The 56,778-nt window shown below is 56.3% G+C and carries 54 protein-coding genes, 2 pseudogenes and 2 riboswitches (1 of these 58 only partly in view); of the genes and pseudogenes, 46 read left to right on the top strand and 10 right to left on the bottom strand.

Annotation, left to right across the window (positions count from 1 at the left end; translation table 11 throughout):
- A pseudogene (locus tag BLR08_RS00280) lies at window positions 1-1,812 on the top strand (hypothetical protein); the annotation flags it as partial.
- Between the two features lie 2 nt (window positions 1,813-1,814).
- A complete protein-coding gene (locus BLR08_RS00285) occupies window positions 1,815-2,378 on the top strand; it encodes a CvpA family protein (RefSeq protein ID WP_072329860.1) in 564 nt (187 codons plus the stop codon).
- A 215-nt stretch (window positions 2,379-2,593) separates the two neighbouring features.
- On the opposite strand, the gene BLR08_RS00290 is transcribed toward BLR08_RS00285, so the two are convergent.
- Complete coding sequence (locus tag BLR08_RS00290; RefSeq protein WP_072329862.1) at window positions 2,594-2,980, bottom strand: cupredoxin domain-containing protein; 387 nt, start codon at window positions 2,978-2,980, stop codon at window positions 2,594-2,596.
- A gap of 380 nt (window positions 2,981-3,360) precedes the next feature.
- The gene (locus BLR08_RS00295; protein ID WP_072329864.1) at window positions 3,361-3,729 is read right to left on the bottom strand and encodes a phage holin family protein; all 369 of its coding nucleotides are present in this window, start codon (window positions 3,727-3,729) and stop codon (window positions 3,361-3,363) included.
- A gap of 190 nt (window positions 3,730-3,919) precedes the next feature.
- Here BLR08_RS00295 and BLR08_RS00300 point away from each other — a divergent pair, with 190 nt between their 5' ends.
- The 21 genes from BLR08_RS00300 to BLR08_RS00400 all read left to right on the top strand — a co-directional run bounded on the left by BLR08_RS00300 (window position 3,920) and on the right by BLR08_RS00400 (window position 26,483).
- On the top strand, window positions 3,920-6,307 hold the full coding sequence (locus BLR08_RS00300) for an endonuclease MutS2 (RefSeq protein WP_072329866.1): 2,388 nt from the start codon (window positions 3,920-3,922) through the stop codon (window positions 6,305-6,307).
- Window positions 6,308-6,427: 120 nt separating this feature from the next.
- The gene (locus BLR08_RS00305) at window positions 6,428-7,105 is read left to right on the top strand and encodes a PspA/IM30 family protein (protein WP_072329868.1); all 678 of its coding nucleotides are present in this window, start codon (window positions 6,428-6,430) and stop codon (window positions 7,103-7,105) included.
- A 109-nt stretch (window positions 7,106-7,214) separates the two neighbouring features.
- Window positions 7,215-7,637, top strand: coding sequence for a DUF350 domain-containing protein (locus BLR08_RS00310; RefSeq protein WP_072329870.1), 423 nt, complete (start codon window positions 7,215-7,217; stop codon window positions 7,635-7,637).
- A 161-nt stretch (window positions 7,638-7,798) separates the two neighbouring features.
- Entirely contained in the window at window positions 7,799-8,311 is a 513-nt protein-coding gene (locus BLR08_RS00315) for a hypothetical protein (protein WP_072329872.1), read from the top strand.
- 304 nt (window positions 8,312-8,615) lie between these two features.
- Window positions 8,616-9,947, top strand: coding sequence for an MFS transporter (locus BLR08_RS00320; RefSeq protein WP_083537029.1), 1,332 nt, complete (start codon window positions 8,616-8,618; stop codon window positions 9,945-9,947).
- 138 nt (window positions 9,948-10,085) lie between these two features.
- Window positions 10,086-11,012, top strand: coding sequence for a cysteine synthase A (cysK, locus tag BLR08_RS00325; protein WP_072329874.1), 927 nt, complete (start codon window positions 10,086-10,088; stop codon window positions 11,010-11,012).
- Window positions 11,013-11,191: 179 nt separating this feature from the next.
- Window positions 11,192-11,503 (top strand): GNAT family protein, encoded by a 312-nt coding sequence (locus BLR08_RS00330; protein WP_072329876.1) that lies wholly within the window; start codon window positions 11,192-11,194, stop codon window positions 11,501-11,503.
- 149 nt (window positions 11,504-11,652) lie between these two features.
- Window positions 11,653-12,144: an Lrp/AsnC family transcriptional regulator gene (locus BLR08_RS00335; RefSeq protein ID WP_072329878.1), complete on the top strand. Its 492-nt coding sequence runs from the start codon at window positions 11,653-11,655 to the stop codon at window positions 12,142-12,144.
- A gap of 15 nt (window positions 12,145-12,159) precedes the next feature.
- Complete coding sequence (locus BLR08_RS00340; protein ID WP_072329880.1) at window positions 12,160-13,359, top strand: aminotransferase class I/II-fold pyridoxal phosphate-dependent enzyme; 1,200 nt, start codon at window positions 12,160-12,162, stop codon at window positions 13,357-13,359.
- 132 nt (window positions 13,360-13,491) lie between these two features.
- Window positions 13,492-13,758, top strand: coding sequence for an aspartyl-phosphate phosphatase Spo0E family protein (locus BLR08_RS00345; RefSeq protein ID WP_072329882.1), 267 nt, complete (start codon window positions 13,492-13,494; stop codon window positions 13,756-13,758).
- 165 nt (window positions 13,759-13,923) lie between these two features.
- Window positions 13,924-14,478 (top strand): hypothetical protein, encoded by a 555-nt coding sequence (locus BLR08_RS00350; protein WP_256257570.1) that lies wholly within the window; start codon window positions 13,924-13,926, stop codon window positions 14,476-14,478.
- 123 nt (window positions 14,479-14,601) lie between these two features.
- Window positions 14,602-14,816: riboswitch (cobalamin riboswitch) on the top strand.
- A 254-nt stretch (window positions 14,817-15,070) separates the two neighbouring features.
- Window positions 15,071-16,093, top strand: coding sequence for an ABC transporter substrate-binding protein (locus BLR08_RS00355; protein WP_072329886.1), 1,023 nt, complete (start codon window positions 15,071-15,073; stop codon window positions 16,091-16,093).
- Window positions 16,093-17,136, top strand: a complete 1,044-nt coding sequence (locus tag BLR08_RS00360) for a FecCD family ABC transporter permease (protein WP_072329888.1) — start codon at window positions 16,093-16,095, stop codon at window positions 17,134-17,136. Before BLR08_RS00355 ends, BLR08_RS00360 begins: the two co-directional genes overlap by 1 nt.
- Window positions 17,137-17,190: 54 nt before the next feature.
- Complete coding sequence (locus BLR08_RS00365; protein WP_072329890.1) at window positions 17,191-17,982, top strand: heme ABC transporter ATP-binding protein; 792 nt, start codon at window positions 17,191-17,193, stop codon at window positions 17,980-17,982.
- Window positions 17,975-19,147, top strand: coding sequence for a nicotinate-nucleotide--dimethylbenzimidazole phosphoribosyltransferase (gene cobT / locus BLR08_RS00370; protein ID WP_083537031.1), 1,173 nt, complete (start codon window positions 17,975-17,977; stop codon window positions 19,145-19,147). Before BLR08_RS00365 ends, cobT begins: the two co-directional genes overlap by 8 nt.
- 191 nt (window positions 19,148-19,338) lie before the next feature.
- On the top strand, window positions 19,339-19,884 hold the full coding sequence (cobU, locus tag BLR08_RS00375) for a bifunctional adenosylcobinamide kinase/adenosylcobinamide-phosphate guanylyltransferase (RefSeq protein WP_072330328.1): 546 nt from the start codon (window positions 19,339-19,341) through the stop codon (window positions 19,882-19,884).
- Window positions 19,885-20,057: 173 nt separating this feature from the next.
- Complete coding sequence (gene cbiB / locus BLR08_RS00380) at window positions 20,058-21,044, top strand: adenosylcobinamide-phosphate synthase CbiB (protein WP_072329892.1); 987 nt, start codon at window positions 20,058-20,060, stop codon at window positions 21,042-21,044.
- Window positions 21,023-21,979: an adenosylcobinamide-GDP ribazoletransferase gene (locus BLR08_RS00385; protein WP_072329894.1), complete on the top strand. Its 957-nt coding sequence runs from the start codon at window positions 21,023-21,025 to the stop codon at window positions 21,977-21,979. The genes cbiB and BLR08_RS00385 overlap by 22 nt, the downstream gene beginning before the upstream one ends.
- Before the next feature lie 20 nt (window positions 21,980-21,999).
- The gene (locus BLR08_RS00390; protein WP_072329896.1) at window positions 22,000-24,930 is read left to right on the top strand and encodes a cobyric acid synthase; all 2,931 of its coding nucleotides are present in this window, start codon (window positions 22,000-22,002) and stop codon (window positions 24,928-24,930) included.
- 30 nt (window positions 24,931-24,960) lie between these two features.
- Window positions 24,961-25,536 (top strand): cob(I)yrinic acid a,c-diamide adenosyltransferase, encoded by a 576-nt coding sequence (locus BLR08_RS00395; RefSeq protein WP_072329898.1) that lies wholly within the window; start codon window positions 24,961-24,963, stop codon window positions 25,534-25,536.
- Window positions 25,533-26,483: an RluA family pseudouridine synthase gene (locus tag BLR08_RS00400; protein ID WP_072329900.1), complete on the top strand. Its 951-nt coding sequence runs from the start codon at window positions 25,533-25,535 to the stop codon at window positions 26,481-26,483. Before BLR08_RS00395 ends, BLR08_RS00400 begins: the two co-directional genes overlap by 4 nt.
- A 282-nt stretch (window positions 26,484-26,765) precedes the next feature.
- Here BLR08_RS00400 and BLR08_RS00405 read toward each other — a convergent pair whose 3' ends face one another.
- Complete coding sequence (locus tag BLR08_RS00405; protein ID WP_072329902.1) at window positions 26,766-27,512, bottom strand: YdcF family protein; 747 nt, start codon at window positions 27,510-27,512, stop codon at window positions 26,766-26,768.
- Window positions 27,513-27,788: 276 nt separating this feature from the next.
- Between BLR08_RS00405 and BLR08_RS00410 the strand changes: the two genes are divergently transcribed.
- The 5 genes from BLR08_RS00410 (at window position 27,789) to BLR08_RS00430 (ending at window position 32,310) form a co-directional block, all read left to right on the top strand.
- Window positions 27,789-28,166, top strand: coding sequence for an arsenate reductase family protein (locus tag BLR08_RS00410; RefSeq protein WP_371117007.1), 378 nt, complete (start codon window positions 27,789-27,791; stop codon window positions 28,164-28,166).
- Between the two features lie 87 nt (window positions 28,167-28,253).
- Entirely contained in the window at window positions 28,254-29,288 is a 1,035-nt protein-coding gene (locus tag BLR08_RS00415; protein WP_256257597.1) for a site-2 protease family protein, read from the top strand.
- Between the two features lie 79 nt (window positions 29,289-29,367).
- Window positions 29,368-30,558: an aminotransferase class I/II-fold pyridoxal phosphate-dependent enzyme gene (locus tag BLR08_RS00420; RefSeq protein WP_072329907.1), complete on the top strand. Its 1,191-nt coding sequence runs from the start codon at window positions 29,368-29,370 to the stop codon at window positions 30,556-30,558.
- A 21-nt stretch (window positions 30,559-30,579) separates the two neighbouring features.
- Complete coding sequence (locus tag BLR08_RS00425) at window positions 30,580-31,368, top strand: spermidine synthase (RefSeq protein ID WP_072329909.1); 789 nt, start codon at window positions 30,580-30,582, stop codon at window positions 31,366-31,368.
- Between the two features lie 24 nt (window positions 31,369-31,392).
- Window positions 31,393-32,310, top strand: coding sequence for a 5'-3' exonuclease (locus BLR08_RS00430; protein WP_072329911.1), 918 nt, complete (start codon window positions 31,393-31,395; stop codon window positions 32,308-32,310).
- A 264-nt stretch (window positions 32,311-32,574) separates the two neighbouring features.
- Here the strand turns inward: BLR08_RS00430 and BLR08_RS00435 are convergent, their stop codons facing one another.
- Both BLR08_RS00435 and BLR08_RS00440 read right to left on the bottom strand, forming a co-directional pair.
- Window positions 32,575-33,081, bottom strand: a complete 507-nt coding sequence (locus BLR08_RS00435; protein ID WP_072329913.1) for a hypothetical protein — start codon at window positions 33,079-33,081, stop codon at window positions 32,575-32,577.
- 218 nt (window positions 33,082-33,299) lie between these two features.
- Window positions 33,300-33,512 carry a hypothetical protein gene (locus tag BLR08_RS00440; protein ID WP_072329915.1) on the bottom strand — a complete coding sequence of 71 codons (213 nt, stop codon included), beginning with the start codon at window positions 33,510-33,512 and terminating at the stop codon, window positions 33,300-33,302.
- 227 nt (window positions 33,513-33,739) lie between these two features.
- On the opposite strand from BLR08_RS00440, the gene BLR08_RS00445 reads away from it, so the two are divergent.
- Entirely contained in the window at window positions 33,740-34,252 is a 513-nt protein-coding gene (locus BLR08_RS00445; protein ID WP_072329917.1) for an acyl-CoA thioesterase, read from the top strand.
- Window positions 34,253-34,375: 123 nt separating this feature from the next.
- On the top strand, window positions 34,376-34,693 hold the full coding sequence (locus BLR08_RS00450) for a cupin domain-containing protein (protein ID WP_072329919.1): 318 nt from the start codon (window positions 34,376-34,378) through the stop codon (window positions 34,691-34,693).
- 136 nt (window positions 34,694-34,829) lie between these two features.
- On the opposite strand, the gene BLR08_RS00455 is transcribed toward BLR08_RS00450, so the two are convergent.
- Window positions 34,830-35,123, bottom strand: a complete 294-nt coding sequence (locus tag BLR08_RS00455; protein ID WP_072329921.1) for a DUF3055 domain-containing protein — start codon at window positions 35,121-35,123, stop codon at window positions 34,830-34,832.
- 250 nt (window positions 35,124-35,373) lie between these two features.
- On the opposite strand from BLR08_RS00455, the gene ilvD reads away from it, so the two are divergent.
- Window positions 35,374-37,059, top strand: a complete 1,686-nt coding sequence (gene ilvD, locus BLR08_RS00460) for a dihydroxy-acid dehydratase (RefSeq protein ID WP_072330330.1) — start codon at window positions 35,374-35,376, stop codon at window positions 37,057-37,059.
- Between the two features lie 110 nt (window positions 37,060-37,169).
- Here ilvD and BLR08_RS00465 read toward each other — a convergent pair whose 3' ends face one another.
- Window positions 37,170-37,460 carry a hypothetical protein gene (locus BLR08_RS00465; RefSeq protein WP_090585812.1) on the bottom strand — a complete coding sequence of 97 codons (291 nt, stop codon included), beginning with the start codon at window positions 37,458-37,460 and terminating at the stop codon, window positions 37,170-37,172.
- Window positions 37,461-37,744: 284 nt separating this feature from the next.
- On the opposite strand from BLR08_RS00465, the gene BLR08_RS00470 reads away from it, so the two are divergent.
- Window positions 37,745-38,764, top strand: coding sequence for an HRDC domain-containing protein (locus BLR08_RS00470; protein ID WP_072329925.1), 1,020 nt, complete (start codon window positions 37,745-37,747; stop codon window positions 38,762-38,764).
- Window positions 38,765-38,795: 31 nt separating this feature from the next.
- On the opposite strand, the gene corA is transcribed toward BLR08_RS00470, so the two are convergent.
- Window positions 38,796-39,731, bottom strand: coding sequence for a magnesium/cobalt transporter CorA (gene corA, locus BLR08_RS00475; protein WP_072329927.1), 936 nt, complete (start codon window positions 39,729-39,731; stop codon window positions 38,796-38,798).
- A gap of 432 nt (window positions 39,732-40,163) precedes the next feature.
- A riboswitch (SAM riboswitch) is annotated at window positions 40,164-40,337 on the top strand.
- A gap of 139 nt (window positions 40,338-40,476) precedes the next feature.
- Between corA and metA the strand changes: the two genes are divergently transcribed.
- From metA to BLR08_RS31520, 6 genes and pseudogenes are all read left to right on the top strand, one after another.
- Complete coding sequence (metA, locus tag BLR08_RS00480; RefSeq protein ID WP_072329929.1) at window positions 40,477-41,403, top strand: homoserine O-acetyltransferase MetA; 927 nt, start codon at window positions 40,477-40,479, stop codon at window positions 41,401-41,403.
- Window positions 41,400-42,602, top strand: coding sequence for an aminotransferase class I/II-fold pyridoxal phosphate-dependent enzyme (locus BLR08_RS00485; protein ID WP_072329931.1), 1,203 nt, complete (start codon window positions 41,400-41,402; stop codon window positions 42,600-42,602). The genes metA and BLR08_RS00485 overlap by 4 nt, the downstream gene beginning before the upstream one ends.
- Before the next feature lie 528 nt (window positions 42,603-43,130).
- Window positions 43,131-44,270 (top strand): cyclic dehypoxanthinyl futalosine synthase, encoded by a 1,140-nt coding sequence (gene mqnC, locus BLR08_RS00495; RefSeq protein ID WP_072329935.1) that lies wholly within the window; start codon window positions 43,131-43,133, stop codon window positions 44,268-44,270.
- A gap of 164 nt (window positions 44,271-44,434) precedes the next feature.
- Window positions 44,435-44,845, top strand: a complete 411-nt coding sequence (locus tag BLR08_RS00500) for a VOC family protein (protein WP_371117075.1) — start codon at window positions 44,435-44,437, stop codon at window positions 44,843-44,845.
- 197 nt (window positions 44,846-45,042) lie between these two features.
- Window positions 45,043-45,885, top strand: a pseudogene (locus tag BLR08_RS00505) (alpha/beta fold hydrolase); the annotation flags it as partial.
- Complete coding sequence (locus tag BLR08_RS31520) at window positions 45,862-46,128, top strand: helix-turn-helix domain-containing protein (protein ID WP_256257598.1); 267 nt, start codon at window positions 45,862-45,864, stop codon at window positions 46,126-46,128. The pseudogene BLR08_RS00505 and the gene BLR08_RS31520, both read left to right, overlap by 24 nt.
- A 56-nt stretch (window positions 46,129-46,184) precedes the next feature.
- On the opposite strand, the gene BLR08_RS00510 is transcribed toward BLR08_RS31520, so the two are convergent.
- Window positions 46,185-47,759: a L,D-transpeptidase family protein gene (locus BLR08_RS00510; protein WP_072329941.1), complete on the bottom strand. Its 1,575-nt coding sequence runs from the start codon at window positions 47,757-47,759 to the stop codon at window positions 46,185-46,187.
- Between the two features lie 120 nt (window positions 47,760-47,879).
- A complete protein-coding gene (locus BLR08_RS00515; protein WP_072329943.1) occupies window positions 47,880-48,992 on the bottom strand; it encodes a GGDEF domain-containing protein in 1,113 nt (370 codons plus the stop codon).
- Between the two features lie 134 nt (window positions 48,993-49,126).
- Between BLR08_RS00515 and ytxC the strand changes: the two genes are divergently transcribed.
- From ytxC to BLR08_RS00550, 8 genes are all read left to right on the top strand, one after another.
- Window positions 49,127-50,056 (top strand): putative sporulation protein YtxC, encoded by a 930-nt coding sequence (gene ytxC, locus BLR08_RS00520; protein WP_072329945.1) that lies wholly within the window; start codon window positions 49,127-49,129, stop codon window positions 50,054-50,056.
- A gap of 196 nt (window positions 50,057-50,252) precedes the next feature.
- Window positions 50,253-52,193 (top strand): threonine--tRNA ligase, encoded by a 1,941-nt coding sequence (thrS, locus tag BLR08_RS00525; protein WP_072329947.1) that lies wholly within the window; start codon window positions 50,253-50,255, stop codon window positions 52,191-52,193.
- Between the two features lie 132 nt (window positions 52,194-52,325).
- Complete coding sequence (locus BLR08_RS00530; RefSeq protein ID WP_072329949.1) at window positions 52,326-52,982, top strand: 3D domain-containing protein; 657 nt, start codon at window positions 52,326-52,328, stop codon at window positions 52,980-52,982.
- Window positions 52,983-53,051: 69 nt separating this feature from the next.
- Window positions 53,052-53,216 (top strand): hypothetical protein, encoded by a 165-nt coding sequence (locus BLR08_RS30910; RefSeq protein ID WP_176835378.1) that lies wholly within the window; start codon window positions 53,052-53,054, stop codon window positions 53,214-53,216.
- 121 nt (window positions 53,217-53,337) lie between these two features.
- Entirely contained in the window at window positions 53,338-53,751 is a 414-nt protein-coding gene (locus tag BLR08_RS00535) for a YugN family protein (RefSeq protein WP_072329951.1), read from the top strand.
- A 229-nt stretch (window positions 53,752-53,980) separates the two neighbouring features.
- On the top strand, window positions 53,981-55,600 hold the full coding sequence (locus tag BLR08_RS00540; protein ID WP_072329953.1) for a S1C family serine protease: 1,620 nt from the start codon (window positions 53,981-53,983) through the stop codon (window positions 55,598-55,600).
- 135 nt (window positions 55,601-55,735) lie between these two features.
- Window positions 55,736-56,428, top strand: coding sequence for a response regulator transcription factor (locus tag BLR08_RS00545; protein ID WP_072329955.1), 693 nt, complete (start codon window positions 55,736-55,738; stop codon window positions 56,426-56,428).
- Between the two features lies 1 nt (window position 56,429).
- On the top strand, window positions 56,430-56,778 hold the start of the coding sequence (locus tag BLR08_RS00550; protein ID WP_072329957.1) for a sensor histidine kinase. 1,199 nt of this gene lie beyond the right edge of the window; 349 of the gene's 1,548 nt are visible here — the first part of the coding sequence; the start codon lies at window positions 56,430-56,432; its stop codon lies beyond the right edge, outside the window.

The raw sequence follows: 56,778 nt of genomic DNA on the forward strand, positions 1-56,778 counted from the left end.
CGTGCGGAGCTCGAGGACATGCTGACGGCCGAGCTTGAGACTCAGGAGCGTCAGCGCGTTGAGTTCGAAGACAAGCTCGCCGCCGAACGAGCGGAGCAAGAACGCCAGCGAGCGGAGTTCGAGGCCCGTCTGGCGTCTGAGCTGGAGGAGCGCGGCCGAGAGCGTGCGGAGCTGGAGAACCGGCTGGCGTCCGAACGCGAAGAATATGCCGGCAAGCTGGCGGAACGGGAGCGGCAAATTGCGGAGCTTAGCGAGCAGCATGATCAGCTGCAGGAGGAGCTGATTGCGCAGCAGCAGGAGGTTGAGTTTCAGGTTGCGCTTTATAATGAGCTGGCCGAGCAGAACAAGGTTCGGGAAGCCAATCTCCAGGCTGAGCTGGGAGAGGAAGCCGAGCGTTCACGTCTGGCTCTGGAGGCTGAAGCACGGCGCAGGGCAGAGCTGGAACAACAGATCGATCGCTTGGTAAAAGAGGCGCAGGAGAGCGCTGCCGCGGCTGCGGCTCGTGAGAAGGAACGCGAGGCTCTTCATGCGAGGCAGATAGAGGAAGCCGAGCTGCGGCGGCAGGCGGAGCTGGACGAGCAGATTGAGAAGCAGCGCCGGCTGCAGATTCAGCTCGGGGAGCAGCTCGAGCTGGGACGCGAGCTGCAGCAGCAGGCTGAAGCGCTGCGCCATGAGCTGGAGTCGGGGCGCATGAAGCAAAGCGAGCAGTTGGAGGAGCTTGAGCTGCAGCTTGAGCTGTACCGCGAGCTGGAGAGCGAGCTTGCCGGGCAGCGGCAAGCCAGCGCGGCGCTCGAAGCGGAGCTGCAGCAGCGTTTCGAAGCCGGACAGGCTGAACTTGAAGCGCGGAAGCAAACGGAAGCGGAGCTACGGGAGCGTCACAGCCAGGAGCTGCGGCAGGCGGAAGAACAGCGGCAGGCCGAGCTGGAGCAACTGGAAGCACGCCGCCAAAGAGAGCTGGAGGAGGCAGAGGCCAAGCGGCAGGCCGAGCTGGAGCAGTTGACGGAGCGCGCCCGCAAGGAAGCGGATGCGCTTGGCGCACGCGGCGCCGAGCTTCAAGCCGAGCTGAGCGAGCGGGAGCAGCGAGCTCAGCAGCTGGAGCGCCAGCTGGCGCAGCAGCAGGCCTATAATATGCAGCTGCAAGAGAGCAGCAGCCAGTGGCAGCAGCGAAGCGAAAGCCAGGCGGCTCAAGCCGATGAATTGCGAATCGCGCTGCTGGCACGGCAGGAGGAGCTGCTCTTTCAGCAGGAGCTGTACGACGAGCTGCAGAAGCAGCATGATGAGCTGGCCGCGCGCCTTGCTCAGCAGGAGCTAAACAGCAGGCAGGAAAGCGAGCGGCAGCGGAGCCGGCAGGAAGAGCTTGAACGTGCGCTTGAGGAGAAGGAGAGCCAACTGGCCGCCCTGCAAGCAGATATCCGTCAAGCCCAGGAGCTCGGCCGGGCGCTTCAGGAGCAATGTGCGGCCTGGGAACATAAGCAGAAGCACTCTTTGGAGGAGCATAACGTGCTGACAGCGCGGCTCGCTTCGCAGGCCGCAAGGTTAAGTGAGCTGGAGGCGGTGGCTGTAGAGTCGGAACGCATGCAGAAGGAGCTGGAGGCAAACCGTGAGGAGCTGGCTCTTCAAAACGAGCTGTACCACGAGCTCCAGCAGGAGCTGAAGCATCAAAACCAGCTGCATAAGGCGCTGCAGGCCGAATACGACGAGCAGCAGGAGAAAGCCGAGAGAGTGTTCCGCGAACTGGGGCTGCTGCAAACGGAGTATGAGAAGCTGCAGGTCGAGTATAACGAATGGATCGAGCTGGTCGAGAAGGATTAGGTATGAATGGACTGGATTACGGCCTGCTGGTCGTTCTCGCGATGGGACTGGCCTTGGGGTATGCCCGGGGGTTTATTGGGCAGCTCGTTTCAATGGCCGGTCTCTTCGCGGCATACCTGGTGGCATTTTTTGGTTACAGGCAGACGGCCCCCTGGATTCAGAAGTGGATGAATTTGGCCGGACATGAGACTTATGCCAGGTACGAGCTGCTGGCTCAGGAGCTTCGGGTGGATACTTATGTGTACAATGTGCTGGCGTTCGGACTTCTGCTGTTCGGAACGAAGCTGGTCTTCGGGATAGCGGGAAGACTGCTTCAGTGGCTGGCTGCCGCTCCGGGGATCAAAACTTTCAATAAATGGAGCGGAGGCGTTCTCGGCTTGCTGGAGGGGGCGCTCATTGCAGTCATAGCGGTTCATCTCATGACTGTTCTGCCGAGCGACACAGCCCAGAAGCTGCTCGCAACATCGAGGGCGGCGCCCTATGTGGTAGAGCAGACGCCGCTGGTGACAGCCAAGCTGAAGGAGTTATGGCAAGCCCAGGTGCAGAAAGCTCCGGAGCGCCAATAAAGGCACTCATTGAAGGCAGAAATTCGAATTCGAGCGCATAGAAAATCAGCAAATAAATCAGCGACGTCACATCCGGCTTCAGGCCGTTATGTGACGTTTTTGTTTGGCGAGAAGAAATCGCATGCCCATTAGTCTCCACTGTGGCGGAAAATAAAAAAGGAAAGCAAAAAGGCGTCCGCAAAGGACGCCTTTCTTAACCCGGTCACCTTATCCGACTACTCAACGATCAGCTTGGATTTCATGCTGATATGGCCGGAGCCGCAAGGAATGCTGCAAATGATATCGTAAGTTCCCGCTTTGTCGGGCTTAACCGTCGCAGAGAGCTTATCTCCCTTCAGCTCCACATTCAGTCCGTTGATGGCAACGCCGTGAAGGCCGGCCTTGTTCTCCAGCGTAAACGTGACATCCTCGCCTTTTTTGACTTTGTATTCCTTCTGATCGAATTGATAGTTTGTTGCCACCAGTTTGACCTGCTGACCCGCGCCGCCTGAAGCAGGGGCGGATTGGCCGCTGGGAGCAGGAGCAGCCTCCGGCTTGGCGCCGCAAGCGGTCATGACTGCGATCAGAGCGATTGCCGATATGGATACGATCCATTTTTTCATAATTAAATCCCCTCCGACATCTTATGATTCTGTGGATGGCAGGACCTTGAACGGCCCCGCTACCTCCAAGCATAACCGATTTTGCGCCGGTTGGCTGTGTCGAATGGGTGACAACCCTATGAAAAACCCGTGAAATTTATAAGTCCGGTGAATAAATCTGAAAAGCCGATAAGCAGTTGAATCTGCGCGCGGAAATCCCGATCGGCCGTGGTGCGCGCGTTATTCGCAGCCAGTAAGGGAGGCGGCAATATGCTTATAACTAATTTATCACTAACTCCCGCACGGCAGGTTAATATAAGGTAAAGCTGGCGGCTTAGCTGACAAAATCAGCCGTACTCGCCGGCTGAACCCGGCGAGCACGGCTGATCGCTCTGGCTGTACTACCTGGAGCCTTCCCGGCCGCTGACTCCATTTTCGAACGGAGTTTTGACCGGAATGAAGAGATCGATAATCCCGATCACGAGCGCCGCGAGAATCGCTCCAATGATGCTGGTCGATACGTTGCTGACGATGAATTGGGCTGCCCAGATCACGAGCGCGCTGACCAGAAAGCCTACAATCCCCCGTCCGAAGGGAGTAATTCGTTTGCCAAACACTCCTTCGATGACCCATGCCGCTACGGCGATGACGAGGGCCAGGAAAAACGCGCTCCAAAATCCGCCTACGGTGAATCCCGGAACGATCCAACTGACCACCAGCAGCATTAAAGCGGAGACGATGAATCTGACAATGTGACCTAATATGTGCATCAGACAATTCCTCCTTTGCTTTCTTGGATTATGGTATGTTCTTGCCTGTACACTCATTAGACTTACCCGCAGCGTCAGTGGATATGAGTGGGAGGTGCAGGCAAAATCATTCGCTTTGGGAACGCAAGTTGGATATAATAGCAGATGTAACCGGTTAAGGCTATGAAAGGCAGGTTCCTTATAGAAACCGATGAAAACTATAACTACTTATAATCAGAAAATACTGAATACGCTTGATTACCGGGCCGTGCTGGACAAATGCGCCCATCACGCTTCAACTTCGCTCGGACAAGAGCTGGTCACGGAGCTGACGCCAAGCGGCGATTTTCAACAGGTGAAGACGCGTCTTCAGGCAACCGAAGAAGCTGTGAATGTGGACCGGCTGAAGGGAGGGGCTCCGTTCGGAGGCATTCGCAACATCCGCAATGCCCTGCATCGCGCCCGGATAGGAGGCGTTCTTAACACAACCGAGCTGCTGGACACGGCCATGACCAGTCAAGGAGGACGGAGGCTCGGCAAGTTTCTGGAAGATGCTAACGGCGATTATCCGATTCCGCTGCTGCTGGAGCTGACGGACCGTCTGACCGATCACAAAGCGATGGAGGACAAAATCCGTCAGTGCATAGACGATCATGCGAATGTAGTGGATTCGGCAAGTCCGGAGCTTGCCCGCATCCGTCAGGAGCTGCGCGGCAGCGAGTCCAAGGCCCGCGAGCGGCTTGAGCAGATGGTGCGGACGCCGTCTATCCAGAAGATGCTGCAAGACAACCTGGTGACGCTGCGCAATGACCGTTATGTCATCCCGGTCAAGCAGGAGTACCGCGGCCATTTTGGCGGAATGATTCATGACCAGTCGGCTTCAGGCGCCACGCTGTTCATCGAGCCGGAAGCGGTCGTCCAGATGAACAACCGGGTCCGCGAACTGAAGCTTAGGGAAGAGGTCGAAGTCGAGAAAATATTACGGATGCTCACTTCGCTTGTCGCCGATGGAGCCGATACGCTGCTGGCCAATGTGGAAGCGTTGGCGGAGCTCGACTTCATCTTCGCCAAGGCCGGCCTCGCCAGGGAAATGAAAGCGACGCTGCCGATCCTGAACGATCGCGGGTTCATCAAGCTGAAGCGCGGGAGGCATCCGCTCATCGCCGCGGATCAGGTCGTGCCGCTGGACGTGGAGCTGGGCAACAAGTTCTCCGCCATCATCGTCACGGGTCCCAATACGGGGGGAAAGACGGTATCCCTGAAGACGGTCGGGCTGCTGTCGCTGATGGCGATGTCGGGACTGTTCGTCCCGGCGGAGGAAGGCAGCCAGCTGTGCGTGTTCGACGCAATTTATGCGGACATTGGGGATGAGCAGAGCATCGAGCAAAATCTCAGCACATTTTCCAGCCATATGACGAATATTATTCGAATCCTGAAAGAAATGACGCCCAAAAGTCTGGTCCTGCTTGACGAGCTGGGCGCTGGCACCGACCCGGCGGAAGGCTCCGCGCTGGCGATCTCGATTCTGGATTATATCCACCGGATGGGCTGCCGCATTCTGGCGACTACCCATTACTCGGAGCTGAAGGCTTATGCTTACGACCGGCCGGGAGTCATCAATGCCAGCATGGAGTTCGATGTCCAGACGCTGCGGCCCACCTATCGTCTGCTTGTCGGCGTACCGGGCCGAAGCAATGCCTTCGCGATTGCTTCGCGGCTTGGACTGCCCAAGCCGATCATCGATCACGCCCGCGGCCAGGTCGGCGAGGAAGAGCAGCGCGTCGAGTCGATGATAGCGACGCTGGAGGAGAATACGATCCAGGCCGAAGCGGAGCGGACGACGGCCGCGCAGCTGCGCGGGGAAGTGGAGCGTCTGCGTGAAGAATTGCGCCGCGAACGCGAGCGCTTTGACGAGCAGAAGGGCAAACTGATGGAGAAGGCGGAGCGCGAAGCTCGGGAGGCGGTCGCCAAAGCTCGCCGGGAAGCGGAGGAAGTGATTACCGAGCTGCGGCGTCTGAAGCGGGAGGAAGGCGCCGGCGTCAAAGACCACAAGCTCAGCGAGCTTAAGCGCAAGCTGAACGATGCCGTGCCTGACCTGAAGGTAAAGCAGCCCTCCTCCGCCAAGCGCAAGCCTGACCGTCTGGAGCCGGGCGATGAAGTGCTGGTGACTACCGTGGGCCAACGCGGACATGTCGTCGAGCTGGCAGGTGATCATGAAGTGACGGTACAGCTGGGCATTCTGAAAATGAAAGTGAACAAGGCTGACGTCCAATTGCACAAGCCGGCGGCTTCCATGGCGAAAGCCCCGCAGCCTCCGAAGGCAACCTCCAGCTTGAAGCGGACGCGGGACGAGAACGCCAAGATGGAGCTGGATCTGCGCGGAGCCAATGTGGAAGAGGCGATTGTGGAGATCGACCGTTTTCTGGATGAGTCGTATTTGGCCAATTTTGCCCAGGTCTATATTATTCATGGCAAGGGTACGGGCGTACTCCGCACCGGGGTTCAGGAATATTTGCGCAAGCACAAGCATGTCAAAAGCCAGCGTTTGGGTAATTATAACGAAGGCGGCGCAGGAGTTACCGTGGCGGAGCTGAAATAATAAAGTTTGAAAGGTTTGAAACGTTCGTGTCCCGGCTCCGTATGAATAGGTATGAACAAACGATGCTAATGAATCTGCAGGCAGTGTATAAGAGATTTTTTAACCTAGGAGGACTGGAAAATGGGGATTTTTAAACGGTTTCGCGACTTGACGATGGCTTCGATCAATGACTTGCTGGATAAAGCGGAAGATCCGGTGAAAATGCTGAATCAATTCCTCCGCGATATGGAAGCGGATATCCAGGAAGCCGAGATTGCGGTTGCCAAGCAAATTGCGATTGAGAAAAAATTCAAGCAGCAAGTTGAAGAAGCGCAAGAAATGGTGCAGAAGCGCGAGGAGCAGGCGCTTAAAGCGCTTGAGGCCGGCAACGAAGATTTGGCCAGACGCGCGCTCCAGGATAAGAAGGAGCATCAGACCCGCCACGATGAGATGAAGGTGCAATACGATACCGCGAAGACCAATGCGGATCGTCTGCGCAGCCAGCTCTCCGAGATGAAGGATGAGTTTGGCAAGATGAAGAACAAGAAGGACCTGCTGATCGCCCGGGCCGAAGCGGCGAAGGCGCAGAAGCAGATCAATCAGGCGATGTCGGGCTTCGGAACGGACAACGCGGCCAAGGGTTTCGACCGGATGAGCGAAAAGGTGCTGCAGCTGGAGGCTGAAGCGGAAGCCAGCAACGAGCTGCGCTCGAAGGACAAAAGCCTGGATGACGAGCTGAACGCGCTCGGCAAAAATGACGGCGTCGACGACGAATTGGCCGCTCTGCGGGCAAGATTGGCTGCCAAGAAGCAACCTTAAGCCTGGTACTTGCAGGAGATACAGGATACACGGAGACTGAAGGTCCACAAGCCTTCAGTCTCTTCGATTGTTTCCGAAGCCTACCGGAAGGGCGAGGTGAAGATAGATTATGCCAAATGAAGAGGTGGACCTGTTTATGAGCAATCCGTTCGTGGAAACGTTGGCGTTTTTCTCGGTTGCGGTGCTGGCGCTTGTCGTGTTTCTGGCCATATTTGAGCTGGTGACGAAGTACAAGGATTGGGATGAGATCAAGAAGGGCAATGTCGCTGTTGCGATGGCGACAGGCGGTAAAATTTTCGGGATATGCAATATTTTCCGTTTCGCTATTTTGAATAACGATTCGCTGCTCGTTTCGCTGACCTGGGCCGCTTACGGATTTGTTCTGCTGCTGGTCGCTTATTTTATATTCGAGTTCCTGACTCCGTATTTCAAGATTGATGAGCAGATTCAACAGGATAACCGGGCTGTCGGATTAATCTCCATGATTTTGTCCATTTCGCTGTCGTATGTGATCGGGGCGAGTGTCACGTAACGCTCCATTTGTACATACCGAACGTAAACCGCTATTTCAAGGTGAGGTGCCGAACCGGTGAAGTATTTGTGGGGGATTTTGCTTGCGCTTGCGCTTGTTTTTTTGGGCGCGGGCGTTTACTATTTTATTAATCACGCATAAGGGTTTGAGGAGGAATCGCGTTGTCCCATCCGGAGGATCAGGTTTGCCCATGGTGTCAGACTGAAATTGTATGGGATCCGGAGATCGGTCCGGAATCCGCTTGTCCCCATTGCTTCAACGAGCTGGGCGGGTATCGCAGCATCCAATTGACGGTGAAGCAGACCGGACAATCAATTGAGTTCGACGAGGACGATGAGGATGACGACGAGGCATTTGCCGACTACGATGAGCTCGACGGTGAAGAACTGGAAGCGCTTGACGAATATGAAGAAGGCGTGCAGCGGGTGCTGGATCGTCAAGAGGAAGCTCCCGAATGTTCAGCCTGCCACAGCTTTATGGTGCATGCGGGTGCCCATGCCTCGACTGAAGCTTTCGAGCCTGCGGTGTCTGAAGTCATCGGAGCGCCGCTGCTGTCTGCCGGTTATGCCACGCAAGTTTATGTTTGTCCGTCCTGTTTTAAGGTCGAACATATTTTGGCCGAGAAAGACCGCCTGGCCATGACGCGGCTGCTGAAGCAGGCAGGGAGCTCTTAGCAGCCGACCCGCTGTCTCTGGAACGGTTAAGCTTATAGTCTGCGCTTACCCGTTAAACTTGGAAGCCCTTGAGCCATCGTGCGGCCGGGCTTCTTTTTTGTTTTTTTAGACAGTAAGGTATCACAGAGCACACTCCTAGAGCGATTGGAACCCTATATCCAAACCTCCCCACGAAAACTAAAGGTTGGAGCCGCACGCGGAGATATTCAAGGGTCTGGACAAGAGGTTATTTCTGCCGCTCATCATGCTTTCCGTAGGTTTGGGGAACGTTAATACCTACATTCCAAGGGATAGGATGGAGCGCATGCATACCGGATCTAGACACTTTCCGCAACAAGGCGTACGCGCCGGCGATGAGGCGGCGTCCATGCTGCCGAAATGGACCGTCTTCGAAGACCGGCACGGTCACACAGGGAAGGGCAAGGGCTCCGGGAGAGCGAAGCCCAAAGGGAAGCCCCTGGACGGTCAATCCCGGCTGCTGCTCGCGGTCAATGGACTGTTCGCGGCAGGCAACGCCTTGTCTGGCACCTTCGTAAATGTCTACCTGTGGAAGGCGCGGCATGATTTTACGCTTATCGGGTGGTTTACGCTTATTCATTACGCAGCGATGGCGCTGACTTTTTGGCTGGCCGGCAAATGGGTGAAAGAGCATAACAAAATGAATTGCCTGCGCGCGGGTGTGGCGGTTTCCGCGTTGTTCTACATACTCGTGCTTTGGTTTGGCGAGAGGGCGGCGGATTTTTTCGTTCTGCTCGGGGTTGTGCAGGGAATGGCCGCCGGTTTCTTCTGGCTGGCCTTTAATGTCGTTTATTTTGAGGTGACGAGTCCCGATAATCGCGACCGCTTTAACGGCTGGGCCGGGCTGCTGGGCTCCGGAGCGGGGATGGCCGCCCCCTGGATCTCGGGGTTTCTGATTGTTCGGATGCAAGCGGAGACCGGCTACCGGTTAATTTTTACAATCTCCTTGGTCGTATTTCTGATCGGGGCTGCCGTCAGCTTCTTCCTGAAGAAAAGAAAGACGTCCGGCACGTACGAATGGACGCTGACCTGGACGTGCCTGCGGCAAAAAGACACGGCTTGGCGCAAGGTCGGCTTGGCGCTGATGGCTCAAGGCATGCGAGAGGGCGTCTTCGGCTTCATGATCGGATTGCTGGTGTACGTTCATACGGGCAATGAGATGAAGCTGGGCAATTTTGCGCTGATATCGTCCGCGGTGGCTCTCGTATGCTTTATGCTGGCGGGACGGTTATTGAAGCCGCAATACCGCCGCAAAGCGATGCTGATCGGCGTTGTCATGCTGGTCGCGATCATCCTGCCCTTCTTCTGGCAGGTCAGCTTCACTACACTGCTTATCTTCGGGATCGGGGCCGCATTGTTTTATCCGTTGTATGGCATACCGATGACGACGATCGTCTTCGATCTGATCGGCCGTGATGAAGAAAGCGCCAGACGGCGAGAGGAATATATCGTCCTGCGCGAGCTGGCGCTCAATGCGGGCAGACTGCTGGGCACAGGCATCTTTATTGTCGTTGTATCGAGGACGGCGTCGCCTGCCGTTTTGAATATCCTGCTGTTTGCGCTGGGCTCTACGCCGCTGGCCGCCTATTATTTTATGCGCAAGGCGGAAGCGGCTTGAGATGGGCGGCTCCTAGCTTCTGTTGGCCAGTCTCTTGACAATACGGCTCCAGTCTATAACAATTAAGGCCATGGGTATTGCAGGGATTACAAGGTTTGCGGCAATGGCCGGGATAGCGGAAGGAGCTGCTTAGCAGGTATGAACAGACAAGCAAGAATGGTAAACAGTGTGGCGGAGCTGATCGGCGGTACGCCTGCCGTCCGGATTCGCAGATTGACGGGAGAGCAGGACGCGGAACTGTACGTCAAACTGGAGTATTTCAATCCGAGCGGCAGCGTGAAAGACCGGGCTGCCTACAATCTGATCGCACAGGCCGAGCTGGACGGCAGATTGAAGCCCGGTGCAACGATCATCGAGCCGACAAGCGGCAATACGGGGATCGGGCTCGCGATGAACGCAGCCGCCAAAGGCTATAAGGCGATTCTGATTATGCCGGATAATATGAGCAAGGAACGCATCAATCTGCTGAAGGCTTACGGGGCTGAGGTTGTGCTCACGCCGGCCGCCGAACGTATGCCCGGGGCGATCCGGAAGGCGGAGGAGCTGCAGGCGGTCATTCCGGGCAGCTTTATCCCCCAGCAATTTGAAAATAAGGCCAATCCCGATATACACCGGACCACAACTGCGCCAGAAATCCTGGAGCAGATGGACCGGCGGCTCGATGCGTTCGTAGCGACCTCCGGCACGGGAGGCACGATTACAGGGACGGGAGAGGAGCTGCGCAAGGCGCTGCCGGAGCTCAAGGTCTATGTGGTGGAGCCGCAGGGCTCACCGGTGTTATCCGGCGGCGAGCCGGGGCCGCATAAGCTGGTAGGCACCAGCCCGGGGTTTGTGCCGGCGATTCTGAATACGTCTGTCTACGATGAGATCGTCCAGGTTAGCGATGATGACGCCCTGCAGACGATGCGGGAGCTGGCCAAACAGGAGGGCATCCTGGTAGGTCCTTCGGCCGGCGCGTCGGTATGGACGGGTCTGCAGATCGCCCGCAAGCTCGGCCCCGGCAAGCGGGTGCTGTGTATAGCGCCGGATACGGGGGAACGTTATTTGAGCATGAATATTTTCTAAGCTTAACCCGGTTTCCAGGACGATGGAAATCGGGTTTTGCTTGCTTGCGAATGATAAGGCGCAGAAGGGGACAGGCACACGTGAAAATGATTTGAATATTTATTCATTATAATGTATAATAATAAATACAAGTCATTTCATCCGTTAGGCAAGAATTATGCTGGGAGGGACATGAGATCATGAAAATTGCTTTGCATAACGAATTGCCGTGCGAGGCGCAAGTTCGAGAGCTCATCGACGCTATGACAGGCCAGGCTTCGTCTCTGGAGGCCTTTGAATATGAAACGCTTCGCTCCGGCGGAAAGCGCCTTATCGCCGCTTATGATCAAGACCGGCTAGTCGGACTCGGCAAGCTGGCCGAAGAGGGCATTTCCTCCGGCTCCGCTATCGAGTTTGCGATCCTGCCTGCTTACCGGGGCCGCCAGATTGAAACTTACATGAGCAAGCTGCTGCTCGCGGCTCTGCCCAAGACAGCTGTTCCGGCTTGCTGATCCCCATCCAACTTGTCCCGTACCGCCTCCTTGAATGGAGGCTTTTTTTTCTTTGCCAAAGAGCCAGCCCAAGGTGTAATATGGAGAGATAAGCAAAAGCTTGAAAGCTTTATGCTTGGATGCATGACCTTGGTCAGGAGGATGAATTCATGGAACAATTCAAAATGAAGATCGTTGAGCTGCTGAAAGAAGACGCGCGCCGGAGCCCTGCGCTGATCGCAACCTTGCTTGGTGCGTCCGAAGCGGAAGTGGCGGAGGCGATCAAGGAGCTCGAGGAAGCGAATGTCATCGTGAAGTACGCGACGGTCGTGAATTGGGCCAAAGTGGACAGCGAGAAGGTAACCGCCTTGATTGAAGTGCAAATTACGCCCGAACGCGGACGCGGCTTCGACGCGATCGCGGAGAGGATCTACTTATATCCGGAAGTCAAATCCGTCTACCTGATGTCGGGAGCCTATGATCTGCTCGTCGAAATCGAAGGCAAGACGTTGAAGGAAGTCGCTTCGTTCGTATCCAACAAGCTGTCGCCGATCGATCGGGTGCTGTCGACCAAAACGCATTTTATTCTTAAAAAATATAAGCAGGACGGGATTATATTCGAGGATCATGAGGATGATCACCGCCTCCTAATCTCACCGTAAAGGACGCTGAGAACGATGATAGAGCAGAAGCAAAGCACGGGGCAAACGCCTAGGTCCATGGGCAGCTATTTGACCACGGTCGTAAGAGATATCCCGCCGTCAGGCATTCGCAAGTTTTTCGACCTTGCCGTAGGCAGCAAGGATATCATCTCGCTTGGCGTAGGCGAGCCTGATTTCAGTACGCCCTGGCATGTGAGGGATGCCTGCGTGTATGCGCTGGAGCGGGGCAACACAAAGTACACGCCCAACTCCGGGCTGCCGGAGCTGCGCGAAGCGATAGCCGAGTATTTGAACGACTCCTTCCAGGTGGCCTACGAGCCGAAGGACGAAGTGCTGGTTACGGTCGGAGGCAGCGAGGCGATCGATCTGGCCCTGCGCGCTCTGGTCTCGCCCGGCGATGAAATTCTGGTGCCCGAGCCGACCTATATTACGTACGGACCGATAGCCAAGCTGAGCGGAGGGACGCCCGTCGGGATCGAAACCTTCGCCAAGGATAACTTTAAGCTGACGCCGGAGTCGCTGCGCGCTGCGATCACTCCTCGCTCGAAGGTCCTGATTCTCTGCTATCCAAGCAATCCGACGGGGGGCATCATGACCTACGACGATTGGCTGCCTATCGCCAAAATCGTCGAGGAGCATGATCTGATCGTCATCTCCGATGAGATTTATGCCGAGCTCACTTATGGTCAGAAGCATGTCAGCTTTGCTTCGATCCCCGGCATGCGGGACCGGACCGTTCTGGTGAGCGGGTTCTCCAAATCCTTCGCGATGACGGGATGGCGGATGGGTTATGTATGCGCCCATCGCGAACTGATCGCAGGTATGCTCAAAATTCACCAATATACGATCATGTGCGCTCCGTCGATGGGCCAGGTGGCCGCGCTCGAGGCACTGCGCAACGGGATGGAAGAGAAGGACCGGATGGTGGAATCCTACAATCAGCGCAGACGGCTGGTTGTACAGGGCTTCAGGGAGGTCGGCCTCCCCTGCCATGAGCCTCAGGGAGCGTTCTACGCGTTCCCGTCTATCCAGGCAACAGGTCTTAGCTCGGATGAGTTCGCGACCCGGCTGCTGTTCGAAGGAAAGGTTGCCGCGGTCCCGGGCAATGTGTTCGGACTGGGCGGAGAAGGCTTTTTGCGGTGTTCGTATGCCTACTCGGTCAGCCAATTGACCGAAGCGTTCGACCGGATAGGGAAATTCATGAAAAAGTTGTAATTTCGACAAAAAAAGCCATTTTCAAGTTACCCTAAAACTGGTATGTTAGATACATGGAAGTTTCATAGGTTTAATCATTTATGAAGCTTGCCATCTGTGGGTCTAAAGATCGGGAACAGGGAGGGATGAATAATGGCTTTTCCGGAATATCGGCTTCGGCAACACCTTCAAGTCGGATGGATTCATGAAAACGACCATAAGGCCAAGTGGATTTTTGGGAAACAAAAAGCAACCTCGACATCTGTATCCTTAGAAGATGAAATTTACCGTTTGCGTCAAGAGCTGGAGGCGCTCGTACAAGGCGGAGACAGCTTGACATCCCCCCGCGTCGTCGAGATCAGCATGGAGCTGGATCTTAAGATTAACGAATATATGAACCGCAACCAGAGAGGCCGCTGAGAAGCGGTTTCTTTTTTTTAGCGGCAGGCAGGTTGAAGGGCCGACAGACGGTTAACGGAGTAAATAATTTTTGATCCGAATCATTCCGGTATGGTAAGATATAGCGATGAGAAGGTCATGCAAATGGCAACCTGCAGAAGAAATACCGGATGGAGGGAATGGGTCTTGAGGAGAGGAAGCTGGCTGATCTGCGTATTATTGGTGCTGGTTCTGGCGGGCTGCGGCGGCGGTCCGAAGGAGGATGTGCCGATCTTTATGATGTCTAAAACGGGCATCCCCGGAGAAGTGGCGGAGAAGCTGGAGAAGGCTCTTATCGCCAAGGTGGGGGAGACGCCGACGGTAGCGATATCCGCGTCGCCCATGTTCTCGATGGACAAGATGATTGTTGAGATTGCGGCGGGCGGCAACGGCATTCTCATTATTCCTGGCGAGCAGTTCCATGGGATGAGCAAGCAGGGCGGCTTCGTCCCCTTAGATGATGTGGCGAATCCCGCCGATTTCCCGGACGGGGTGCTGGAGCTGCCGGTCGAGGAGGAAGGCAAGCCGGCGGATAAGTCGAATCCCAAGCTGGAGAAGCATCTGTACGGCATCCCGATGGAGCATACCAAGTGGTTCAAGGAGCTTGAGCTGAACGGCAAGGATTTGTATGCCTTCATCCCTCAGAACGCGAAGGATATTGAGAAGGCGAAGCAGGTTCTGAAGCATATCGCGCAGAAGTAACCCCTTAAGTCCGGGACATGCCCCGGCAGCATCGAGCAGCAGAAGCAGCCAAGTCATGCGCAAGTCACAAGTCACAAGTCACGAGCAAGTCATGAGGAAGTCACGAGCAAGCCGCCCCGGTTCCCGGGGCAAAACGGTTCGGGTGCCCGCGTTCGGACGCGTCAAGCGTCGCGGGTTAAAAGGGAAGCCGGTGCGACTCCGGCGCGGTCCCGCCACTGTAACCGGGCGATAAGCCTCCGAGAAAGCCACTGTTTGCCGCGCAAGCGGCGATGGGAAGGCAGGAGTGCGCCGAGAGGAGCCCGGAAGCCAGGAGACCTGCCCGAACCGTTACAGCTGATGCCTTTCGAGGAAAAGGAGCGGCAGCGGTAAGGCGACGACCAGGCAAGCGGCGGCAAATGCCGGCAGCCCTGTCGGTATGAGTCTGTCCTCTGCTCCGGACCGGTGTCCGCTGGCAGAGGTTTTTTTGTTATGTCTAGGAAGGCTAAGTTCAATAAGTGCCGGCACGCTTACCAGCTTTCGAGACGGCAAGAAAATTTCCGCTGAGACGCGGCCTCTTATCGGGAAAAGATATTAATTAAGGGAGAGAAGTAGGATGATAAACGGAAACAAGAGGAAACAAAGAACAAGGCAGCTGCTGACGACTGTTCTCGGGCTCGCGCTCACAGTCTCGCTGGCTGCATGCGGGGGAGCGGCCAAGACGCCGAATCAGGGACAGCTTGTCGACCCTCCGAAGGCGGAAAGCGGAAGCGGGCAAGGAGCGGCGCAAACAAAGCGCACCTCCTACCCGTTGAAGGTCAAGGATGCGACCGGCAAGGAATTCGTATTCGATAAAGCGCCCGAGCGGATCGCCTCCACATCGCCGAGCGAGACGGAGATGCTGTTCGCGCTCGGGCTTGGCGACAAGGTGGTCGGCGTTTCGGACTTCTGCGATTATCCGGCTGAAGCGAAGTCGAAGCCAAAGCTCGGCAGCATCACGAAGCCGAACGAGGAAGCGATCATCGCAGCGGGCGCGGATCTGACGCTGACGGGCGTGTCGATGAAGACGCCGACGGTGGAGAAGCTGCGCGAGCTGAAGGTCAATTTGTTCCAGGTGCAGCCCAAGACAATTGACGACGTGCTGGCAAACTTGCTGGTCATGGGCGAAATTTTCGACCGCCAGGCCGAGGCAGAGAAGCTGGTCAATCAGATGAAGGCGGACCGCCAGCAGGTAGTTGACGCCGTCAAAAACTTGAAGCCGGAGCAGAAGAAAAAGGTGTTTATCGAATTTTCCCCGGGCTGGACCGTCGGCTCCGGTGAGTTTCTCAGCGAGCTGATCGAAACGGCCGGCGGCATCAATGTATACGGTTCGGAGAAAGGGTATGTCAAGCTTAGCGAAGAAAAGGTTATCGCGGAAAATCCGAAGGTCATCTTGTATCCGAACAATCTGATCGACGATAAATCGAAGAAGCCGCTGGATCAGCTTATCCGTGAACGCAGCGGCTGGGATCAGATCGATGCGGTGAAGGAAGGCAAGCTGGCCGGCATCGATAAGGACACGACGAGCCGTCCGGGACCGCGGATTACCCAAGGCTTGAAGGAAATCGCCAAGGGGATCTACCCCGAACTGGTGAAATAATGAAGCGCAAGATCATGGTTTGGGGCGGGGCGGCCTTAGGGCTGCTTCTGCTGGCCGTGACCGTTGCGCTTTCCGTCGGCTCGGTGCGTATCCCCTTTCTTCATGTGTGGAGTATCCTGCTTCATCATCTGCCGGGACTGGAAGGAAGGCTTGGGGGAGGCTGGCTGGCATCCTCCGAGCAGATCGTGTGGAAGGTGCGGCTTCCGAGGGTGGTGCTTGGCATGCTGGTAGGCGCTGCGTTAGGTCTGGCGGGGGCAGCCTTCCAGGGCGTGCTGCGCAATCCGCTGGCCGATCCGTATACGCTCGGCGTGTCTTCGGGAGCGTCGGTAGGCGCTTCCTTTCTTATTTTATTCGGGCTGCAGTATGTATTCGGCGAATGGAGCGTTCCCGCAGTCGCATTTTGCACGGGCGGGGTGTCGCTGCTGCTGGTGTTGCTGCTGGCCAGGACGGACGGAAAGCTTCGGATCGAGACGGTCATCTTGTCCGGGGTCGTGCTGCAGGCTTTTTTGTCCGCGTTCGTGTCTCTGATGGTCTCGATGTCGAAGCAGGTCATTAATGAAATCGTCTTCTGGCTGATGGGCAGCCTGGCCCTTAGAGGCTGGTCGTACTCTCTGCTGATGCTGCCTTATCTGGCCGTCGGCGTGATTGTTCTGCTTGGCTACGGGCGTTCGATGAATCTTTTTGCCCTTGGCGAGAGGCAGGCTGCTCACCTGGGCGTTCATGTGGAGAGAACGAAGCTGATCGTGCTCATCGCCGCTACGCTGATCACGGCCGCGGCTGTCTCCGTCGCGGGCGTAGTCGGCTTCGTCGGGTTGCTGGTGCCTCATCTGATACGGCTGATCGTCGGCCCCGATTACCGGCTGCTGCTTCCTTTGTCGGTCATCGGCGGGGCGATCTATGTGCTGCTGGCCGACACGCTGGCCCGGACGCTGCTGGCTCCGACTGAAATTCCGCTTGGCGTCGTAACGGCTTTCATGGGCGCTCCGTTTTTCGCCTATTTGTTAAACCGCCGCAAGCGGCTGGTCCGCGGACAAGAGGTTTAAGCGTTTTTATTGAAGCTGTCGGCGATGTTGACGGTGAGATGAGGAGGGAAAAGCGTGATCGAGGTGACGGCCGAGGGCCTGCAGAAGCGATATGGCACGCGGATGGTGCTGGACGGCGTACAATTTCAGGTGAAGCCCGGCGAGTGGTTTGGTATCCTCGGTCCCAACGGCAGCGGCAAAACAACGCTGCTGCAGGCACTGTCGGGCGTAGAGCCGGTCAACGCAGGCAGCATCCTGCTGGGAGGCCGGCCTGTAGAGGCTTATACGCGCAGAGAGCTGGCGCGCCAGGTTGCGGTGCTGCAGCAGGACGCCCTCCCGCGCATAGGCTTTACGGTGCAGGAAGTTATCGAGATGGGCCGTTATCCGTATCAGAATTGGCTTGGGGAGGAAACGGGCGATTCCTCCGCGCTGGTTGAGCGGGTGATCCAGTGGCTCAAGCTGGAGCCGCTGCGAGAGCGGACGGTAGATCAGCTGAGCGGCGGAGAACGGCAGCGCGTGGCGCTGGGCAAGGCGATGGCGCAGGAGCCTCGGCTGCTGCTGCTGGACGAGCCGACGACTTTTCTCGATATCGGCTACCAGGTGGAGATGATGGATATGGTTCGCCGCTGGCAGAAGGAATGCGGGATGACGGTCATAGCCGTCCTGCATGATCTGAATCTCGCCGCCCAATACTGCGACCGGCTTATGCTGCTGCATCGAGGCGCGGTAGCCGCGGACGGGGTTCCGCAGGATGTTATGCAAGCCGGCTTGCTGGAGCAAGTGTACGGCACCCGGCCGCATGTGCTGGCCCATCCGGCAAGCGGAGTTCCGCAAATTTTACTGGCAGGAGGAAGTCGGGATGAATAACAGGCTATGGCAAAAGACAGCGGCGGGGATTGTGCCGCTTGATGAGGTCTCGGTCGCTCGGGCAGCCGAGCGGCTGGACAGTCTGACCAAGCCGCCGGGCAGTCTTGGCCGGCTGGAGGAAGTGGCCCGGCAGCTTGCGGGCATGACGGGAGAGCTGACGCCGGAGCTGTCGCGCAAGGCGGTCATCGTGATGGCCGGCGATCACGGCGTTTGCGAGGAGGGCGTCAGCGCTTTCCCTGCTGAGGTTACGCCGCAGATGGTGCTCAACTTCCTGAGCGGAGGAGCGGCGGTTAACGTGTTGGCGCGGCAGGCCGGAGCTGAGGTTGTCTGCGTCGATATCGGGGTGAATGCGGAGCTGAGCCATCCGAACCTCGTCTCGCGCAAGGTGCGCCGGGGAACCGCGAATATGGCGGTGGGAGCCGCGATGACCCGCGAGGAAGCGGAGGCGGCGATAGAAGCGGGCATCGGTCTGGTCGACGAGCTGGCCGGCCGCGGATACCGGATGTTCGCCACCGGAGAGATGGGGATCGGCAATACGACGGCCAGCTCGGCTATTTTGGCTGTGCTCGGCGATACGGACCCGGAGGCGGCCACCGGCAGGGGGACCGGGATCGATGACGAGCGGCTGAAGCATAAGCGGCAGGTAATCGCCAGAGCGATCGCCGTCAACAAGCCGGACGCCCGCGATCCGCTCGATGTGCTGGCCAAGGTCGGAGGGCTTGAGATCGCCGGTCTGGTCGGCGTCATACTGGGAGCGGCCAACCGCCGCTGTCCTGTCGTGATCGACGGCTTCATCTCGTCGGCCGCTGCGCTGCTCGCCGCCCGGATCGCTCCGCTCAGCGCCTCGTATATGATTGCGTCGCATCTGTCCCAGGAGCAGGGGCATGCCCGGCTGCTGGAGCGGATCGGGCTGAAGCCGATGCTGCATATGGATATGCGGCTGGGCGAAGGTACGGGAGCCGTGCTGGCCTTTTCTCTGATCGAAGCGTCGGTGCTGATCATGAAGGAAATGGCGACGTTCGAGGACGCCGGGATATCGAAGGGCGGAGCAGAAGCGGACGCCGGCGAGGGAGCTGGAGTTGCGGATAGAACGGGAGACAGGCCGGGAGACGGGCTTGACCGAAAGGACGTGGCGGCTGCGGACGAAGAGGCGCAGCGGCTATGAGCGGCGTAGAGCGGAACTCGGAGAAGCGAGCGGAAGCGATGCGGCAGGAGGAAGCGCAGCAAGGAAAGGCATTTGCCGAGGAAAAACTGGTTGAGGGAACGCGGCGGGAGGAAGCGAAAGCTGCAAGTGGAGACCGGGAGGAAACGCGGCAGGAGGAAGCCCAGGCGGACAAGCGGCGGGAAGTCTTCAGCCTGAAGGCACTCGTGACAGGCGGCGCGCGCAGCGGCAAAAGCTCGTTTGCCGAACGGTATGCGGCCACGCTGGGCAAAGACGGCCTGTACATCGCCACGGCTCAGGCTTATGATGAGGAGATGGAGGAGCGCATCGCGCTCCATCGTAGGGACCGGGAGCTTCGCGGCTACCGGTGGCAAACGGTCGAGGCGCCGTATGAGTTGGCCGGGGCGATCCGGACGGCGCAGGCGCCGGTCGTGCTGGTGGATTGCCTGACCTTGTGGCTGTCCAACTGGCTGCTGAGGCTGGAGCAGGAGAAGGAGGCCGCTCGCTTGCTGGATGAGCTGGTGGACGAGCTGGCCGATGCGTTCCGCTCCGCCCGGCAGCCTATCGTGCTCGTAACCAATGAAGTGGGCAGCGGACTTGTGCCGGAGTACAAGCTGGGGCGGTTGTTCCGCGATGCGTCGGGGCGCATGAACCAGCGGCTTGCACAAGAGGCGGACCAGCTGTTTCTTGTGACGGCGGGAATTCCGGTGGAGCTGAAGAGCCGGGCTTTTATATACTGATCGTTCACAGAAAAACTTGGATCAATCGCACGGCGGATAAGAGATCGAAGGACAGGCCCGAGGGGGAGCCGGGAAGCCTGAGCGAACATTGGACTTCGAGAGGAAGCGTCTGATACAGGCGTATTTTTTGCCTTTGCAGGCATCATCTTTTTACGGATGGCGGGGGACTTCGGTTGTTGTTTTATAGCTTGCAAGAAACGCTCTGGATGGCGGCTGCCGCGATTCTAATCGATTGGATAGCAGGCGATCCGCCATGGCGGTGGCTGCCCCATCCGGTCGTGCTGATCGGACGCTGGATTGGCCTGCTTGAGCGGCGTCTGCGTCCTTCGGGACGCAGCTTGTCCCCCGCGGCGCTGCGCTGGCGGGGGATCGCGCTTGTTATTCTGACCGTTGGCCTGGCCTATCTTGCAACAGCGGCTGCGGTGCTGGCGGCGGGATCGATTCACCCGTGGCTCGGCTATGCCGTGAATGTCTGGTTCATCTCGACCACGCTGGCTGTGAAAGGACTGAAGCAGGCGGCGATGGCCGTGTATATGCCGCTGTGCGAGGGCAGACTGGATGAAGCCCGCAAGTATACCGGCTATATCGTCGGACGGGACACCACAAGACTGGATGAGCCGGAGCTGACGCGGGCGACGGTGGAGACCGTGGCGGAAAATAGCGTCGATGCGTTCGTCTCGCCGTTATGCTGGGCGCTGCTTGGCGGAGCGCCGCTCGCGATGCTGTACCGCGCGGCGAATACGCTGGACTCGATGGTCGGCTATAAAAATGAGCAATATGCCGACTTCGGCTGGGCGTCGGCCCGCTGGGACGACGTGCTTAACTATATCCCGGCACGTCTGGCCGGGGTGCTGCTGATTGGCTGGGCGTATGCGATCCCCGGTTTGTCGGGTACGCGTGCCGCCCGCTCCGTGCTTCGCTTTGCGAAGCTGCACCCGAGTCCGAACAGCGGAATTCCGGAATCGGCGGTGGCCGGAGCTCTGGGGATTGAGCTGGGAGGCGTCAACGTGTATCACGGCCGAACCAGCGAACGGGCCCGGATGGGCTGGCCGCTGAGAGCCAGGGAGCGGGAGGATATCCGCTCGGTCGTGCGGATTTTGTACGGGATAAGCTACATCATGGCGGGAGGACTGGTTATATGGGGGCTGCTGCTCGTGTGATCAAGGAGGCCGGCGCAGCCTGTGCGGCGGCCCTGCAGTTTTTGACCCGGCTGCCGGTTCCGGTCAAGCTGGACTATCATGACGCTTTGTTTCGCCGGAGCGTTATTTTTTATCCGCTGGCCGGCTGGCTGCTGGGCACGCTGACGGCGGCCTTCGGCGTGCTGCTCGCAGATGTGCTGGAGCTGCCGGCCTCGGTGACGGCGGCGCTCACGCTCGGCTGCTGGGTGGCCCTCAGCGGGGCGCTGCATCTCGACGGTCTGATGGATACTGCCGACGGCGTGCTGAGCCACCGTTCGCGGGAGCGCATGCTGGAGATTATGAAGGACAGCCGGGTCGGGGCGATGGGCGTTATCGTATGCGTGCTGGTGCTGCTGTTGAAATGGACCCTGCTCGCAGAGCTGCTGCCCGAATCGGGAAGCGTAGGCGCATCGTCCTGGCTGCTGCTGCCGCTGGTCACGCTGTGGAGCCGCTGGTTTATGGCTGCGGCCATTTGGGGCTGGCCTTATGCCCGTTCACGCCAGGCAAGCGGCACCGAGGACGGTACAGGCACGGGCATAAACAGCGGCCCGGCGAATTCGCTCCCCTCTTCGTCCGGCGAGCCCGCAGACGCTTCCTCTGGGAGCGCCGCTTCGGGCGGGCTGGGGGGCTTGTTCCAGGGCACCGGGCTCAGGCATGTGCTGGCTGCGGCAGGCTTGGCTATGCTGCTGACTTGTGCGGCGATAGCGGTGCCCTCAGCGCTGGACTGGTTGTCGCTGACAGCGGGACAAGGGCTTGGTCTTGTGCTGGGCATGGCAGCCGGCGCGGTTGTAGCGGGTTCGGCTATGGCGGCATATTTGAACAGCAAGCTGGGAGGACTGACCGGCGATACGTACGGGGCGATCAATGAGCTGTTGGAGGCGGGACTGCTGCTGATCATCGTGATGCTGGCAGTATAGAGAGAAGGAGGCTGAGCGTAATGCTGGAACGGTACGGACATGGCGGGGATTTGTGGACAGCTGAGGAGCTGTACGGCATCCCTAGGGAAAAGATGATCGACTACAGCTCCAATATGAATCCGCTGGGACCGCCCGATGCGGTCAAAACGATCATGACCGAGAAGTGGAGGGAGCTCATCCACTACCCCGATCCGGCCGTGCGCGAGCTGACGGCCCGATTGGCGGCGAAGCATGGAGTGGAGCCCTCTTGCGTGCTGGTCGGCAACGGTGCGGCTGAGCTGATCGATCTGGCGGTCCGCATGCTTCGCCCGCGGGTAACGGGGCTGGTGAGCCCCTCATTCGGCGAGTATGAGGAGACGGTGGAGAGAGCGGAGGGTCGGAGCATCGGCATCGCGACCGACGAGCCGAGCGGGTTCGTGCCTGCGCTTGAAGCGCTGCGGGAAGCGGCCGGCTCATGCGATGCGCTGATTCTCGGCCATCCGAACAATCCGACCGGCCGGGTGCTGCCGGAGGAGGTGCTGCGCTGGCTGGCCGCCGGCGCGGACGGCAGCCGGGTAGTGGTGGACGAGGCGTTCCTCGACTTTACCGAGCGCGAGGAGCAGCTTACGCTGGCCCGCGAGGCGGCGGCGAGCGCTCACCTGATCGTCATCCGCTCGATGACGAAGTTCTACGCGGTGCCGGGCATCCGGCTCGGCTATGCAATCGCACACCCGGATGTAATCGCCCGGATGCGGCGTCTGCAGGTCCATTGGAGTGTAAACGCGCTCGCCCAGTGGATCGGTTTGGCCGCACTCGCAGACAGCGGTTACTCGCAGCGGACGCTGGCCTGGCTGCCTCCCGCGAGAGACAGGATGACGTCCGGGCTGCGTGAACTCGGACTTCAGGTGTATGAGAGCGATGTGAACTTTATTTTATTTACGGTGAAGCCGCTCGGGTTAAAAATCACCGATGTGCAGCGCGAGCTGGGCCGACGGGGCGTATTGCTGCGCGATGCTTCGACTTTCAAGGGGTTGGACGATACTTATGGGCGTCTGGCCGTCAAAGAGGAAGCGGACAATATGAGGGTGCTCCGGATGCTGAAGGAAGCGCTTGAGACGTTAACGCATGCGCGGGGCGAGGTCCAGACTCTGGGCCAAGCTCAGACGCAGGTTCGGACCCAGGCACAGGTTCAGGAGCAGGTTCAGGAGCAGATTCGGACCCAGGAGCAGGAACAAGGCCAGATTCAAACGCAGATGCAGGTTCGGGGCCAGGTCGTGCCTGCAGAGCCGGTGCCGGCCTCCCTGATGCCCGCTGTCGGCACAAGGTCTGAGCGGCCGACCGCCCCGGCGAGCTTGGCGAAGACCATCATGCTGCAAGGGACGGCCTCCGATGTCGGTAAAAGTCTGCTGACGGCGGCGTTGTGCCGCATCCTGCTGCAGGACGGCTGCCGGGTGGCTCCGTTCAAGTCGCAGAATATGTCGCTGAACTCTTATGTCACTCCGGACGGCAAAGAGATCGGCAGGGCGCAGGGGATGCAGGCTGACGCCTGCCGGATCGCGGCGACGACGGACATGAATCCGATCCTGCTGAAGCCGAAGAAGGATATGGTGTCGCAGGTCGTCGTTCACGGGAAACCTTATCGGGACCTGGACGCCAGGACATATAGAGAGAAATATTTGCCGGAGGCGGAGACGGTCGTGAAGGAAGCGCTTGGCCGGCTGCGCCAATCGGTCGATGTCGTCGTGATGGAAGGGGCCGGCAGTCCGGCGGAGGTTAACCTGAAGAGCCGGGATATCGTCAACATGCGGTTGGCAGGATGGGCGGATGCGCCGGTGCTGCTCGTAGCCGACATCGACCGGGGAGGCGTATTCGCTTCGCTCGTCGGCACGCTGGACATTTTGACCGAGGAGGAGCGGGCAAGGGTCAAGGGCTTCGTGATCAACAAGTTTCGCGGCGATGTGACGCTGCTGAAGCCGGGCCTGGATTGGCTGGAGGCGCGTACCGGCAAGCCGGTGCTGGGAGTTGTGCCGTATTTGCCGGATCTTGGGCTGGAGGACGAGGACTCGGCATCGCTCGACCGCAGGCTGGCGGAGGAGCAGACGAAATCACTTGCAGCAGAAGGCCGTTCTTCGGAAGCCGACGGCCCGAAGCTCGACATTGCTGTCATCCGCCATCCCCGGCTGTCCAACTTCACCGATATCGACCCGCTGCTGCAGGAGCCGGACGTGCGAATCCGCTTCGTGACGAAGGCGGCCGAATTCGGCCATCCGGATGCCGTCATTTTGCCCGGCAGCAAGAACACCGTGGATGATCTGCTCCAGCTGCGCGAGGCCGGTCTTGACCGGGAGATCGTCCGGCTGGCAGCGGCGGGCGGCTGGGTCGTGGGCATCTGCGCGGGGTATCAGATGCTGGGCCGGCGGCTGCTTGATCCGGAGCTGGTGGAGTCGGGCCTTGCCGAGCTGTCCGGACTTGGCTTGCTTCCTGCCGAGACGGTATTCGCCGCCGACAAGCGTACCGTACGCGCGGAGGGCCGTACATCGCTGTATGCGGCCCCTGGCAGTCACTATCCGATCACAGGTTATGAAATCCATATGGGCCGCACGTCCTTTCTGGAGCCGGTTGAACATCCGTTTATACTGAAGCCGGAGCCTGGCGAACTGGAAGGAGAGTCTGGCACGGGAGAAGGGAAGCCGGAAGGCGACTATCCTCAAGATCGGAAAGGTCAGCTTGCCCATGACGGCATCGTGACGGGAGACGGACGGATCTGGGGCACTTATCTTCATGGCATCATGCATAATGATGATTTCCGCCGTGCCTTTCTGAACCGGATACGCGCCGGCAAAGGGCTCGCTCCGCTGGAGCCGGAGCTGCGCTTCCTGGAGCGCCGGGAGGCGGCGTTCGACCGGCTGGCCGAGCATGTGCGCGGAAGCTTGGATATGACGCGTTTGTATGAGATGATTAATAATCAATAAGTGATGCGCACGATACAAGGAGGGCTTGGGATGCGGATATATACACGAACAGGAGATGCCGGACAGACCGGCGTAATAGGCGGACGCGTAGACAAGGACGACGACCGCGTGGAGGCTTACGGCACGACGGATGAGCTGAACTGCTTCGTCGGCCAGGCGATGGGATTCCTCGACCCGGTGCGGGATGCCGACATGCTGGACGATCTGCTGGAGATTCAGCATGAGCTGTTCGACTGCGGCTCGGATCTCGCTTTGTTGAAGCAGGAGCTGCGCCCGTACAAGGTGAAGGCCGAAATGGTGGACCGGCTGGAGACATGGATCGACAAATATGACGCCGAGACGCCGGATATCCAGCGGTTTATTTTGCCGGGAGGCTGCCTTGCTTCATCGGCGCTGCATGTATGCCGGACCGTATGCCGCAGAGCGGAGAGGCGCGTCGTTACCCTGGCCAGGACCCAGCCTATCAATGAGGAGGTCCGGCGTTATTTGAACCGGCTTTCCGACCTGTTTTTTACGATCGCCAGAACGGCGAATTTCCGGGCCGGCGTACCGGATGTGGAATATGCGAGGAGTGCGGAAGTGTTCCGCCGCAAGTCCAAGTCATGACAGCCTATTACAAGCCTCTGGAGTACGAGGTGCCGCCGGAGGACGAAGGTCTGCTGCTGCGCACTGTGCTGCAGAAGCGGATGGGGCTTTCCCGCAAGCTGATCTCCCGGCTGAAGCTGACGGAGGAAGGCATTACGGTCAACGGGGAACGCAAATATATCGATGTCGCAGTACGAGCGGGCGACCTGGTTGCGGCGCGCATGGCCGAGGAGGACTCGGAGGATATTTTGCCTCAGCCTATGCCGCTGAACATTTTGTACGAGGATGATGATCTGCTCGTCCTGGACAAGCAGGCCGGCATCATCGTTCATCCGACGCATGGCCATTATACGGGAACGATCGCGAACGGAGTCGTCCATTATTGGAAGGAGCGGGGGGCAAGTTTCCGCTTCCGTCCGATTCACCGGCTGGATCAGGAAACATCGGGTTGCCTGGCCATAGCCAAAAATCCGTATATCCACCAGCAAATCTCGGAGCAGATGCAGGCGGGTGGCCTCAAGAAGGAATATCTCGCGCTGGTCCATGGAGACGTGGTGCCGGATAAAGGCACGATCGATGCCCCTATCGACCGCAATCCCGACTCGCCCCATATCCGGATCGTAATCGAGACGGGAGCTCGCGCTGTCACGCACTTCCGGGTGGAGCGGCGATTCGGAGCCGCCACGCTCGTCCGGCTAAGGCTGGAGACAGGCCGCACGCATCAGATTCGGGTGCACATGAAGCATCTGGGTTATCCGTTGGTCGGCGACAGTATGTACGGTTTGCCGGATGCGGAGGTCCCCGGTCTGATCGGCAGACAGGCGCTGCATGCGGCCACGCTAGGCCTGACGCATCCTGCTCTTAAGAAATGGATGGAGTTCGAGGCTCCGGTTCCGGCAGATATGCTGGCATGCGCCAGGCTTCTGGAGGAGGCTGGGGGGCCGACAGTCACAAAGGACGTGCCCTGAAGGAAGCAGGAAGAGCAGCTAGTTTCAGAGGTGGCCTGCAGGAAGCTGGAGGGCCGCTAACGGCCGCCTAAGGCGGTCAAGGAAGCGCCGAATACGCGAAGCTCTGCCGGCCGGCAAGCTCCGCTATGCCGCAACAGACAAAAACGCAAGCCATTCCGCCATACAAACGGAACGGCTTGCGTTTTTGCGACGTATACAAGTTGGACAGGAAGTTGTTTGTACAGAGGCTGGCCCGCGTAAGCCTTTGCCCGGCTGGGCGGCTGAGACGGCCTGTACTCCCGCTTATTGCAGCATGCCGAGATATTCCTTCAGGGCAAGCGACATCTTCTCCAGCGCGGAAGCTTGCGGCGTCCAGAGCTGGGTAAACGCCCGGGGATGCTCGCCCCTGCTTGTGCGGAAATCTGTCGGATAAGGAAGCACGGCGACGTTCTCGGCGTTGAAATGGCTGACCGCTCTGGCCATATGGAACGCCGATGTGATCAGCACCGGCCGGCTCAGTCCATGCCGCTGCAATAGCTCCCGGGTGTTGCGGGCGTTCTCCCGGGTATTGCGGCTCGTGTCATCGAGCAGAATTCGGTCTTCCGGGATTCCAAGCTCGACAAGCATCCGTTTGGCCAACCGACCTTCATTGCCCGAGGCGGCATATACTTGGCCTCCGGAGAAGACGATGGGCAAAGGCTGCCGTTTATACAACTGAACGGCGGTGACGACCCGCTGCAGCGTCTCTCCCGATAGCTGCCCTTCTCCGGCAGGGCTAGGGACGGAAGCCAGGGAGCCGCCGCCGAGCACGACGTAAGCATCCCCCGTAATGGCCACGGGCGGCTCATAACGCTGCTCGAGCCGGCCGATCACCGCATCGGCGACGACCGGCACGGAGAACATGTACAGCAGCAGGGCGGCGGCGCCGACGAGCAGCCCGGCTCGCCGGTTCATGCGGATGGCGATGAAGGCGGCGAGCAGAGCAAGCAGCAGTATTAGCAGGCCGGGGGGCAGCAGAAAGCTGTACAACGCTTTTAACAAATAGATCATAAGCACTCCTTAAACTGGCCTCATTCCGAGGCGTTTCCCATTGTCATCCATTATGGCGGTACATGCGCCAGGTTGCAACAGGGAGTAAGCGAGAAGCCGATCAAGCCGCTTAAGCGTCCATTTCGACAAGGCGGGCATGAAGCGCCGGGCTCGCCGCTGTTGTGCCGTCGAGCTTACCTTGGTCTTGCAGGCGTATTTGCAGCAAACGGATGTTCATCGTTATAATGAATAGGGCATCAGGCCCCGAAACACGAATATGTTCTAGAAAAGGATGAGATGATGACAACACCGGCCGATCATATAACGATCTACGAATACCCGCCCTGCGGAACCTGCCGCAGCGCCGTGAAATGGTTGCAGAACGAGGGATGGAAGCTCGACCGCATCCATATCAAGGAAACTCCCCCAAGCCCTCAAGTGCTGGATGAGCTGATTGCGCTGAGCGGTTTGGATATGAAGAAATGGTTTAACACCTCCGGCGAGGTGTACAAGGAGCTCCAGCTCAAAGACAAGCTGGCAGGCATGTCGAAGGAAGAAAAGCTGGAGCTGCTTTCGTCGCACGGCATGTTGATCAAAAGGCCGATCGTAACCGACGGCAAACGCGTCACCATAGGCTTCAAGCCGGAAGCTTATGCCGAGGCTTGGAGCCGTTAAAGTCAAAAACCAAAGGGGTGTGGGAGTACCTTGCAGCAATCGAATCGAAAAAAACAAAGTCCGCTCTGGTACATCGGCGCGGCCGCCATGTTTATCCTGTCGCAGCTGAAGGCCATTCTCCCGCTGCTCAAGCTGGGGAAAGCCGGGGGCGCGATCATCACGATGGCCGTCTCCATCTGGGCGTATGCGCTGCGCTTCCCTTGGCAGTTTGCCGTAGGCTTCGTCCTGCTCATTCTCGTCCATGAGATGGGCCATGTATGGGCATCCAAGCGCAAGGGACTGCCGGTCAGCGCCCCGGTATTCATCCCGTTCCTGGGCGCGATGATCAATATGAAGCGCCATCCGCGGGATGCGGCTACCGAAGCGTATGTGGCAATGGGCGGACCGCTCGTCGGCACGATAGGCGCGGCTGTCGTTTTCGCTGCGGCCTATGCGACAGACAGCGGGCTGTTGTACAGCCTGGCGTATACGGGCTTTTTCCTGAATCTTATCAATCTGCTGCCCATTCATCCGCTGGACGGAGGGCGGATCGCGACGGCCGTTACACGGTGGCTTTGGCTGGTCGGTCTGATCGGAGGACTTGTCGTTATTGTTTATTTGCGCAGCTGGCTGTTCGGCATTATTTGGGCCATGTTTGCCTATGATCTGTATGTGAAATATGTCAAAAACCGCAAGGGAGGCGAGCCTCACGACATCCGGGCCGTGAGCCTGACCTTTATGGTGCCTGCCGAGCCTTTGATCGAGCAGGGGTATTTGATTCCCGGACCGGAGCATAAGCGCGAGCTGCCCTTCAAGACTTATACGGATCTGCAGGATGAGACGCAGCGCGTAGAGCTGTATTGGGAAGGGCTGCAGTTTCACGGAACCGTGCCCATGACGCAGCAGGGAATCATTCACCGTGCCCATGTTACCGGCCTGGAGCGCATACAGAAGGAAGATGGCTTGCAGCTCGCTATCCATTGCCAGGTCGATTATTCCCCGTACGATAACGATAAATATTATGAAGTTCCGCCTGCTGTAAGATGGAAATTCGGGATCGGTTATATCTCCCTCGCCGCCGTGCTGCTGGCGATGATGTTTAGCGTGCACGAGCTGTCCGGAATCAGTTTCTTCGGGCGCTAAGCGCTGATGGCCGGGAGATGTGCCGGAGACGCCCGGCCCGGAACGAAGCAGGGAAGATCGTAGGAGGAGCGATAAAGCGATGAAGCGTTGGGAATCGAAACGACTGGCCGAACTTGGTTCGGCTATTTTTTCTGAGGTGGCGAAGTGGAAGCAGGAAGTGACGGCTCAAGGAGTCGATGTCATCGACCTGGGCATCGGAAGCCCGGACCGTGGACCGTCCGAACGGGTCCGGCAGGCGCTGGTTGAGGCGGCGCTCGATCCGGCGCAATATGGGTATCCGGGTACGGAGGGAACGCCGGAATTTCGTCTAACGGTGGCTCAGTGGTACCGGCACCGCTTCGGGGTTCAACTGGACCCGGACACCGAGGTGGTCGCGCTGATGGGCTCTCAGGACGGTCTGGCGCATCTGGCGCTTGCCGTCACCGACCCCGGAGATATGGCGATCGTGCCGGACCCGGGTTATCCGATCTATTCGGCGAGCTTGGTGCTGGCCGGGGTGAAGCCTTATCTCGTCCCGCTCCGGGAAGAGCATGATTACCTGCCGCAGCTGGACGAAATACCGGAGGCGGTGCTGAAGCAGACCAAGTTTATGCTGCTGAACTACCCGAGCAATCCGTTGTCCGCCGTAGCGACGCTGCCGTTTTTCGAGAAGCTTGTCGAGTTTGCCCGGGAACATGAGCTGCTGCTCGTTCATGATGTCGCTTATTCGGAGATGGCCTTCGACGGCTTCGTGCCTCCAAGCATCCTGGAGGTCGAAGGCGCCAAAGAGGTTGCCGTCGAATTCCATTCTTTGTCGAAAAGCTTTAATATGGCAGGCTGCCGGATTGCGTTTATGGTCGGACAGCCGGATGTGGTGCGCGCGCTGCGCACGCTCAAGTCGAATATGGATTACGGCGTCTTTCTGGCCGTTCAGCGCGCCGGAATCGAGGCGATGAGAGAGGATATGGAGCCGGGCAGCCGGTCCGTAGCTGCGCTATACGAGCGCCGCCGGGATATTGTGATCGACGGATTGCGTCAATACGGCTGGGATATCCGCAAGCCGAAGGCTTCGATGTTCATCTGGGCGCCGATTCCGTCCGGCTGGACATCTCGACAAATTTCCCGGGAAATGCTGTATTCCGCCGGCGTCGTTGTTATTCCCGGCGACGCATTTGGCCAAGAAGGCGAGGGTTATGTCAGAATTGCGCTGGTCCAGGAGGAGGAGAGGCTGCAGGAAGCTGTTCGCCGGATGGGCGAGTTTATAAGCTCCGTATGGGGAAGCCTTGCTTGAGGGGAGAAGCTGACGATCTGCATGCACATAAGATATAGGACGAGCAGCGGCGATCAAGAGATAACGGTATGCGATGTGCCGGAATTATATGGCGAGAAGGGGAGCTTCCGCGTGCTGCAATTCTCGAATGAAGCCATTCAGGGTGCGATGGATCTGAACCGGCCGGAACGTATGGTATTCGAATACCCGCGGGCGATCCTTCACCTGATGGAGATCAATGATCCGGCTTTTGAGGATGTATTTATGATCGGCCATGGAACCGGAATGCTTGCCGGCCGCTTGACTGACAAGCGGTGCAAGGTGGCGGAGATTGACGGCGAAGTGGTGGCCATAAGCAGGGCATGGTTCGGGTATAGCGGAGACAACGTGACCGTAGGAGATGGCCGTCAACTGCTGGCAGAGGAGAAGCCGCATACCTTCGATTACATCGTGCTGGATGCTTTTACGGAGAAAGGCACGCCCCGGCATCTGACATCGCGGGAGTTTTTCAGCCTGGCGCGCGAGCAGCTGGACCCGGAGGGAGCGATCATCATGAACCTGACGGGCAAGGGGGAGCATGACCCGCTCATCTGCGCCATCCATGCAACGCTTGACGGGGTATACGCGTATACAGGAGCCTTCGTGCTGCCTTCGGAGGGAGCGGGGGATATTAGGAACATGCTCCTGATGGGCAGCGCCAAGCCGATCCGCCATCAAGCCCGCAGCATGGCCGGTTTTCGGGAGATAGAGCTCCAGCCGGGTCATGTTCTGTGGGATATTTCTCCGGCTCAGGGGTCGAGCAGCGGTACAAGCTGTGATATACTGGAGTAAAAAAAGATGGAGCGATAACTGATTATGGAAGCTTCTGCAATACCTGCAGCCCAGTTGCCGGGCTCAAATAATGTGCTGCTGGTTGACGGGATGGCGCTGCTGTTCCGCGGCTACTATGCCAACTCTTACGGCGGCTATATCCGCAAGACGAAAGCAGGGCTGCCGACCAATGCCGTATTCGGCTTTATGAAATACCTGCTTGACGCGATCAAAACGTTCAAGCCGACGCATGTTATCTGCTGCTGGGATATGGGCAGCAAAACGTTTCGGACGGAGAAATTTACGAACTACAAGGCGAACCGCCCGGAAGCTCCGCTTGAATTGATTCCCCAGTTTGAGCTGGTGAAGGAGGTCGTGGCGAGCTTCGACATCCCGAATGTCGGGATAGCCGGCTACGAGGCGGACGACTGCATCGGCACGTTGTCACGTAAGTTCGGGGTCGATAGCGACGTGCATGTATTGACCGGCGATCACGATATGCTGCAGCTGGTGTCGGAGCGGGTGAAGGTCATCATCATGAAGAAAGGCGCTTCCAACTACGCGGTCTACGACCCCGAGACGCTGCTGGCGGAGAAGCAATTGACTGCTGCGCAGTTTATTGACTTGAAGGGCCTGATCGGAGACACCAGCGACAACTACCCTGGCGTGAAGGGAATCGGCGAGAAAACGGCCGTCAAGCTGCTGCTGGAGCACGGGTCCATCGACGGGATCGTTGCCAATCTGGGGCTGCTTGCCAAGTCCGTGAAGACCAAGATTGAGGCTGATCTGGAGATGCTGCATCTGTGCCGGGAGCTCGCGACTATTTACTGTGAAGCTCCGATTGAATGTGCGCTCGAAGAAAGCCTGTGGAGCCCCGACTTCCGGAAGGTCCATGACAAGTTCACGGAGCTGGAGCTGAACAGCCTGGTGAAGGAAGTCGAACGGCTGACGGCGGTGTCTTAGCCTTAACAGGACACGCCGGCGAGCCACTCAACATTTCATTGTCGAAGCAATGCCGGACTTGTGGAGCGTGAGGCCGCATCCAAAGCGGTACTGGAACAAGGAGTTGTCCAACAAGGAGAGCTTCTCGCTTAATGATACACCCCCATTCTTTTGATAGATGGGGGCTATTTTGCGCTTACCCCAAGAGGACCGGGCCGAGTCATTCAGCCCGGTGGCGGCCGGGCCTTGGGATACGGGCTTCAGGCGAATCGTTGAGCACGCTTTTTAGTAAACCTCAACTAAGATAGGTTTTGAAACAACTGTATAGGGGATATATTGGTTTTCGATTATTCCCTTTAATCTTAATTCACTTTTAGCCTGAAGAATGTATTCTCCAGGGCCAGATAGAGATATGGATCTCTGTTGATCTGGCGGCAATTCTGTACCCGGTTCATATATCTCCGAAGGGTTAATGGTTTTTTCAACAGCGATTGAGAGGATTGCATCAGGATTAATCTTTACGACATTCCCTTTTAAATCATAGACATAAATAAAAGCCATTACAGAAGCATGCTCAATAGTAAGTTTTTCATCGGTTAAATTTTGCAGCGATGTCTTTATTGGAACCCTTTCATTACTTTTTAATTTTGCGTCAGGAATTTCAAATTTCAGCTCAAATAGTCCCCCTTCTAAATGAGGAATTTCCTTTTGAGTCTTAGGAGTATCTGAACATCCGCATATCAATATAACTAAGATAGAAATAAAAACATACATTTTTTTCGTTGAGAACACTAAACAACTACCCCTCCTTCTGATACAGCAGTTTTACTGGATTATAACATAAAATTGAATGGTCCCGACCTGCGGCCGCCAAGAAAGATTTGCGCGGAACATCCGTTACAATATAGGTCTCCGAGCGAACAATAAAACAAAGTCATAGGACAACTATCCCGCCATACGTTAAAAGAGGCTGAGCCCTGCATAGGGACAGCCTCTTCTTCAGCGTGGCGTTACTTGCGCATCTCGAAAAATTCGCAGGCGCTGCGTGAATGATAAGCCACATCGCCGACCCCGGCTTGGATGACGACCGTATCCTCGGTAAAGCGGACGATGATTCCGCCGAAGTCAACGACATGGTCTTGCTCAAACACGCGGATGCGGCGCTGACGATCCATCGCTTCCTGAAAATCCTGATCCGTGAGCAAACGTCGGTTTTGGGCCACTTGGCTGCAACTCCTTTGGCAAAGAAAACTGGATGAACTCGTATGGTAAGAAGTGTACCCGATGCGGGAGCCGAGAGCAATAACACAAGCGTTGACGGCTGGCCTGCCAGCTGCTTCTAGCCGCCGAGAACGTTTGCGATGTATAATGTTGGCAAGACAAGACGCAGGCGCACGGGTACAGGGTTAAAAGCCGTGCCTCAAGCACCCCGAGGAGGAAGATGCCGCCCATGATCGAACGTTATGTGAAAGAAACCCGCTGCTACAAGACAAACCGTGTATTTCCCACTGATGTGAACAACCATAATACGTTATTCGGGGGCAAGCTGATGGCCTATATCGACGATATCGCTTCCATCGCGGCTTACAAGCACTGCCGGTGCAGCGTCGTGACGGCATCCACCGATTCGGTCGACTTCTTGACGCCGATCCGGCCTACGGATTCCGTATGCTTCGAATCGTTCGTCACCTGGACGGGCAGAAGCTCGATGGAGGTGTTTGTTAAGGTCATTAAGGAGGACCTGAGGACCGGCGAGCGGGATATTGCGGCCACTTCGTTTCTGACCTTCGTGGCGCTGGATGAGCAGAACCGGCCGGTGGCGGTTCCTCGCGTCATCCCGGAAACGGCGGAGGAAATCCGTCTGCACGAGACGGCCGAGCATCGTTCGGAGATGCGCAGACAACGGCGGGAGCAGAGCAAGAAATTCGCCGATGTGCTGACGACAAAATTTGCCTGGGAATAACGAGCCAAAGAAAACCGTACACAACCTGAAAAACGTACCGCGCCCGGGCGGGCGGAATGCGATATAATCGAAGCGACCGCGCCTTGCCTGGCGCCTATCCTAGAGTGAAGGACGTGTGCGAAGATGAGCAACATCAATGTATGGGAGAATGCCGAGCCTGGCGTGAAACGCAAAATTTTCGAGCCTGGAGCAGGCATTATGATGATGGAAGTTCATTTTGAAGAAGGGGCGGAAGGATATCAGCACAGCCATCCGCATGAGCAGTTTTCGTACTGTCTGGAGGGCAAGCTGGAATTTACCGTGGACGGGGAGAAGAAGGTGATTGTCGCCGGCGAAACGATCTATATCCCGAGCGGAGCCCGTCACGGCTGCCAGGCGCTGGCTCCGAGCAAGCTGCTCGATACCTTTACGCCGGTGCGCGAGGATCTTGTGAAGCGCTGATCCGGGGCGGAACGGTTCGCTGCCCATCTGCAAGTCAATACCGTCTCACGGCGCCGGCAATTCCGGTGCAGGGAGACGGTTATTGCTGCAGGAAGGGGTTGCCGTCCGGTCAAAGGGCCTGCACGACGGGTCCAGGCTACAGGTCGGTGAAATGGACCGGTCCGAGTATGGCGCTCAGAAACTCGCCAAGCTCGGCGGCCTCTTCTTCAGTCAGCTTGTACGCATGCTCCAGATAGCCCTCGGCTTCCAGATCATCCGGACCGAGCACGGCCGTGCGGCCGCTCTGCATATCGGTGACCAGCTTCTTGCCGTAGAACCGGTTGGTCGTCGTAATCGCCAGGTCGAAACGCCTCATCGTATCGCCAACAAAGCAGACGAAGCGTGTCTTGGTTTCCTCTGAACCGTCATATAAATAATCGAATTCTGTCATATCGGGGTTCACCGCTTTCTTTGGCTGTCATCCTTCAGTCATCCGCATTATACCAGATGGGCGAGCATGGCGGCAAAGACCCGGCGACAGCATGCCGCATTCCGGTACTGGGGCAAGCTGTTCGTTTTCATTTGCGGTGAAACATGATACAATCGATAGAGCGAAATAGAATAGGCAGCCGGTCGGAGTTTAACGTTAGCGTATGGCTCTGATTGAGATGCAATTGATAGAAACGGAGGCTCACCTCGAGATGGCAAAGACCAAAATGAGAAGTGACATGATCAAAAAAGGCTTCGACCGCGCACCGCACCGCAGCTTGCTGCGTGCAGCAGGAGTCAAGGAAGAAGATTTCGATAAGCCGTTTATAGCGGTGTGCAACTCTTATATCGATATCGTGCCGGGTCACGTTCACCTGCAGGAATTCGGCAAGATTGTGAAGGAAGCGATCCGCGAAGCGGGCGGCGTTCCATTCGAATTCAACACGATCGGCGTCGATGACGGTATCGCGATGGGGCATATCGGCATGCGTTATTCGCTGCCGAGCCGCGAGATTATTGCAGACTCGCTGGAGACGGTCGTCTCTGCTCACTGGTTCGACGGCATGGTCTGCATCCCGAACTGCGATAAGATCACACCGGGGATGATGATGGGCGCGCTGCGCGTGAACATTCCGACTCTGTTCGTCAGCGGCGGGCCGATGAAGGCCGGTAAAACAAGCGACGGCCGTTCGATCTCCTTGTCCTCCGTATTCGAAGGCGTCGGCGCGTATCAAGCCGGTAAAATCGACGAGAAGGGCTTGCAGGAGCTGGAGCAATACGGATGTCCGACATGCGGTTCCTGTTCCGGCATGTTCACGGCCAACTCGATGAACTGTCTGGCTGAAGGACTTGGACTTGCGCTGCCGGGCAACGGTACGATTCTGGCGGTTGCTCCCGAGCGCAGAGAGTTCGTGAAGCGTTCGGCAACGCAGCTGATGGAATTGATCAAGCTGGACATCAAGCCTCGCGATATTGTGACGATCGAAGCGATCGACAATGCGTTTGCGCTTGATATGGCGATGGGCGGCTCGACCAACACGGTGCTTCACACACTGGCGCTGGCACACGAAGCCGGCTTCGAATATCCGATCGAACGCATCAACGAAGTGGCGAAGCGGGTTCCGCATTTGGCGAAGATCGCCCCTGCCTCCGACTACCACATCGAGGATGTGCATAATGCGGGCGGCGTGAGCGCTATCCTCAACGAGCTGCTGAAGAAGCCGGGCGCTATCGACGGCACCCGGATTACGGTAACCGGGAAGACGTTGGCTGAGAATGTCGCCGGCTGCGAGATTTTGAACCAGGATGTCATCCGTCCGCTGGACAATCCGCACTCGGAAGAAGGCGGCCTTGCCGTATTGTTCGGCAACCTGGCTCCTAACGGCTCGATCATCAAGGTCGGCGCGGTGGACAAGTCGGTCGGCGGCTACCACAAAGGGCCTGCGATCTGCTTCGATTCCCAGGAGACGGCTCTGGAAGGCATCGCGAACGGCAAGGTCAAGGAAGGCCATGTTGTCGTTATCCGCTACGAAGGTCCGAAGGGCGGACCGGGGATGCCGGAGATGCTGGCGCCAACTTCGCAAATCGTCGGCATGGGTCTGGGCGCGAAGGTCGGCCTGATCACGGACGGACGCTTCTCGGGCGCATCCCGCGGCATCAGCATCGGCCACATCTCGCCGGAAGCGGCTGAGGGCGGTCCGATCGCCTTCGTCGAGGATGGCGATATCATCGAGCTTGATTTGAAGAACCGCACCATTCAGCTGGAAATCAGCGATGAAGAGATGGCGCGTCGGCAGGCGAATTGGAAGGGCTTCGAGTCGAAGGTCAAAACAGGCTATTTGGCCCGTTACTCCAAGCTTGTGACTTCGGCCAGCACGGGCGGCGTCATGAAAGTATAATTTCAGTCAGCAGAAAGCCGTTTCGGGGTTTGTTACCCGGAACGGCTTTTTTAATAATTTCAGAACGTTAAACCATAAGGCATTGTCCCGGGTGGAAAGGCTATGCGGAATTACGGCTCTTCGGAATCATGCGTCGGATGGTCGCCGGGATATTCCCGCGGAAGACCGGCGTGCAGCTCGCGGTTTTCGTACGTGAAGGAGTTCGGGGGCCGCTGGTCTTCTCTCCAAGGGCTGCTTTTGCCCAAGGATTCCGTCAGCAGATCGCTGCCGTACGGTCCTTCCGGAAACTCCTCGGCGGTCAAATCGTTGCGCGAGGATTCGACAGTCGACAGATCGGTATATTTGCGTTCGGGCGCCTCTTCGATAAAGCCGGCCTGATTATTGCTGTCAGATGCGGTCATGAGCATGTCCTCCTTTCTGGGCTGCAGAGCTTCTGAATCATTTATGTTATTAAGTTATCCGTTAGCGGGATGCTTTATCCCGTTAAACGCCAACGAGCCAAACCATAGGTTCGCCCGTATTTCGCTGAACAATTGACGGTATATACAGGTTCGTGATAGTATGGTAATAATTTCAAACGCGTGGACTGAACAGTCCAATGAGGAAGCACCTCTTTTTTGCCGGCAGCGGCAGGAGAGGTGCTTTTTTGCGTTTGATGACACTTAATTTCAGGGAGGGATTTGGGATGGATGTGTTGTTTCTGAACAGTATGGAGAAGGTGGATGAACGAGGGGTTGTCTTCACGGGCCGGGTCTCTATCGGTGAACAGCAAGGGGTTTGGTATGTGATGTGGACGGAGGACACGGAAAGCGGGGCGTCGATTCAGGAGTCATGGTATGAAGGACTTCATTGGGATGAAATGCTGAACGCATTCCGGCAGCGGGTGATAGCCAAGCAGTGCGAAGGCTACAAGCCGCTGCTGGAGGTTCGCGTCAGCGAGCTGGACGCCTTGGACGCGAGAAGCGCTTATACCAGCATGCTCCATTTCTACAGCGAAGGGCATGCCGACGAGGCGTTATATGAGGAGCTTAGACAGTGGAGACTGAAACAAGCCTCCCAGGAAGGCAAAGCGCCGTTTATCGTGGCAACCAACCGGCTGTTGAAAATGATCAGCGCCTTCATCCCCCACACGGAGGAAGAGCTGCGCCAGATCCCGGGGATGGGGAAAGCCAGGGCAGGGAAGTTCGCCAAGGATATTTTGTCCTTGACTGCCCAGGTCGAACGAAGCACGGCTTTCCCGCTTGATTGGGTCGGGGACAAGATCGATCCCTTGAAGTTGAATGGCTGGCTGCTGGAGGAGAAGGAGCGCAAGCGCAAGGCGGAGTCCGATAAGCTGGAGAATAAGCGTATGCTGCTCGAGGCCATCGCCCGCGGTGAGACGCTCGACGAGCTGCAGTCGACAATTCAGGTGCAGCGCCGGGAGCTGGTCGGCTGGGTCGAGGAATTGGACAAAGAGGGCTATGACCTTGGCCCGTATATCGATCTCATCCTGGCGCGTGTTCCCGATTCCGAACGCGAGCAGGCCTGGCAAGCCTTCGAGCAGCAAGGAGACCGGTACTTGAAGCCGATTCTGCAGCAGATTCGCAAGCCGGAGCTGCTCACCCCCAAGGAAACGGAGCTTGCTTATGAATGGCTGCGTTTCTTGCGCCTGAAGTTCCGTCAAGAGAAGCGGGACCGCCGTGCGAGAGAGGAGGAGGCCAGCTAGAATTTGCGCACAAAAAAACTGGCTCTGCGAGTCAGAGCCAGTCTTTCTTACGGAAAATATATAACATAAACATACCAAGGCAAACCATTGTTATAACCGCGATCATTCCGCCATATTGCCAGTGCAGGCCAGGTATATAGTCGAAATTCATCCCATATATGCCGGTAATGAAGGTGAGCGGCATGAAGATCGTCGTCAGCGCCGTAAACACGCGCATGATTTCATTGGCCCGGCTTGCCAGGCTGGATTGATAGGCTTCGCGCAAGTTGCCCATCAGATCGCGGAAGGTGTCGAAGGTTTCGGATATTTTCACGGCGTTCTCGAAGATGTCGCCGAAATATTTGCGCAGCGGTTCGCTGATGAGCTTCAAATCTTTTTTATTTAAAGTGTTAAGAACTTCTTTCTGAGGAACAAGCACTTTTTTCAACCAAAGAATTTCGCTCCGCAGCCCGATGATTTCATTCAGATGCGACTTCTTCGTATGCATCAGAATATCTTCCTCAAGCTTCTCGATCTTCGCTTCGATCCGGTCGCCGACGATCGTATAATTATCGACGATCAGGTCCATCAGATGATACAGGAACTGGTCGGGAGCGGTAACCTCTTCTTCCCACAGCACAGGCTTGAGGGCGCGAATTTCGTTGATTTTCTGCCGGGTGATCGTAATAATATAATGCTTGCCCAGAAAGATATTCAATGCGCGCAGGAAAATCTCCTCGTCGTCGAATCGGATGCTGTTGACCACGACAAAATAATGCGTGTCGTACAGCTCAATCTTGGGCCGCTGCTCCTCTTCGGTGAGCACATCCTCCACAGCCAGCTCGTGAAGATGAAACAAGGGCTGCAGCAGCTCCAAATCCTCAGGCTCGGCGTCAATCCAGTAAAAGCCGTGCTGGGGAGCTTCAACCGTTTGGGTAATATCGTCTACAAGTGTAAAAATGCCGTCTTGAACCAAGCGTGCCTTCACAGGTCTCACCCCTTTCGCGGTTTACCTGATCGGAAAGCGCGGCAGCCGCAGCTCTATCGCGAGCCGCCATCCGCTGGGTCTAGGCACATCCACGTATTCTCACGAACGCGCATGCCAAGCGGGCAGCAGCCGGATTCCGATCCAGGTCTTCTTATGTCGATATGAATCGTTGGAACGACTTATCGGGTCTCCGTCCATTCGAAAGCTGCACCCCTTTAGGCAGAAGTTTGTCGAATACTTGTCTAGTATACCCCTTCAATTTTGAGAATACAATCAATTTGTATGAGGATAGTCCTCTTGTGCTACACTATGGCGACAGCCCTTTTTTGGTGCATGCTGCTGCTTGACGCGCCAAGCATTTTCGATTACATTAGTTATATTGAAAGCTTAGCTTAAGCGTTACAACACTAACTGAATAGATTCGGTTTCACACTCTTATCAAGAGCAGGTTGAGGGACTAGCCCGATGATACCCGGCAACCGACACAAGATGGCGTTAGCTCACCCCTCGCGGTGATGCGGCGGCTGCCAGCTTGTGCACGGTGCTAATTCTTGCGGAGCCTTTTACTGGGGAGCTTCTCCAGGCAAAGATTCTGACAGATGAGAGAGGACGATGTATTATACAAAGGCCTTTCTCTCGTGCGTGCGAAGAAGGCCTTTTTCATTTGTCCGCGCTTATCCGCGGCGGCTGACTCCAGCACAGAGTGCGAGAAATTTCGAATCCAAAAAGAAAAGGAGTGATCCAGGTGCCTATCAAAATTCCGGACCATCTGCCCGCCAAGGAAGTGCTGAGTAATGAGAATATTTTTGTCATGGACGAGAGCGTAGCGTTTCAGCAGGATATTCGTCCGCTTCGCATTGTGATTCTGAATCTGATGCCTACCAAGGAGACGACGGAAACGCAGCTGCTCCGGCTTATCGGCAATACGCCGCTGCAGGTCGAGTTCGTGCTGGTGCATCCGAAAACCCACACGTCCAAAAACACCTCTGCGGAGCATCTTCAGCAATTCTACAAAACGTTCGACGATATCAAATACGAGCGGATGGATGGGATGATTATCACCGGCGCTCCGGTCGAAACGATGGATTTCGAAGATGTCACCTACTGGAACGAGCTTCGGCAGATTATGGATTGGAGCAAGACGAACGTCACTTCCACTCTCCATATATGCTGGGCGGCTCAAGCCGGCTTGTACCACCATTTCGGGATAAACAAGTACGGGCTCCCCGAGAAAATATTCGGCGTATTCCCGCACACGGTGACTACTCCCAATGTAAAGCTCGTACGGGGCTTCGACGAGATGTTTCTGGCGCCGCAATCCCGCCATACCGAGGTTCGGCGCGAGGATATCGAGGCGGTAGAAGAGCTGGAGATTTTGTCCGAATCGGAGGATGCCGGCGTCTATATTGCGGCAACACGCGATGGAAGGCAAATTTTCGTAACCGGACATTCCGAATATGACGCATGTACATTGAAGGCCGAATATGACCGCGATGTGAGCAAGGGCATGGAGATCGCGATACCGAAAAACTATTACCCGAACGACGATCCTTCCAAACCGCCGCTTAACACGTGGCGGGCGCATGCGAACCTGTTGTTCTCCAACTGGTTGAACTATTATGTATATCAAGAGACGCCTTACGATCTATATAAGGGGGACTACGTTATATGAGTTCGAGTGATAACAGGCAGCCGTTGAAAATCGAGAGCAGGCTGGCTCAGATCGGTTCTGTGGAGGAGCCGGTAACCGGGGCTGTCAGCTTCCCGATCTATCAGGCGACAGCCTTCCGCCATCCTCAGCTGGGGAAAAGCACGGGCTTCGACTATGCGAGAACGAAAAGCCCGACGCGCAAAGTGCTGGAGGATGCGATCGCTCAGCTCGAATCCGGGGATGCCGGCTTCGCCTGCAGCTCCGGTATGGCCGCTCTGCAAACCGTGTTCGCCAAGTTCGGGCAGGGTGACCATCTGATCGTTTCCCTGGATCTATATGGCGGCACGTACCGGCTGATCGAGAAAGTGATGTCGCGTTATGGCGTTACCGCTTCTTATGTCGATACCAACGACTTGGAGGCATTGGAGGCTCTTGCGCAGCCTAACACAAAGGCGATCGTCATCGAGACGCCGACCAATCCGCTTATGATGATCACGGATATCGAGAAAGTTTGCGCATGGGCCAGAGCGAAAGGAATTCTCTCCATCGTCGACAATACGCTGCTGACGCCGTTCTTCCAGCGTCCGATCGAGCTTGGCGCGGACGTGGTGGTCCATAGCGCAACGAAATATTTAGGCGGCCATAACGATGTGCTGGCCGGTCTGATCGTGACGAAGGGCAAGGAGCTGTCCGAGGAGATAGCGTTCCTGCACAACTCGATCGGCGCGGTGCTGAACCCGCAGGACAGCTGGCTGCTGATGCGCGGCATGAAGACGCTGGCTATCCGCATGGAGCGCCACGAGCATAACGCGACCCGGATCGCGGAATATTTGCAGCAGCATCCGGACGTAGAGGTCGTCTATTATCCGGCTCTTCCTTCGCACCCGGGGCATGATGTCCAGCGCAGACAATCGTCGGGCAACACCGGCATCTTCTCCTTTAAAATGAAGGATGCCCGTTATATCGAGCCTATCCTGAGGCATATCCGGCTCATTGCCTTCGCCGAGAGCCTGGGCGGCGTCGAATCGCTGATGACTTATCCGGCAGTCCAGACCCATGCGGACATCCCCGAGGAGATCCGGCTTAAGGTCGGCGTGGACGACAAGCTGCTTCGTTATTCGGTTGGAATTGAACATGTGGAGGATTTGATTGCCGACCTGGCAAGAGCAATTGAACTGGCCAAGCAAGAGGTCGAAGCCGGTCTGACCTTGCAGAGCTGACACGGGAGCAAACTCGGCACGCTCCTGCATAAACGGTCCGGATCGATTCCGGGCAAAAGGAGATGACCGCTGCAGCCTATGCGCTGCAGCGGTTATTTCGTTTGGAGTGGAATTTTCAACGTCTTCCTGCTGAAGGCGCAGCTCCATGTCGCTGAGCCTATCAACTGTGAAGTGATCGCCGGAGGCGCCAAGCGCGAAGAGGAAGCGGACATGCCGGTCGAGATGTATGTGAATATGGTGCAAGGCTTTTACTGCAAAACCGCGGCCGCTTATTCCCGGTCAGGAAAGGGTTCTCCGGCTGAGCCAGCTCAAGGAGAAACTGAATCTGCATCGGAGGAGTCAGCCTGCTTAGCTTACTGCTATAGAATGTCTGACGGCAGCGTCAGGCGGTTTTGACGTAAGGGCGGTTTGAACGTTTCTTAACAAAATATCGCGACGGCGAATGCATGTTCGGAAATGGCTGGGTTTAGTTATAGCGAAATACGGGTGATTTATGATACGATGGAAAGGATAAAGGAGATGACTGCGATGAGTTCCATCGACCGGATATTGGAACAAACGCTCGCCGGCAACCGGCTGAGCGTAGAGGATTGTGTAGCTTTATACGAATCGGATCAGATTGAGAAGATGGGACATGCCGCTAATCAGATGATGCTGCGCTACCATCCGGACCCGATCACAACGTTCGTCATCGGGCGCAATGTTAATTATACGAATATTTGCGATGTTTACTGCCGGTTCTGTGCTTTCTACCGCGCCCCTGGCTCCAAGGAAGGTTATGTGCTGCCGGACGAGACGATTTTCCAGAAAATTCAAGAAACGATCGATGTGAAGGGTACGGAGATTTTGATGCAGGGCGGTACGAATCCAGATCTTCCTTTCACCTACTATACGAATATTCTCCGGGAAATCAAAGCAAGATTCCCGGAGATTACGATGCATTCCTTCTCCCCCGCGGAGATCATGAAAATGAAGGAAGTATCGGAAGGGCTGACGCTTGAAGAGGTTGTCCGCGCGCTGCATGAAGCCGGTCTGGACTCGCTGCCGGGCGGCGGTGCGGAGATCCTGGATGACCGTACGCGGCGGAAGATCAGCCGCAAGAAGGGCTCCTGGACCGAGTGGATGGACGTGATGAAGACGGCCCATCGCATCGGGATGAACACGACGGCGACGATGGTTATCGGCTTCGGCGAAACCTATGAAGAGCGCGCGATGCATATGCTGCGCGTGCGCGAGGCGCAGGATGAATGCATCAGGGCCGGGCATCCGTCCGAAGGCTTCCTGGCCTTTATCTCCTGGACCTTCCAGCCGGACAATACGAATCTGAAGGCCGAGAAGCTGGGCGCCGAGGATTACCTGAAAAATGTCGCGATAAGCCGTCTTATGCTGGACAACATCAAGAACTTCCAATCCTCGTGGGTAACGATGGGACCTGAGGTTGGCAAGCAGTCGCTCCACTATGGCTGTAACGACTTCGGCTCGACGATGATCGAGGAGAACGTTGTTTCCGCCGCAGGAACGACGCACAAAGTCAACATCGGCTCGACCCTCGACCTGATCCGTCAGGCAGGCAAAATTCCTGCGCAGCGCAACACGCGATATGAGATTTTGCGGATGTTTGACGACGAGAATGTGAAGGTCGAGAACGACTTCGTGATGCAGAACTAAGGGTTTGAGATGCAGGAGCTTCAGCGCTTGTCCGATAGCAGCCTCGTTGTCAGACAAGCGCTGTTTGGTGCGGCCCGGTAACGGGAAAGATGTATGCTGTCCCCGATAAGGGTCAAACCTATATAATGAAAAGGAGAGTGAAGCAGTTGGCTATTGAAGTATACATGAATTTTAACGGAAATTGCCGGGAGGCCGTCGAATTTTACGCTGAGGTGTTCAAGACGGAGAAGCCGCATATGATGACTTTTGGGGAGGCTCCTCCCAATCCTGAGTTTACTTTGCCGGAAGCCGCCAAGAACCTGATCATGCATGCGAAGCTGGTGATCGACGGCAGCACGGTGATGTTCTCCGATACATTTCCCGGGATGCCTTTCACAGCGGGCAATAATATCAACCTGACTGTCGTCAGCAAAAACGTCGATGATATTAAAGCGTATTATAACGGCTTGAAGGAAGGCGGCAAAGTAGAAATGGAGCTGCAAGAAACGTTCTGGAGCCCATGCTACGGCAAGCTGACCGACAAGTTCGGGATTGAATGGCAGCTCAGCTACGATAACGGTCAGATGGGCCAATAGCATAAGCAAGACCGCGGCCGGCAGCCGTCCGAAAAAGGGACAGGCTGCCGGCTATTTTTGCGACAGGGCGTGCAGATCAGATCGGCGACAGGTATACGGGAATATAACGAATATAAGCGTTTTTTCCGTATAAGCTCCAAACCGAATTTGATAAAATAAGGAAAAGAAGCAAGGATTAAAGGAAGGGGAGTTTGCCGATGGAGAAATACGGAACGGTAGGTATAGACGGCTTCGAGCTGGCTTACCGTGTAGAAGGGGAGGGCACTCCCATACTCGTAGTAGGCAGCCGTATGTATTACCCTAGGCTCTTCTCGGAGGAGCTGAGGAACAAGTTTCAATGGATCTTTATCGACCATAGGGGCTTTGTGAAGCCGCCCGGAGCAGTGAGCGCCGAGCAGTATGCTTTGGAAACCGTGGTCGATGATATCGAAAAAATCAGACAACACCTGGGCCTGGAGCAAGTAGTTATGCTGGGACATTCGGGGCATGCTTTTTTGGCGCTGGAGTATGCGATTAAATATCCGGAGCGTGTCCGCGAGCTGGTGCTGCTTAATTCGGCGCCTTCGAACAGTGAGGAAAGGCAGCGGCAGAGCTTGGCTTATTTCGCCGAGCATGCAAGTCCGGATAGAAAGAGGAAGTTCGAGCAGGACATAGCCGGGCTGGCATCGGACATCGAGCGGGAGCCGGACAGGCGTTTCGTCCATCTGTTGATTAGGATGGGAGCCCATAGCTTCTATGATTATAACTTTGATTCCGGCTATTTATGGCAAGACGTTTATACGAATATGCAAATTATCGATCATTTGTGGGGAGAGGCGTTCGCGAAGCTGGATATGATGGAGCGCTTGGCCTATGTACGCATGCCGGTGCTTCTCGGCCTGGGCAGCTATGATTATTTGGTAGCTCCGCTCTCCCTATGGGATAGGGTGGAAGAGAGGTATCAGCATGTCAATAAGGTTGTGTTCGAGCACAGCGGCCATAATCCGATGCTTGAAGAGCCTGAGCGATTTGACTCCGTGCTCGTCGGCTGGCTTAATCAAGAAAACCGCGCGGCGGCATTCGGCGGGCGTATCAAGCAGCTGCGCCGGCAGCAGGAGCTGACGCTGCGGAAGCTTTCGGAGAAAGCAGGCATCAGCTATTCCTTAAGCCATGCGATTGAGAGGGGCGAGCTGCTCCCGACCGAGGAGGCGGTGTTGTCCATCGCCCGCGCTCTCGGCCAACATAAGCCGGACGAGCTGCTGGCTCTGGCCGGCTATGGACGCGAGCAGGGCAAAGCCGACTGAGCGGTTGAGTGCCGAGTGGCAAAACGAACGATTAAGCGACTAAGCGACTAAGTGCGTCATCCCAGCCAATAGAACAGGACGCCATCCGCCCGTTCACGGGCTTCTTCATAAGAAGCATGCGCAAGCTGCGGGATCAGCAGTCCTGTACGGCCTGCGGCTTCGCCGCCACCTGCAGCTTTGGATGGGAGCGGCTCTCCACTTCCGCCCGTCCCCGCATCCCCGATGACGACTTCGGTTCCCAGAGGAACAAGCTTGAAGAGAGCGGTCATGTCCGCATTGTTTAGCCGTATACAGCCCAAGGAACGGTTGGCGCCGATCGACGCGTCATCCGCTGTCCCATGCAGGGCGATCTCTTCCAAGCCAAGCGCTGCGGATCCGTAAACGCCGGGCGTCCGGCTTGAAGGCGACAGAACACGCGCATTCACATGAAAGCTGCCGGAGGGAGTAGAGTCGCCGGCCCCCAGGCCCACGGGGTAGCGGGCAATTGACAGTTTGCCGCTGCGGAGCTCCACGAGATGCTCGGTACGATTCACCCACAGCTTTACCGGCTCGAAAGGAAGCTCGGCCGCCGTTTGCGGTCCTGCAAGCTCCTGCCCTCCCTCCGTCAGCGTTGTATTCGGATAGAACATCGCTTCTGCCGATGCCGCGTTTCTATCGTACACCCAGCCCCCGCTTCCATCAAAAAAGGTCCGGACATCGTCCGAACCGGATCGGGCTTCCTCGGGAAGGAAGCTCAAGTAATTATGAGGATACGCTTGGAGCAGCTCCGCAACTGTTGCCGGGGCATGCCCGTTACTCGCCGTATAGGCGACAAGGGCGGTGCGAACGAGATTGGCCGAAGCCTGGTTGCGCGATTTCAGCTGAGGCAGATCCGGCTGGAGAAAGCGGATTTTAACAGCCCGATCTACGGCCGGATTATATTCGGCGATGACGAAGGCTTTGCTCCTCCATGCTTCATCAGGCAGCGGAACCGCTTGCAGCTCCGGATAGTCCGCAGATGAAGCGACGCCGTACAGCATAATCAGCGAGTTGGGATAAGCTTTGGCCAAACTGAGCGTTTTCTCATGAAGGGCATGCTCGACATCCTGATTGGACTTGCCATGCGGAATCGTCAGCATAAACGGATGCTCGGCGCTTTCATAAGTGACGGACTTGCCGACGACAGGCCAAGGCTTCAAAAACGTCACAACCTTCGTTAGGGAAGGCGGCGTAAAAAACAGCAGCAGCAGCACGACATTGACAAGCAGCAGAGTGAGCAGCAGCACTTTGAGAAATAAAGGCAGCACGCGTTCCTCCCGCGCAGCGGTTTCCTCCTCGGCGGCCGATGCATCGGCAAAATGATGCTCTTCCTCCTGCTTGATCAAGCGGCGGATCGAAGCGGATGCCTGATAATAGTAGTCCGACGGATAAGTATGCATCGCTTGCTGGTAATGCAAAATGGCTTTTTTGCGCATCTCTTTCTGTTCATAGTGCTGGGCCAGACGGAAATGTGCTTCGGGCGAATGAGGGTCGAGGTAACGGATGACCTTCTCATGATAGAGCGGGTCAAACCGATTCAGATAAAGATTTTTGCGCAAACGCACCAACTGGTCTGACGATGGAGAAGGGAAACGACCGCGTACAGGCTGCATCACAATCCTCCTAGCTTAGCTTTGTCGTACAATTATGATACAAATAGTATCATAATGAAGCGTATAGTTCAAATATAATACAAAATGTATCCTTGTGGAAATAAAAAAACCTTGCATCCCCTACGATGTCAAGGTCACTCGTTCTTCCTGGTACAGCTCGATCCGATTGCGGCCTTTATGCTTGGCGCGGTAAAGAGCCGTATCCGCGCCTCCAAATAAATCCTCTTTGGCGCAGCCTTTATAAAAGGCATGCAGGCCGATGCTGATGGTGACCTGATTGCCGTTTAACTCCTCGTGCCTTACGGCAGAAATATGATGACGGATACGCTCCAACTGCAGCAGCGCATCCCGCGCATCGGTTTCTGTGAACAGGATGGCGAATTCTTCGCCGCCGTATCGCGCCGGGAAGTCGTTGGGCGACACCATCTCTTGAAGGATACAGGCGACTTTCTTCAGGACCGCGTCTCCAGCGCGATGGCCGTAAGTATCGTTCACTTTCTTGAAATGATCGATATCCAGCAGCGCCAGCTGGAAGCTTAGATCATTCTGCTCGCCTTGCCTTATCAGCTCTTCGAGATATTCATGGAACGACATATGGTTGTACAGGCCGGTAAGCGCATCGGTTTTGGCGAGCTTATCCATCAAAATATTTTTGACCAGCAGATCCTGCTCGGAGGCGATGGTGGAGCGCAAGTCTTTCATCAGATCCGATCCCCGCTTCATCACCTCAAGCCCAAGAAAAGTGCCGATCAGCAAGACGATCGTCATAACGAACAGATCAATGTCTGTATAAGCGGACATATGTTTCAACTGAAGGCCATACAAGGTCCAGAGAGCGGCCAAGGTAATAAAAAAGGCGAATACAATCTTACGTCCTTGAAAGTAAAAAATAGATGTCAAAATCGGCAAAAACAACGTCGTAATTAACGGACCGATCATGGGAAACGAAATTATCAAATTGAGCGACAAAATAAGGCCGCCCGTAATTACAATATAATCATTCCAGCTCTTCAGCAGCTTCAGAACCGCTTCAACGACTAAAAGCCCGATGCAGGTCCAGCACGCAAACTGACCGACAAGTGCAATCGGGTAATCCTGTGAACGAGTGTAGCTGTAGACCCCGGCTAATGCTGCGCTTGCCGCGATGCAGATAACAGCTATAATCCAATAGCCGTTCAAGAACCTCCGGTTCCAACGCGGCATCTTGGCGTGATTGACCACATCAAAAACCATAGGACTCACTCCATAATTCTGGTTAAATCTCATTTATTACTATACCATGGCCATTTGTTGTTTGTATATATGGTAGTCGCGGGCCATATACTTTAAAGGAACAAAGCAACGGGACTGAAAGGAGTGAAGCAAGCATGAAGCTGTTAACGGTTATGACTCATGTGCGAACGGAAGCGCAGGCGGAGCATGCGGCACGCATGTTTAAGCTATCCGGCGAGCTCTTACATAATGCAAATAAAATTCAGATAACGGCTGACAAGCATGGAGGAACGCTCAAAATCGATCTCTCCGGCCGGCTGCCCGACTTTCAGCTTCAAAGGGACGGAGAGATCTTTTTGGCGGAAGCGGCTGAGGCATTGGCGTCTTACATTATGCAGGAAGAGGAAGAGAGGCTCCTGTGCAAGCTGATTCGCGTTGATTTTCATTACAAGCAAGAGGCGGAAATTGAGCAAATTTTGACCTATTGCGACCATATTCTGAATGATGCCGAAGAAGTGTCAGCCGCAAGCGCCAGCGCGAACGCGAGAAAACGCCGTAAGGAAAAGCTGGCCGGCGAGATCGAGGCTTATATACGTACGGAAACCGAGCTTCATATCGATGGCTTGCTGCGCTTTCGGCTTCAGGCGTACAAGCAGGAGCTCAGAGAGGTGGCCGAATACGCGATCGACGAATTTATGATGGACCGCCAATATCAGGAGTTTATTTCGCTGCTGCAATATTTTGTCTATATTCAGGAAGCGAAAATTCCGTTCGTTCATCTGGTACACAAGGGAGGCAGCGAGTTCAAGCTGCTGAATGACCGGATGGAGGAGATTGAGCCGGATGATCCCGAGGCTGTCGTGACCGTAGAGATGCTGGAGAAGGATATGAATTTCGAGGATATGATCGTCAGCACGCTGATCACGGTGTCCCCGCAGACGATCTACATTCATACCCGGGAGCCGGAGGCTCAGGTTATCAGGACGATCCGGCAAATTTTCGAGAACCGGGTAGAGCTGTGCGGGTACTGCAGACTATGCCAAAATCTTGACCGCTCGGCCGCGGCCGAATATAATAAGATTTAAAGCTGAGGATCTGTTTGCGTCGCATGGTATGCGGGCCGGAAGCTTGATGCCGGCAGACGACGGGTTGATTTAGGGTGGAACCACGAGCCAAGCGCACTCGTCCCTTTGTGGGAGGAATGCGCTTATTATTATTTCAAGGCTAAGCAAGGCTCCGCCAGGAGCGATTCTTAAGCATGAATACGGAGGTTTGGCGAACATGGCAGTGAAGGTAACGTTTCCGGACGGAGCTGTTCGGGAGTATGAACAGGGAACAACGATCGAAGAGGTGGCCGGCTCCATCAGCAGCGGTTTGAAGAAAAATGCCGTGATCGGCAAGCTGAACGGCAAGCCTGTGGACTTGAATACGGCCCTGGAAGAGGATGCGGCGCTGGAGATTGTAACGCTCGACAGCGAAGCGGGGCTTGAGGTATATCGTCACAGCACGGCTCACTTGATGGCTCAGGCAATCAAGCGTATTTATGGAGAGAAGACGGTCAAGCTTGGGATCGGTCCGGTAATTGAGGACGGATTTTATTACGATATCGATCTGGAGAGCTCCATCACGCCTGAAGACCTGACGAAGATCGAGAAAGAGATGGAGCGCATCGTCCAGGAAAATCTGCCGATCCGCCGGCGTGTCGTCAGCCGCGAGGAAGCGCTGCGTATTTTCGGCGAGCTGGAAGATCCCCTCAAGCTGGAGCTGATCCGGGACTTGCCGGAGGATTCGGTGCTTACGATCTATGACCAAGGCGAGTTTTTCGATTTGTGCCGGGGGCCTCATCTGCCTTCCACCGGCCGCATCAAGGCGTTCAAGCTGCTCAGCGTAGCGGGCGCGTACTGGCGCGGAGATTCCAAGAACAAGATGCTGCAGCGGATTTACGGTACGGCGTTCCCCAAGAAGGCGGAGCTGGACGAGCATCTGCATCTGCTGGAGGAAGCGAAGAAACGCGACCACCGCAAGCTCGGCAAGGAGCTGAAGGTATTCGGCTTCTCCAGCGAGGTCGGACAAGGCCTCCCTCTTTGGCTGCCTAACGGAGCCAAAATCCGCCGCACGATGGAGCGGTATATCGTTGATTTGGAAGAGCGTCTCGGCTACCAGCATGTGTACACGCCTGTGCTTGCCAACGTCGAGCTGTACAAGACAAGCGGACACTGGGAGCACTATCAGGAGGACATGTTCCCCAAGATGGTGATGGACAACGAGGAGCTTGTTCTTAGACCGATGAATTGTCCGCATCATATGATGGTGTACAAGAGCGATATGCGCAGCTACCGGGATCTGCCGGTACGGATCGCCGAGCTCGGCATGATGCACCGTTACGAGATGTCGGGCGCGCTGACCGGACTGCACCGCGTACGCGCGATGACGTTGAACGACGCCCATATTTTCTGCCGTCCGGACCAGATCAAGGAAGAGTTCGCGCGGGTCGTAAACCTGATTCGTCATGTATACGAAGACTTCGGCATCAAGGAATACCGCTTCCGTCTGTCCTACCGCGATCCGAAGGATACCGAGAAATACTTCCAGAACGACGAGATGTGGGAGATGTCGCAGCGGATGCTGCGCGAGGTCGTCGAGGAGCTGGGGCTGCCTTTCTTCGAAGCCGAAGGGGAAGCCGCTTTCTACGGGCCGAAGCTTGACGTGCAGATCAAGACGGCGCTCAAGAAAGAGGAGACGCTGTCTACGGCGCAGCTCGACTTCCTGCTGCCGGAGCGGTTCCAGCTCGAGTATGTAGGCGCAGACGGACAGAAGCATCGTCCGGTCGTCATCCACCGCGGCATTATTTCCACGATGGAGCGTATGACGGCATTTCTGCTGGAAAACTTCGCGGGAGCGCTGCCGACTTGGCTAAGCCCTGTTCAAGCCAAAGTGCTGCCGGTATCGGGCAACTTCGACGCTTATGCACGCGAGCTTCAGGAAAAGCTGCAATTGGCGGGCATCCGGGTGGAAGCCGATCTGCGCAATGAGAAGCTGGGCTATAAGATCCGCGAAGCGCAGCTGGAGAAAATTCCTTATATGCTTGTCGTCGGGGAGAACGAAGTGAAGTCCCAGGGAGCTTCTGTGCGCAAGCGCGGAGCGGGCGATCTGGGTGCGCAAAGCATCGACCAGGTGATTGCGATGATTCAGCAAGATATTGCGAGCAAAACCGTATCCTAATACCATGAGCACAAATGAAGACGTTCCTTCGGGAGCGTCTTTTGGCCGTTGCTGAGCTGAAACACAGGTTTGTGTATAAAACCTCCTCGTCCTGGAGACTCTTCTATAGTAAGGGGAGGTTTAACAAAACCTATGTTAACGAAAAGCGCAAGTCATGCCAAATGGATCTGTCTCCTTGTGACGATGCTGATCAGCTTGATATGGCTTGAAGAAAATCGAACGCCACCGATTACCAGCGCAAATCATCAGCCGTTTGCCGTCTCGGGTCCGATCGCAAGTCCGGTAAGCGCCGTCTCGGCTGCCGCAGGTCAGGAGCCGTCCGGCACGCCTGTAAGGGCTGCGGAAGCGTCCGTGCGAAGGCAGCGGGACTATAAGCTGTTTCCTCGCCAGGACGAGGACCTGTCCAAGCTTCGCGCCGTTGAGGTAACGGCGACGGGTTATTATGCAGGTCCCGAATCGACGGGAAAGAGGCCGGGACATCCGGAATACGGCGTCACTTACTCCGGCTTGAAGGTTTCACGCGACTACGGTTCCTTATCTACGATCGCTGCAGACCCGCATATTTTTCCGCTGGGCACGATTCTCTACATCCCGGGTTACGGGTACGGCGTAGTGGCGGATACCGGAGGAGCAATCAAGGGAAACCGAATCGACTTATATTTCGAAACGAAGGATCAGGTATATAAAGAGTGGGGCAAAAAAACGTTGAAGGTATTCGTGGTGCGGCTGGGCGACGGCAAGCTGACAGAAACCATGTGGAAGCAGATGAAGGAAGACATGCTTCGATAAAACCAAATTTATGATTCATAAAATCCCCCCGTATCAGGCCATACTATGGTTGTCGGGGAGGTGATAGCCATGGCGAAAAACAACAAGAACAACAAAAATAACAATCAGCAATATAATGCCGAGTTTGCCCAAGAAGTTGGTGCGAATCAAGCGAACCAAGTAAACCAAGTAAACCAAGCTCAAAACAACAATGCCGTTAATCAAAATAACGCGGCAAACGAAGAACAACAATAAGCTTGTCGATGCGAAAAGGAAGCCTTGAGGCGAAAGCCCGGGTTTCCTTTTTTAAGAGTATCTTCCTCGAAGGCTTTGATCAGCAGCTTTTCTTGGCGAGGAAAGGGGGAAGGAAAATCGTATGGTGCCATTGGATTCGAAGCTTGCGGGGATAGAGGAGCCTTACGACAAAGCTGCGGGCGTACTGCAGGAGTTCGAGTTTTCGCTTGGCGGCAACTGGGATTATGAGCACGGCTGCTTCGACAGGTCTCTGGACGAAGGCCATAAGGTGTGGCTGCGCATCCCGTTCGAAGTGACTCATGGCGTGCTGGAGGGCGAGAACGGGGGAGTCGGCACGGTCATTCAGCTTGGCTCGCCGTTCGTGCTTAAGCATCTGTATAATGAAGGCTTGGATGAGGAAGCCCAGGTGCGCGTCGTCAGCGCGCTGTTCGATCAGTTCCAGGAGCCTGTCGATAAGGATGCGCCCGTGGAGGGAGAATGGGTCGATCAGGCGAAGCTGGTGCTGAAGGAAGTGGAAAGCCGCTGGCTGCAATAAGCAGAAGCCGATCAGGAAGACCTCGGGACTGACGTTCCCTTGGTCTTTTTTGTCATGATGAAAGGAAAATGGGGTTATTTCGTGCTGTCTTGACAGGTTTTAACTTCGTTTTATGTTTCTTTAAGGTTGTTTTAAGGTTACAGGTTCAATATATAGACAAGAGCAAAAACTTAGCGCTAGCGCACTCGCAGATGACTATTTCCGATTATTGAAACGGAGGTAAGGCACGATGGAAAGCAATAATAACAATAATAACCATAATTCCAATAACTCGGGCGGCTCGTACAACCCGTTCAACGATTTCTTCCGCCAGCAAGGTGGAGAGCAGGGGCATGCCGAATCGGGAGTTGGAGCTTCGGATGGACGCGAAAAGGCGATGCGAGAAGAGGCGCCCGGTTCGCCGGAGCAGACGGACGAGCGGGCGGAGAAATCCTCCCATTACTTCGCCTACGGCCCGTATCAGCGTGGGGCAGCGGATACGACCTCCAGCGACAGCGCCGGCTCATCGCCGGTCGAGGTGACGCCGCCCAAGCCGGTTCGTCCTCTGTATATGGGCGACGGCAACAATCCCGGTCCGGGTCAATGGCAATTCTCCAAGCCGGAGAAAAAAAGCAGCGGCTTCCGCAGCCTGTTTGCCTCCTTCATGGCGGGCGTCGTGGTCGTCGGGGCGTTGATGTTCGCTTCCGACAAAATGAACCTGTTTACCGGCGCTGAAGGTGTGATGGCCGGACCGGGCGGAGGCGGAGCCTCAGCGGCGGCGCCAGCCGCAGGCAGCGGCGCCGTCCGTCCTACCGCGCTGGATATGTCGCGGCCTAATAATATTGCGGCTATCGTGGAGCAGTCGAGCCCTGCGGTCGTGAAGATCGAGACGAAGGTCAAAGCCAAAAGCTCGCGCGGCGGCAGCTCATTCTTCAACGATCCGTTCTTCCGCCAGTTCTTCGGCGATGATTTCGGTTCTTCGCCGCAGGATCAGAACCAAGGCGGCCAGCTGCAGCCCGGAGGGATGGGAACAGGCTTTATTTTTGAGAAATCCGGCTATATTCTGACCAATGAGCATGTTATCGACGGCGCCGACGAGATCTGGGTATATGTGCAGGATCACAAGGAGCCGTTCAAGGCGGAGCTGCTTGGCAACAGCTACGATCTGGACTTGGCCGCGCTGAAGATTACGCCGGAGAGCGGCAAGGAATTCCCGACGCTGCCGCTGGGAAGCGCCGACGATCTGAGAGAAGGGGACTGGGTGGTCGCTATCGGCAACCCTTACGGCTTCGATCATACGGTAACCGTGGGCGTACTAAGCGCCAAGGAGCGTCCGATCAGCATTCCGGACGCCAACGGCACTCGCAACTATAAGCATCTGCTGCAGACGGACGCTTCGATTAACCCCGGCAACTCCGGCGGCCCGCTGTTGAACTTGAACGGGGAAGTTATCGGCATCAATACGGCGGTGAGCGCTCAAGCGCAAGGCATCGGCTTCGCCATCCCGACGAGCACGATCTCCTCGGTGCTGGAGAATCTGAAAAACAATGTGAAGATTCCGAAGGAGCCTGTTCCTTATGTAGGGATCTCCATGGCGGACATCGACAAGGAATGGGTAGCTGAGCTGAAGCTGGAAAACAACGAAGGGGCGATCGTCTCGCAAGTCGAGCGCAAGAGCCCGGCCTTCGCCGCCGGCATTCGTCCTTATGATGTTATCGTCGACCTGAACGGCACGAAGGTGAAAACCCCGGCTGAGGTGAGCGAGACCATCAAAAAGATGAAGGTCGGAGATAAAGTGACGATCGGCATTATGCGCGACGGCAAGAAGCAAAGCATCGAGGTTACGATCGGCAACCGGAATGCCGAGTAAACCGGCATACAGGAAGCAGGGCTCTCACGCAGGATGCCCTGCTTCTTTTTTTTGAAGAATGCCGGAAGCCGAGCGGCGATTAGATTCCAGGGGCTCTTTTCGTTACAATGAGGATATAAGGAAGGTGAAGCGCGCGTGCGAGAGAAAATATTGGTGATCGACGATGATGAGAAAATAACGTCCATGCTCCGCAGGAGTTTGGCCTTCGAAGGATATTCCGTCCTGACGGCCAATCATGGCATGGACGGCTTGAAGCAGATCCTCGAACATGAGCCCGATGTCGTCATCGTGGATGTGATGATGCCGCAATTGGACGGCTGGGAGGTTGTCCGCCGCATCCGGGAGGGCGGCTCGGAGGTGCCCGTGCTGATGCTGACGGCCAAGGATGAGGTGAGCGACAGGGTGAAGGGGCTGGATCTCGGCGCCGACGATTACCTCGTCAAGCCGTTCGCGCTGGAGGAGCTGCTGGCCCGCGTCCGTGTACTGCTTAGGCGCAAGACTGCGGATAAGACGGAAGCTTCGACGAACAAGCTGCAGTACCAGGATGTGTTTATGGATCTGGATACCCGAGAGGTGTTCAGGGGCGGGCAGCGGATCGAGCTGACGACCAAGGAATTCGATCTGCTTCATCTGTTCTTGCAGAATCCGCGCCGCGTGCTGTCCAGAGACATTATTATGGAGAAAATATGGGGTTATGATTACAGCGGAGAGTCCAACGTGCTTGAGGTATATATTGCGCTGCTCAGGCAAAAAACAGAGGAGCACGGACATAAGCGGATCATCATCACGGTTCGCGGCGCGGGGTACGTGCTAAGAGGAGAGGCTTGACATGTCGATTCGCTTGCGCCTGACACTATGGTACACCGGGATTTTGACGGCAACTCTCTTTGTGCTGGCGCTCGGGCTTTATTTCTACATGAACTACATTATTTTTACGGGGCTTCGCCCGGACCTGAAGGAAGAGGCGAATTACGTGCTGCCGCGGATCAAGGCGCTGCCCACCGTCTCTTCCCAAGGGTTCGGCTTTAACTTCGAGCTGTCAGGACGCAACTCGATACGCAGCAGCAAGCTGCTTATTCAGGTGGTCAATCTGCAGGACGGACGCAAGTTTCGTTCGGATGAGCTGATCGACGCGGGACTGGAATTTCCCGGGGTGAACGACAAGAAGGTGGCCTGCG

It is taken from the genome of Paenibacillus sp. cl123, assembly GCF_900101595.1.
Taxonomy (GTDB): Bacteria; Bacillota; Bacilli; order Paenibacillales; family NBRC-103111; genus Paenibacillus_G.

What these genes read in the sequence shown, in the direction of transcription:
- BLR08_RS00285 (WP_072329860.1), top strand. Translation starts at nt 1,815, where the DNA reads ATGAATGGACTGGATTACGGCCTGCTGGTCGTTCTCGCGATGGGACTG.
- BLR08_RS00290 (WP_072329862.1), bottom strand. Translation starts at nt 2,980, where the DNA reads ATGAAAAAATGGATCGTATCCATATCGGCAATCGCTCTGATCGCAGTC.
- BLR08_RS00295 (WP_072329864.1), bottom strand. Translation starts at nt 3,729, where the DNA reads ATGCACATATTAGGTCACATTGTCAGATTCATCGTCTCCGCTTTAATG.
- BLR08_RS00300 (WP_072329866.1), top strand. Translation starts at nt 3,920, where the DNA reads ATGAAAACTATAACTACTTATAATCAGAAAATACTGAATACGCTTGAT.
- BLR08_RS00305 (WP_072329868.1), top strand. Translation starts at nt 6,428, where the DNA reads ATGGGGATTTTTAAACGGTTTCGCGACTTGACGATGGCTTCGATCAAT.
- BLR08_RS00310 (WP_072329870.1), top strand. Translation starts at nt 7,215, where the DNA reads ATGCCAAATGAAGAGGTGGACCTGTTTATGAGCAATCCGTTCGTGGAA.
- BLR08_RS00320 (WP_083537029.1), top strand. Translation starts at nt 8,616, where the DNA reads ATGCATACCGGATCTAGACACTTTCCGCAACAAGGCGTACGCGCCGGC.
- cysK (WP_072329874.1), top strand. Translation starts at nt 10,086, where the DNA reads ATGAACAGACAAGCAAGAATGGTAAACAGTGTGGCGGAGCTGATCGGC.
- BLR08_RS00330 (WP_072329876.1), top strand. Translation starts at nt 11,192, where the DNA reads ATGAAAATTGCTTTGCATAACGAATTGCCGTGCGAGGCGCAAGTTCGA.
- BLR08_RS00335 (WP_072329878.1), top strand. Translation starts at nt 11,653, where the DNA reads ATGGAACAATTCAAAATGAAGATCGTTGAGCTGCTGAAAGAAGACGCG.
- BLR08_RS00340 (WP_072329880.1), top strand. Translation starts at nt 12,160, where the DNA reads ATGATAGAGCAGAAGCAAAGCACGGGGCAAACGCCTAGGTCCATGGGC.
- BLR08_RS00345 (WP_072329882.1), top strand. Translation starts at nt 13,492, where the DNA reads ATGGCTTTTCCGGAATATCGGCTTCGGCAACACCTTCAAGTCGGATGG.
- BLR08_RS00355 (WP_072329886.1), top strand. Translation starts at nt 15,071, where the DNA reads ATGATAAACGGAAACAAGAGGAAACAAAGAACAAGGCAGCTGCTGACG.
- BLR08_RS00360 (WP_072329888.1), top strand. Translation starts at nt 16,093, where the DNA reads ATGAAGCGCAAGATCATGGTTTGGGGCGGGGCGGCCTTAGGGCTGCTT.
- cobT (WP_083537031.1), top strand. Translation starts at nt 17,975, where the DNA reads ATGAATAACAGGCTATGGCAAAAGACAGCGGCGGGGATTGTGCCGCTT.
- BLR08_RS00385 (WP_072329894.1), top strand. Translation starts at nt 21,023, where the DNA reads ATGGGGGCTGCTGCTCGTGTGATCAAGGAGGCCGGCGCAGCCTGTGCG.
- BLR08_RS00390 (WP_072329896.1), top strand. Translation starts at nt 22,000, where the DNA reads ATGCTGGAACGGTACGGACATGGCGGGGATTTGTGGACAGCTGAGGAG.
- BLR08_RS00395 (WP_072329898.1), top strand. Translation starts at nt 24,961, where the DNA reads ATGCGGATATATACACGAACAGGAGATGCCGGACAGACCGGCGTAATA.
- BLR08_RS00400 (WP_072329900.1), top strand. Translation starts at nt 25,533, where the DNA reads ATGACAGCCTATTACAAGCCTCTGGAGTACGAGGTGCCGCCGGAGGAC.
- BLR08_RS00405 (WP_072329902.1), bottom strand. Translation starts at nt 27,512, where the DNA reads ATGATCTATTTGTTAAAAGCGTTGTACAGCTTTCTGCTGCCCCCCGGC.
- BLR08_RS00410 (WP_371117007.1), top strand. Translation starts at nt 27,789, where the DNA reads ATGATGACAACACCGGCCGATCATATAACGATCTACGAATACCCGCCC.
- BLR08_RS00415 (WP_256257597.1), top strand. Translation starts at nt 28,254, where the DNA reads ATGTTTATCCTGTCGCAGCTGAAGGCCATTCTCCCGCTGCTCAAGCTG.
- BLR08_RS00420 (WP_072329907.1), top strand. Translation starts at nt 29,368, where the DNA reads ATGAAGCGTTGGGAATCGAAACGACTGGCCGAACTTGGTTCGGCTATT.
- BLR08_RS00425 (WP_072329909.1), top strand. Translation starts at nt 30,580, where the DNA reads ATGCACATAAGATATAGGACGAGCAGCGGCGATCAAGAGATAACGGTA.
- BLR08_RS00430 (WP_072329911.1), top strand. Translation starts at nt 31,393, where the DNA reads ATGGAAGCTTCTGCAATACCTGCAGCCCAGTTGCCGGGCTCAAATAAT.
- BLR08_RS00445 (WP_072329917.1), top strand. Translation starts at nt 33,740, where the DNA reads ATGATCGAACGTTATGTGAAAGAAACCCGCTGCTACAAGACAAACCGT.
- BLR08_RS00450 (WP_072329919.1), top strand. Translation starts at nt 34,376, where the DNA reads ATGAGCAACATCAATGTATGGGAGAATGCCGAGCCTGGCGTGAAACGC.
- BLR08_RS00455 (WP_072329921.1), bottom strand. Translation starts at nt 35,123, where the DNA reads ATGACAGAATTCGATTATTTATATGACGGTTCAGAGGAAACCAAGACA.
- ilvD (WP_072330330.1), top strand. Translation starts at nt 35,374, where the DNA reads ATGGCAAAGACCAAAATGAGAAGTGACATGATCAAAAAAGGCTTCGAC.
- BLR08_RS00465 (WP_090585812.1), bottom strand. Translation starts at nt 37,460, where the DNA reads ATGACCGCATCTGACAGCAATAATCAGGCCGGCTTTATCGAAGAGGCG.
- BLR08_RS00470 (WP_072329925.1), top strand. Translation starts at nt 37,745, where the DNA reads ATGGATGTGTTGTTTCTGAACAGTATGGAGAAGGTGGATGAACGAGGG.
- BLR08_RS00485 (WP_072329931.1), top strand. Translation starts at nt 41,400, where the DNA reads ATGAGTTCGAGTGATAACAGGCAGCCGTTGAAAATCGAGAGCAGGCTG.
- mqnC (WP_072329935.1), top strand. Translation starts at nt 43,131, where the DNA reads ATGAGTTCCATCGACCGGATATTGGAACAAACGCTCGCCGGCAACCGG.
- BLR08_RS00500 (WP_371117075.1), top strand. Translation starts at nt 44,435, where the DNA reads ATGAATTTTAACGGAAATTGCCGGGAGGCCGTCGAATTTTACGCTGAG.
- BLR08_RS00510 (WP_072329941.1), bottom strand. Translation starts at nt 47,759, where the DNA reads ATGCAGCCTGTACGCGGTCGTTTCCCTTCTCCATCGTCAGACCAGTTG.
- BLR08_RS00515 (WP_072329943.1), bottom strand. Translation starts at nt 48,992, where the DNA reads ATGGTTTTTGATGTGGTCAATCACGCCAAGATGCCGCGTTGGAACCGG.
- ytxC (WP_072329945.1), top strand. Translation starts at nt 49,127, where the DNA reads ATGAAGCTGTTAACGGTTATGACTCATGTGCGAACGGAAGCGCAGGCG.
- thrS (WP_072329947.1), top strand. Translation starts at nt 50,253, where the DNA reads ATGGCAGTGAAGGTAACGTTTCCGGACGGAGCTGTTCGGGAGTATGAA.
- BLR08_RS00530 (WP_072329949.1), top strand. Translation starts at nt 52,326, where the DNA reads ATGTTAACGAAAAGCGCAAGTCATGCCAAATGGATCTGTCTCCTTGTG.
- BLR08_RS30910 (WP_176835378.1), top strand. Translation starts at nt 53,052, where the DNA reads ATGGCGAAAAACAACAAGAACAACAAAAATAACAATCAGCAATATAAT.
- BLR08_RS00535 (WP_072329951.1), top strand. Translation starts at nt 53,338, where the DNA reads ATGGTGCCATTGGATTCGAAGCTTGCGGGGATAGAGGAGCCTTACGAC.
- BLR08_RS00540 (WP_072329953.1), top strand. Translation starts at nt 53,981, where the DNA reads ATGGAAAGCAATAATAACAATAATAACCATAATTCCAATAACTCGGGC.